The 57,671-nt window shown below is 57.2% G+C and carries 50 protein-coding genes and 2 pseudogenes (1 of these 52 running past the window's edge); 12 read left to right on the top strand and 40 right to left on the bottom strand.

Annotation, left to right across the window (positions count from 1 at the left end; genetic code table 11):
• Window positions 1-31: 31 nt before the first annotated feature.
• Window positions 32-130, top strand: a pseudogene (locus AC1DIH_RS20405) (transposase domain-containing protein); the annotation flags it as partial.
• A gap of 95 nt (window positions 131-225) precedes the next feature.
• Window positions 226-804, top strand: a pseudogene (locus tag AC1DIH_RS20410) (IS66 family transposase); the annotation flags it as partial.
• A gap of 45 nt (window positions 805-849) precedes the next feature.
• Here the strand turns inward: AC1DIH_RS20410 and AC1DIH_RS20415 are convergent.
• From AC1DIH_RS20415 to mtnA, 20 genes are all read right to left on the bottom strand, one after another.
• On the bottom strand, window positions 850-4,581 hold the full coding sequence (locus AC1DIH_RS20415) for a glycosyltransferase (RefSeq protein ID WP_477773058.1): 3,732 nt from the start codon (window positions 4,579-4,581) through the stop codon (window positions 850-852).
• Window positions 4,582-4,585: 4 nt separating this feature from the next.
• Window positions 4,586-5,845 (bottom strand): ABC transporter ATP-binding protein, encoded by a 1,260-nt coding sequence (locus tag AC1DIH_RS20420; RefSeq protein ID WP_477773059.1) that lies wholly within the window; start codon window positions 5,843-5,845, stop codon window positions 4,586-4,588.
• Window positions 5,845-6,633, bottom strand: a complete 789-nt coding sequence (locus AC1DIH_RS20425) for an ABC transporter permease (RefSeq protein WP_477773060.1) — start codon at window positions 6,631-6,633, stop codon at window positions 5,845-5,847. Before AC1DIH_RS20425 ends, AC1DIH_RS20420 begins: the two co-directional genes overlap by 1 nt.
• Before the next feature lie 308 nt (window positions 6,634-6,941).
• The gene (locus tag AC1DIH_RS20430; RefSeq protein ID WP_477773061.1) at window positions 6,942-7,961 is read right to left on the bottom strand and encodes an MraY family glycosyltransferase; all 1,020 of its coding nucleotides are present in this window, start codon (window positions 7,959-7,961) and stop codon (window positions 6,942-6,944) included.
• Window positions 7,958-8,920, bottom strand: a complete 963-nt coding sequence (locus AC1DIH_RS20435; protein ID WP_477773121.1) for a UDP-glucose 4-epimerase family protein — start codon at window positions 8,918-8,920, stop codon at window positions 7,958-7,960. The genes AC1DIH_RS20430 and AC1DIH_RS20435 overlap by 4 nt, the downstream gene beginning before the upstream one ends.
• Window positions 8,920-9,840, bottom strand: a complete 921-nt coding sequence (locus AC1DIH_RS20440) for a glycosyltransferase (protein ID WP_477773062.1) — start codon at window positions 9,838-9,840, stop codon at window positions 8,920-8,922. Before AC1DIH_RS20440 ends, AC1DIH_RS20435 begins: the two co-directional genes overlap by 1 nt.
• Before the next feature lie 55 nt (window positions 9,841-9,895).
• On the bottom strand, window positions 9,896-10,786 hold the full coding sequence (gene rfbA / locus AC1DIH_RS20445) for a glucose-1-phosphate thymidylyltransferase RfbA (RefSeq protein ID WP_477773122.1): 891 nt from the start codon (window positions 10,784-10,786) through the stop codon (window positions 9,896-9,898).
• The gene (rfbD, locus tag AC1DIH_RS20450; protein WP_477773063.1) at window positions 10,786-11,679 is read right to left on the bottom strand and encodes a dTDP-4-dehydrorhamnose reductase; all 894 of its coding nucleotides are present in this window, start codon (window positions 11,677-11,679) and stop codon (window positions 10,786-10,788) included. Before rfbD ends, rfbA begins: the two co-directional genes overlap by 1 nt.
• Window positions 11,676-12,752, bottom strand: a complete 1,077-nt coding sequence (rfbB, locus tag AC1DIH_RS20455) for a dTDP-glucose 4,6-dehydratase (protein ID WP_477773064.1) — start codon at window positions 12,750-12,752, stop codon at window positions 11,676-11,678. Before rfbB ends, rfbD begins: the two co-directional genes overlap by 4 nt.
• A gap of 222 nt (window positions 12,753-12,974) precedes the next feature.
• On the bottom strand, window positions 12,975-13,211 hold the full coding sequence (locus AC1DIH_RS20460; RefSeq protein WP_477773065.1) for a lipopolysaccharide assembly protein LapA domain-containing protein: 237 nt from the start codon (window positions 13,209-13,211) through the stop codon (window positions 12,975-12,977).
• A 24-nt stretch (window positions 13,212-13,235) separates the two neighbouring features.
• A complete protein-coding gene (ihfB, locus tag AC1DIH_RS20465) occupies window positions 13,236-13,532 on the bottom strand; it encodes an integration host factor subunit beta (RefSeq protein ID WP_003369729.1) in 297 nt (98 codons plus the stop codon).
• A 174-nt stretch (window positions 13,533-13,706) separates the two neighbouring features.
• On the bottom strand, window positions 13,707-13,988 hold the full coding sequence (locus AC1DIH_RS20470; protein ID WP_477773066.1) for a hypothetical protein: 282 nt from the start codon (window positions 13,986-13,988) through the stop codon (window positions 13,707-13,709).
• 195 nt (window positions 13,989-14,183) lie between these two features.
• Window positions 14,184-15,875 carry a 30S ribosomal protein S1 gene (gene rpsA / locus AC1DIH_RS20475; RefSeq protein WP_477773067.1) on the bottom strand — a complete coding sequence of 564 codons (1,692 nt, stop codon included), beginning with the start codon at window positions 15,873-15,875 and terminating at the stop codon, window positions 14,184-14,186.
• Window positions 15,876-15,996: 121 nt separating this feature from the next.
• A complete protein-coding gene (cmk, locus tag AC1DIH_RS20480) occupies window positions 15,997-16,686 on the bottom strand; it encodes a (d)CMP kinase (protein ID WP_054593462.1) in 690 nt (229 codons plus the stop codon).
• Complete coding sequence (locus AC1DIH_RS20485; RefSeq protein ID WP_477773123.1) at window positions 16,683-18,890, bottom strand: bifunctional prephenate dehydrogenase/3-phosphoshikimate 1-carboxyvinyltransferase; 2,208 nt, start codon at window positions 18,888-18,890, stop codon at window positions 16,683-16,685. Before AC1DIH_RS20485 ends, cmk begins: the two co-directional genes overlap by 4 nt.
• A 28-nt stretch (window positions 18,891-18,918) precedes the next feature.
• Window positions 18,919-20,031 (bottom strand): histidinol-phosphate transaminase, encoded by a 1,113-nt coding sequence (gene hisC / locus AC1DIH_RS20490; RefSeq protein WP_123584982.1) that lies wholly within the window; start codon window positions 20,029-20,031, stop codon window positions 18,919-18,921.
• An 11-nt stretch (window positions 20,032-20,042) separates the two neighbouring features.
• On the bottom strand, window positions 20,043-21,137 hold the full coding sequence (gene pheA / locus AC1DIH_RS20495) for a prephenate dehydratase (RefSeq protein ID WP_019692985.1): 1,095 nt from the start codon (window positions 21,135-21,137) through the stop codon (window positions 20,043-20,045).
• Window positions 21,137-22,222, bottom strand: coding sequence for a 3-phosphoserine/phosphohydroxythreonine transaminase (gene serC / locus AC1DIH_RS20500; protein WP_477773068.1), 1,086 nt, complete (start codon window positions 22,220-22,222; stop codon window positions 21,137-21,139). The genes pheA and serC overlap by 1 nt, the downstream gene beginning before the upstream one ends.
• Window positions 22,223-22,286: 64 nt before the next feature.
• On the bottom strand, window positions 22,287-24,956 hold the full coding sequence (gyrA, locus tag AC1DIH_RS20505; protein WP_477773069.1) for a DNA gyrase subunit A: 2,670 nt from the start codon (window positions 24,954-24,956) through the stop codon (window positions 22,287-22,289).
• Window positions 24,957-25,390: 434 nt separating this feature from the next.
• Window positions 25,391-26,467 carry an S-methyl-5-thioribose-1-phosphate isomerase gene (gene mtnA / locus AC1DIH_RS20510; protein ID WP_477773070.1) on the bottom strand — a complete coding sequence of 359 codons (1,077 nt, stop codon included), beginning with the start codon at window positions 26,465-26,467 and terminating at the stop codon, window positions 25,391-25,393.
• Between the two features lie 108 nt (window positions 26,468-26,575).
• Here mtnA and AC1DIH_RS20515 point away from each other — a divergent pair, with 108 nt between their 5' ends.
• The 5 genes from AC1DIH_RS20515 (at window position 26,576) to AC1DIH_RS20535 (ending at window position 31,463) form a co-directional block, all read left to right on the top strand.
• Complete coding sequence (locus AC1DIH_RS20515; RefSeq protein ID WP_477773071.1) at window positions 26,576-27,907, top strand: TRZ/ATZ family hydrolase; 1,332 nt, start codon at window positions 26,576-26,578, stop codon at window positions 27,905-27,907.
• A 62-nt stretch (window positions 27,908-27,969) separates the two neighbouring features.
• Window positions 27,970-28,668 (top strand): bifunctional 2-polyprenyl-6-hydroxyphenol methylase/3-demethylubiquinol 3-O-methyltransferase UbiG, encoded by a 699-nt coding sequence (gene ubiG, locus AC1DIH_RS20520; RefSeq protein ID WP_019692990.1) that lies wholly within the window; start codon window positions 27,970-27,972, stop codon window positions 28,666-28,668.
• 4 nt (window positions 28,669-28,672) lie between these two features.
• Window positions 28,673-29,344: an N-acetylmuramic acid 6-phosphate phosphatase MupP gene (gene mupP / locus AC1DIH_RS20525; protein ID WP_477773072.1), complete on the top strand. Its 672-nt coding sequence runs from the start codon at window positions 28,673-28,675 to the stop codon at window positions 29,342-29,344.
• Between the two features lie 82 nt (window positions 29,345-29,426).
• Window positions 29,427-30,167 carry a YciK family oxidoreductase gene (locus AC1DIH_RS20530; protein WP_477773073.1) on the top strand — a complete coding sequence of 247 codons (741 nt, stop codon included), beginning with the start codon at window positions 29,427-29,429 and terminating at the stop codon, window positions 30,165-30,167.
• Between the two features lie 369 nt (window positions 30,168-30,536).
• Window positions 30,537-31,463: a GGDEF domain-containing protein gene (locus AC1DIH_RS20535; protein WP_477773074.1), complete on the top strand. Its 927-nt coding sequence runs from the start codon at window positions 30,537-30,539 to the stop codon at window positions 31,461-31,463.
• Window positions 31,464-31,604: 141 nt separating this feature from the next.
• Here AC1DIH_RS20535 and AC1DIH_RS20540 read toward each other — a convergent pair whose 3' ends face one another.
• From AC1DIH_RS20540 to AC1DIH_RS20570, 7 genes are all read right to left on the bottom strand, one after another.
• A complete protein-coding gene (locus AC1DIH_RS20540) occupies window positions 31,605-32,366 on the bottom strand; it encodes a TenA family transcriptional regulator (protein WP_477773124.1) in 762 nt (253 codons plus the stop codon).
• A 78-nt stretch (window positions 32,367-32,444) separates the two neighbouring features.
• On the bottom strand, window positions 32,445-34,904 hold the full coding sequence (locus AC1DIH_RS20545) for an EAL domain-containing protein (RefSeq protein ID WP_477773075.1): 2,460 nt from the start codon (window positions 34,902-34,904) through the stop codon (window positions 32,445-32,447).
• A gap of 211 nt (window positions 34,905-35,115) precedes the next feature.
• Window positions 35,116-36,933, bottom strand: coding sequence for an ABC transporter ATP-binding protein (locus tag AC1DIH_RS20550; protein WP_477773076.1), 1,818 nt, complete (start codon window positions 36,931-36,933; stop codon window positions 35,116-35,118).
• Window positions 36,926-37,528, bottom strand: coding sequence for a DsbA family protein (locus AC1DIH_RS20555; RefSeq protein WP_477773125.1), 603 nt, complete (start codon window positions 37,526-37,528; stop codon window positions 36,926-36,928). The genes AC1DIH_RS20550 and AC1DIH_RS20555 overlap by 8 nt, the downstream gene beginning before the upstream one ends.
• 36 nt (window positions 37,529-37,564) lie before the next feature.
• Window positions 37,565-38,506, bottom strand: coding sequence for an oxygen-dependent tRNA uridine(34) hydroxylase TrhO (trhO, locus tag AC1DIH_RS20560; protein WP_427532181.1), 942 nt, complete (start codon window positions 38,504-38,506; stop codon window positions 37,565-37,567).
• Window positions 38,507-38,608: 102 nt separating this feature from the next.
• Entirely contained in the window at window positions 38,609-38,908 is a 300-nt protein-coding gene (locus tag AC1DIH_RS20565; RefSeq protein WP_477773077.1) for a BolA family protein, read from the bottom strand.
• A gap of 13 nt (window positions 38,909-38,921) precedes the next feature.
• On the bottom strand, window positions 38,922-39,446 hold the full coding sequence (locus AC1DIH_RS20570; RefSeq protein ID WP_477773078.1) for a DUF2059 domain-containing protein: 525 nt from the start codon (window positions 39,444-39,446) through the stop codon (window positions 38,922-38,924).
• Window positions 39,447-39,638: 192 nt separating this feature from the next.
• Here AC1DIH_RS20570 and AC1DIH_RS20575 point away from each other — a divergent pair, with 192 nt between their 5' ends.
• A complete protein-coding gene (locus tag AC1DIH_RS20575; protein WP_477773079.1) occupies window positions 39,639-41,033 on the top strand; it encodes a class II fumarate hydratase in 1,395 nt (464 codons plus the stop codon).
• A 67-nt stretch (window positions 41,034-41,100) separates the two neighbouring features.
• On the opposite strand, the gene AC1DIH_RS20580 is transcribed toward AC1DIH_RS20575, so the two are convergent.
• On the bottom strand, window positions 41,101-42,063 hold the full coding sequence (locus AC1DIH_RS20580; RefSeq protein WP_477773080.1) for a DMT family transporter: 963 nt from the start codon (window positions 42,061-42,063) through the stop codon (window positions 41,101-41,103).
• Window positions 42,064-42,275: 212 nt separating this feature from the next.
• Here AC1DIH_RS20580 and AC1DIH_RS20585 point away from each other — a divergent pair, with 212 nt between their 5' ends.
• Window positions 42,276-42,476, top strand: coding sequence for a DUF6316 family protein (locus tag AC1DIH_RS20585; RefSeq protein WP_477773081.1), 201 nt, complete (start codon window positions 42,276-42,278; stop codon window positions 42,474-42,476).
• Between the two features lie 115 nt (window positions 42,477-42,591).
• On the opposite strand, the gene AC1DIH_RS20590 is transcribed toward AC1DIH_RS20585, so the two are convergent.
• Both AC1DIH_RS20590 and pap read right to left on the bottom strand, forming a co-directional pair.
• The gene (locus AC1DIH_RS20590) at window positions 42,592-43,776 is read right to left on the bottom strand and encodes a thiolase family protein (protein ID WP_477773082.1); all 1,185 of its coding nucleotides are present in this window, start codon (window positions 43,774-43,776) and stop codon (window positions 42,592-42,594) included.
• Window positions 43,777-43,879: 103 nt separating this feature from the next.
• The gene (gene pap / locus AC1DIH_RS20595; RefSeq protein WP_477773083.1) at window positions 43,880-45,403 is read right to left on the bottom strand and encodes a polyphosphate:AMP phosphotransferase; all 1,524 of its coding nucleotides are present in this window, start codon (window positions 45,401-45,403) and stop codon (window positions 43,880-43,882) included.
• A gap of 139 nt (window positions 45,404-45,542) precedes the next feature.
• On the opposite strand from pap, the gene mnmC reads away from it, so the two are divergent.
• Both mnmC and AC1DIH_RS20605 read left to right on the top strand, forming a co-directional pair.
• Complete coding sequence (mnmC, locus tag AC1DIH_RS20600; protein ID WP_477773084.1) at window positions 45,543-47,537, top strand: bifunctional tRNA (5-methylaminomethyl-2-thiouridine)(34)-methyltransferase MnmC2/FAD-dependent 5-carboxymethylaminomethyl-2-thiouridine(34) oxidoreductase MnmC1; 1,995 nt, start codon at window positions 45,543-45,545, stop codon at window positions 47,535-47,537.
• A gap of 78 nt (window positions 47,538-47,615) precedes the next feature.
• A complete protein-coding gene (locus tag AC1DIH_RS20605) occupies window positions 47,616-47,843 on the top strand; it encodes a YheU family protein (RefSeq protein WP_019693006.1) in 228 nt (75 codons plus the stop codon).
• Between the two features lie 21 nt (window positions 47,844-47,864).
• Here the strand turns inward: AC1DIH_RS20605 and csrA are convergent, their stop codons facing one another.
• The 9 genes from csrA to AC1DIH_RS20650 all read right to left on the bottom strand — a co-directional run bounded on the left by csrA (window position 47,865) and on the right by AC1DIH_RS20650 (window position 56,745).
• Window positions 47,865-48,050, bottom strand: a complete 186-nt coding sequence (gene csrA / locus AC1DIH_RS20610) for a carbon storage regulator CsrA (protein WP_216742642.1) — start codon at window positions 48,048-48,050, stop codon at window positions 47,865-47,867.
• Between the two features lie 141 nt (window positions 48,051-48,191).
• Complete coding sequence (locus AC1DIH_RS20615; protein ID WP_477769714.1) at window positions 48,192-48,524, bottom strand: YnfA family protein; 333 nt, start codon at window positions 48,522-48,524, stop codon at window positions 48,192-48,194.
• Between the two features lie 52 nt (window positions 48,525-48,576).
• Complete coding sequence (locus AC1DIH_RS20620; protein WP_477773085.1) at window positions 48,577-49,395, bottom strand: SDR family oxidoreductase; 819 nt, start codon at window positions 49,393-49,395, stop codon at window positions 48,577-48,579.
• 223 nt (window positions 49,396-49,618) lie between these two features.
• Window positions 49,619-51,712, bottom strand: coding sequence for an LTA synthase family protein (locus AC1DIH_RS20625; RefSeq protein WP_477773126.1), 2,094 nt, complete (start codon window positions 51,710-51,712; stop codon window positions 49,619-49,621).
• Window positions 51,713-52,026: 314 nt separating this feature from the next.
• Complete coding sequence (gene speE / locus AC1DIH_RS20630; protein ID WP_477773086.1) at window positions 52,027-52,902, bottom strand: polyamine aminopropyltransferase; 876 nt, start codon at window positions 52,900-52,902, stop codon at window positions 52,027-52,029.
• A gap of 286 nt (window positions 52,903-53,188) precedes the next feature.
• The gene (locus AC1DIH_RS20635; RefSeq protein ID WP_054593487.1) at window positions 53,189-53,380 is read right to left on the bottom strand and encodes a PLDc N-terminal domain-containing protein; all 192 of its coding nucleotides are present in this window, start codon (window positions 53,378-53,380) and stop codon (window positions 53,189-53,191) included.
• Window positions 53,381-53,459: 79 nt separating this feature from the next.
• Window positions 53,460-53,990, bottom strand: coding sequence for a hypothetical protein (locus AC1DIH_RS20640; RefSeq protein ID WP_477769710.1), 531 nt, complete (start codon window positions 53,988-53,990; stop codon window positions 53,460-53,462).
• Between the two features lie 300 nt (window positions 53,991-54,290).
• On the bottom strand, window positions 54,291-54,809 hold the full coding sequence (locus AC1DIH_RS20645; protein WP_054593488.1) for an ankyrin repeat domain-containing protein: 519 nt from the start codon (window positions 54,807-54,809) through the stop codon (window positions 54,291-54,293).
• 97 nt (window positions 54,810-54,906) lie between these two features.
• The gene (locus AC1DIH_RS20650) at window positions 54,907-56,745 is read right to left on the bottom strand and encodes a long-chain-acyl-CoA synthetase (RefSeq protein WP_477773087.1); all 1,839 of its coding nucleotides are present in this window, start codon (window positions 56,743-56,745) and stop codon (window positions 54,907-54,909) included.
• Window positions 56,746-57,150: 405 nt separating this feature from the next.
• Between AC1DIH_RS20650 and AC1DIH_RS20655 the strand changes: the two genes are divergently transcribed.
• Window positions 57,151-57,429, top strand: coding sequence for a DUF3509 domain-containing protein (locus AC1DIH_RS20655; protein ID WP_024264778.1), 279 nt, complete (start codon window positions 57,151-57,153; stop codon window positions 57,427-57,429).
• 67 nt (window positions 57,430-57,496) lie between these two features.
• Here the strand turns inward: AC1DIH_RS20655 and AC1DIH_RS20660 are convergent, their stop codons facing one another.
• Window positions 57,497-57,671, bottom strand: the 3' portion of a protein-coding gene (locus AC1DIH_RS20660) for a response regulator transcription factor (RefSeq protein ID WP_477773088.1). Its footprint extends 59 nt past the window's final position; 175 of the gene's 234 nt are visible here — the last part of the coding sequence; the start codon falls outside the window, past its right edge; the stop codon is at window positions 57,497-57,499.

Below are 57,671 nucleotides of genomic sequence, written 5' to 3' on the forward strand. Positions count from 1 at the left end.
CGTGGCTGCGCCACGCACTTGAGCGCCTGCGTGGCTGCGCCACGCACTTGAGCGCCTGCCACAAGCCTCGAGTGTAGAAGACTTCGAGGCCTTGCTGCCGTGGAACTGCACACCGCAAACTCCAAGATAGCCATAGATCCCCACCTTTAAAATGTGGGGTTCATGGAGCGCTTACGAATGAACAACCTGGCCATTGCAATAGTCTCTAAACAACCGACTCAACTACTGCCCGAGCAAAAACTGACCTGCGCCTACGATTGCCGCAAACACAGCATTGGTGAGGAAATCAGCGAGCAACTCGAGATCGCCCCGATGCAAATCCGTGTGATCAAGCATGTGTGCAGGGAATACGCCTGCCGTGGCGGTGAACCGCTCTGGTCACTGCTGACAAACCGACTCGACTGATCGAAAAGAGCATGGCAAGCCCCAGTGTTTTGGCGATAGCACTGACGACCAAATTCGTCGATTGCCTGCAACTGCATCGCTTCGAAAAAGCACTCGGCCGCCACGGTGTCGATATTCCACGACAAACCTCCGCGCGCTGGATTATCCGTGCCGCGAACACCTGCAATTTTTGCTCAACTTGATGAGGGAATGACTTCTGGAAAGTCGCGTACGATATACATGCCCAGGATGTGGGCGTGAACCGACGGAGCGTCAAATCGGCGGGTGGTACTTGTTGACTACTCGACCAGCCGGGCGCAGGAAGTTCCGTCGAGCCTGCTCAAACGTTGACGCTGCTGCACCCATGCACGACGCAAGCTTGTCGAGGCGCAAAAGGTGCAGCCTAAAGGCGATGATGGAGCGCTTACGCTATTTTTTATTTACAGCGCACCAAGAAAGAACAAATCAGCGGTAACTCTCACAAGACTTCAAGGCCCGGTTTTTTGCAACGGAGTAGGCTTCGTGGAGTTGTTTGTGCCTGCTCAGCCTCACCTCCAGATCCGCAGGTGTTCTGAACAACGACGTGGTTTTTGGTACATAACAGAACTGATTTTTATACCCATAGCGCAACCAAAGATTCCAGTCTTCCAGATTACTCATATCGATCTCGAAACCGCCCCGCTTCAGGTATAGCTCTCTTTTGAAAAGAAGAGACTGAATAGGGATGAAGTTATGATCCAGCAACACATCGTAATCATATTCATGCTTAAAGAAGTCGTGAGTCTCGTGACTGACCTCCGTATATCTCCCATTATTGCCGCCAGTGACTGTACCAACTTCCATTGCCAACGAATAAGCTGCAACGGCCTGCTCATTCTTCAACAGTGCCGCCACAAGGACCTCAACGTGATCCGAGAATAGCAAATCATCGTCATCGAGAAACATGCAGTACTTGCCCTTGGCCATCTCAAGACCATAGTTACCTGTCACCGATCGCCCTACTTTCTCCAGACCGTAGAAGCTGACACTTCGCCCATCTGAAGGCTGCACCTTAGATACGAGAGACTTCATTGTCGAGCCTCCGTCCTCGACCACGATCAACTCAATATTGCGGTAGGTCTGATTGAATACCGACATGATGGACTGCCGTAGAAACTCCTCTCTCTGCCGATAAGTGCGCGTCACGATGGTGACCAAAGGCTGCTCAGCAAAAGGATCACCGACAGGCCAAAAAGCACCTTCCCTGATCATTTCATAATCAAAGCCCCTGAAGGGAAAACAAGCATCCTTATCTGGCCCCCTACCCCTGAGAAAATATGGGGCTTTTTTCATGAGCCGAGCGATATTACCCAGTAAATCCCGACGGGACCCCGGATATACTTGCGGTCGCAACAACAATAATAACTGCAGAACAACACCTCCGACCTTGTCGGTCAGTCGACCATAACGCAATCGAATATAAGCATTGGCCAATGTACTACCAGTATACTGAATCGGCTTCACATGGTTTTCATGCTCATAGGTGTAGTGATAAACGATAGCGGAAGGACAATACTTCAACCGATACCCATAAGATCTGAACCGATAAGAAAGCTCCACATCCTCTCCATACATGAATATCTGACTTTCATACCCACCAACCTTAACGTAGGCGGACCTTCTGACCAGAACACATGCATGCGAAGACCAGTTAGTTTCCAGCGTCACCGGATCATAATATTTCGGATGTTCATAAGGCGCCTGCCTTAACTCCCAGGATGCGACATCCTCCTGATTTTCCGACAACGCACAAGAAACTATTTTCTCAATGGAGTTATCTGCGAAAGTAATGTCGATATTGCTGACCAGAAAATATTCCGAATCGCCCTGCTTGATCGCGCGGTCATGACCAGCACCAAAACCTACGTTTTCACCCTGCAAAACCTGAAAGCCGGCCAACTCGACACCCAAGGTCGCTTTCCAGTGCTCTAACGCTTCGACCGTATTATCACCGGAACCGTTATCAACAAAATAAAGGTTCAACTTTCCAAGTGGATAGCTCTGACTTTTCAACGATTCAAAAAAGCCATCAACCCACTTGGCGCTATTATAGGTAACGATGGACACATCAATAACGGGCTGAGCAGTGGCTACCGAACGGACCAAGGCATGAGAAAATCGACGATCCGTAATGTCCTGTATCGCTTTGGCATTATTTTTGGAATAGATAATCGAAAGAAGCTTTACACGAAATGCCTTTGAGTAAAGAGAAACTCGAACACGAATACTCACCAGAAAAGGAAGCTTCTGATAGAGCGGCCGAAGTACCGCCTTCGGACTCGACACGAGCCGACGCAGCCCCGATAGGTAGCGCATTACAAACGACTCTTTTGAAGTCCTCATACTGAATAGCTCTTCCCTTAAAAACGAATTTTTTTCTTCTGAGTTTTCAAACTGCACACCCTTTTGTTGCAACACATGAAGTTGCTTTTCCACCTCAACAAGCTGGCTATTGACGCGAACAAACTCATCATTCAACAAAACCAACTCGGCACCCAGCTCCTTATTTTTTGACTCTAGCCATGTAATATAGGATTGCTGGCGATAACTTTCCAAATCAGGGTCGAAACAATTTCTTTCGCCACTCGACTCACCCTCATGCCGTATCCGAGCCAAGTGAGCTGACGGCTCGCAGAACTGGGCAGCAGAAAGAAAGTATTGCGTCTCGGCAAAATCCAGAATGGATGCTCTGAGCGCTTGCGTGCACACGCTATTTGTCTTGTGGGCTTGCCAAATCGACAGCAGATTCGCCGGTTCCCGGACATCGATAGTCAGCCCCAATCCTGAATAGGGGGCCAACCCCACGACGTAAACAGGCTTGCCAGCCAAAGCGGCCTCAAATCCAGCAGAGGAATTAATGGTGAAGACAACATCGGCGGCTGCAATCAAATCAGAAATACTGTCTTCTTTGTCGGCGACGAAGACATGAGCCGGCAGCGGCGGCACTGAATCCAACGGATGTGGCTTGACGATGACCTTTAAACCCGAACCGGAAATCACATCTGAAACATGCTGAACATACTCGGCCATGCTTGAATAGGGAGACCCCATGATTACATTGGAGTCATCCTGAACCTGAAGCAGAATCAGAGCATTCGGTACCTTGGCCTCACCTTGGTACTTATAGCGATCTTCAAGCATCTTTAATCTATCAGTAGACCCGCTATTGTCGTGGGCCTGCATCTTATCCAGGTAGATGGCGAACTCCGCCCTGAACGCACTTCGCACATTAACGCCTTGCGGATCCGAGTAGTAACCCATCGCGTTAGGCGCTCGCAACATACCCAGCTCATTAAAAATCAGAGGAATATGGTGAGAGGAACAAGTAGTGTCCAGCGTGCCGTCATAGTTCCAACAAAAAACGAGATCCGGGTCTAACTCGCTCACCAACCGCCGAACAAATTTGTCGTGATAAGGAAGCGCTTCCTTATTGAGTATCGCGGTCCAGTCGGCCAGCCAATCAGAGCGAGACCCATCTGGATAAACACACGAAAGCGTCGTGGGACTTACCCACTGATAATCAAATACGCCATATTCATTTTTCAGCTCGTCAGAGCCAACAAATATGCACTCCCAGCCTTCACTGGCAAATTTATCCGCCAACGGCAGATACAAATCAACGATACTACTGAACAACGTCGGCCGCCCTCTTAGCACCAGAGGCAGCGTATAAAACATAACTCTCTTGAATTTTCTTTGCGCCACCCGCACTGCTGGGTTACCCACTGCAATACTTTGCGGTTCAACATTAAACTTTACGACCGAGTTTGCACTGACAATTGAGCCCTTACCCACGACAGCTCCTGCCAGAACTGAAGCACTCGCTCCAATCCAGACATCATCCTCAATATTCACCTCAGCCAATTTCAGCCCCTGATCCTTGACAGGTATTTTGCGATCATGGCGATGAGTAGAGGACGTTATGGAAACGTTAGGTGCAATCAACACATTTTTGCCGATCGTGACTTTTCCACTTCCGTTAATCCATGCACCACAGTTAATCACGGTGCCAGACGAGATACTCAAAAACCCGCCAGCACCACACTCAATAACGACATTGTCGCGAATCTGTACATCGTCAGCGATAATACAAACAGCGGTATCATCCACATGAAACTTTACCGTTTCGGCAATGACAGCGTTACCAATCTTAAGCATAGTATCAAGCAACCTTCACAACATTTATGGTTGACGGACAATAGGCCACACCTACAGTCTGACGCCCACCAGACACACTCACTTTTCTTAAGGGCCACCGCTGATCCAACTCAACGCGCTCGCCATTCAGACTGGCCATACCGATATACAGAAAATACTCACCAGGCACGATATTTAGCGAATAGGAAAAGCTGACCTTATACGCCCCTTTCTCAAAGTTAATTCCACTATCAGCCAACAGGGTATTGTCACCCGCCACATCGACGCCCTTTGCGTTTCTCAATGAGTAGCCAATGACGACGTTTTTTATTACTGTCCGAGACTCGATATAGCAATTCATGGTGACTTCACTCATTGGCTCGAAATGATTTGTTTTAACCCCCGCAGAGTCAAAAAAATCAACCGCGTTGATTTTAGCTTCTCCGGAGCCAAATCTCACCTCTGAAATGTCACCCAGTTCTTTCTCATAAGAAGCATCAACATGCAACTCCTCCGCAAGAGCCGTTGTCGATGCACCTGCATTTCGAACGTTTTTTTCGTAGTTTTTGGTAGCTGTCAGCACGTCGGCACTGTAATCAACAATACGACCGGCCTGCATTACAATAACGGCTTGGCAAAACCGAATAACCGACTGAGTATCATGAGAAACAAAAAGTATTGTGGTGCCTCGCTCCTGCATATGCTTCATTCTAAGCATACACTTCAACTGAAACCCTGCATCCCCAACGCTCAACGCCTCATCAACAATAAGCACGTCCGGCTCAACATTAATAGCAACAGAAAAGGCCAAGCGCGCAAACATACCGCTACTGTACATTCTAACGGGCTGATTGATAAATTCGCCAATGTCTGCAAATTCCATAATAGCCGAAACACGCGATTGCATTTCCGCGCGACTGTACCCCATCAATGTACCCTGGAAGTAAATATTCTCCATCCCGGTATAATCAGGGTTGAAGCCTGCCCCCAGCTCCAGCAACGAGGCGATTCGACCGAACACTTTAACTTCCCCACTTGTGGGCGTGAGCACACCGGTCAAAATCTTGAGCAGTGTACTCTTGCCCGCTCCGTTCTTTCCTAATATACCAACGGTCTGCCCCTTCTTGACCGAGAAGGCTATATCCGAAAGAGCATGAAAATCGTGATGCCGACGCCCGCCGAACAAAGACAGGGCCTCAATCAATCTATCAACGGGTTTGTCATAGAGTCGATAGACTTTACAGATATTACTGACAACAATGGCATCCTCGATTACTTCAGTCATCACAAAACATCCGCAAAGTGAGGTCTTAGTTTTTTGAACGTCCGTAAACCTACCAGCATCAGAATGATCAGGACAATCCAGAACACGATCGTTTGCTCCGAACGCTCCCAAAACCAGACACCACGAATGAGTGAATCCCTGAACCCTTCGACAATATAAGCGAACGGATTAAACTGAAGATACGCTGCGGCGCGACTATGCATGGCATTGATATCCCAGAAAACCGGAGTTAGCCAGAAGCCAAATTGCACCGCCATGGAAACCAACTGACTCAGGTCTGGAAAAAAGATAACCACCGAACTGGTAATCCAGGCAATTGCCAGCAACAAAGCAAACAAACAGACAATATAATAAACAACCTGAAGCCAATACACCGTAGGTGCATACCCATATGCCAAAAACAAAAGAACCAGTATACAAACAAAAAAAAGGTGGACCATCAACGCCGAACCAAGTTTTACCAACGGCAGCAATGAAACCCTGAAGACAATTTTTTTTACCAGAAAACTATTTTCCTTTACCGACGAACACCCTGAGTTCAATGCTTCAACGATAAAGAACCAGGGCACCAGACCACACACCAACCACAGGACAAATGGAAAATCGTTATGAGGAGCCGCCTTGAACCCAAACTGAAACACAAACCACAAGATAACAGTGGTTGCCACAGGCTGAATAAACACCCACAAGATGCCAAGATAGTTAGTAAGGTATCTCGCACGAAGGTCATTGGATATCAGATTCAGCAATACCCTTCGATCCCGTGCAAACTCTCTGAATATACGCATTAAATTATTCCTTCGAGATAGATACCCTTCACAATCATCAACCGAAAGCCATACCAACAATCATCGGCCTTCCCAGCACAACCGACAGGCACACCCTGTCACTGTAGCCCTAAAACCTGAACGCTATCCGCAGAGGAGGCCTGCGCCACAGCCCTCATTAGAAACCGGCGAAGCTCCGCTCATAAACACTACCGCTCACAAGGGAGATCTGCCCGGCTCAGGATACGGACTTTTGATGGGCGGAATATGTGAGGTTTCTGAAAAGCTCGTAAGAAAAATCCTAGAGAATTCCCCCAAAAAAACAGTCGTCACCTTGCCGACTCCAACACTCCAGCCTGATATTTGTACGCAATCAGCACCAGCGGAATGTATGCAATGACCAGGGCAGCAATACCTGGAATCAAACCGACTCCGACAGCAATCGACAGCGGCGCAAGCCATAGCAGATTTATCGCCAGAACAACATAAACCACCGCTTTATGACTTCCATACTTCCGAGAAGCATATTGATAAGCGTGACTGCGATGGGCCTCATAAATCTTGTCCCCGCGAAGAAGGCGCCGCATGAGCGTCCAGGTTGCATCGACAATGAATACCCCCAACAGTATCAGCCAACACCAAAGCAACTCAGGCGCTTTAGCGGCAGCGATAATGGCCAGCAAGCCTATGATCAGTCCGATAAAACCACTTCCGGCATCCCCCATGAAAATTCGCGCAGGGGGAAAGTTCCAGCAAAGAAACCCCGCCACAGAGCCTGCCAGTATCAAAACCACCCAGGTCAGTTCCTGATACCCGCTCAGCCAATAGACCAGGCACCCAGACAAGCACACAGAGATAGCCTCAACACTGGCCAGCCCATCGATGCCATCCATGAAGTTGTAGAGATTGAGCATCCAGACCAGAAAGATGGCGAACAGAAAGGTTGCGAACCATTTCAAATCGAGAAGCAAACCAAAAACAGAGATCTGCACTCCCCCGCCCAACCAGAACAGCGCCCAGCCGGCGGCAATGAAATGCCCGAACAAACGCCATCTTGCCGCAATGTGCCCGTGATCATCAGCAAAACCCAAAGCCGCAACCAGCGCTCCCGCCCCCAACAACCCTGCCAGGGTAGGTAGATCGATCAAATCGAGACCATACAACGCGGGTAGCGCGAGCAGAAATGAAATGACTATCGCCACTCCACCACCTCTCGGAGTAGGAAGAGTGTGGGAGCTACGTAAATTAGGAATATCGATCAGGCTATTGGCCAGTGCATAGCGCCGCAAAACATAAGTCAACAATAGCGAGATGACGAACACCGCACTTAACAACCAACAGAAAATCATTTTTTTAGAGTATCCAGATAGTGATCAACCGTCCGACGTAGCGCCCGGTCCACCCCGACAGGAGGAGACCAACTCAAGAGGGTTTGAGTCCTGACGATATCGACCTCAAGAGAATCGAATAAACGCTGGGCGATGACTTTTTTTCCGAGCACAAACAAAGCCCCCTTCAACATCCAGACTGGAACGGGGATCAGCAACGCTGGCTTTCCGAAAGCCTTGCCAATGCGCATCAATAACTGTGTTGTCGACAAGTCTTCGCCATCACTGACCAAAAACGTATTATTGGCAGCCTCAGGATGATCGACACATTTGATAACCAGATCCACAAGGTTATCCACAGCGACAAAACTTCTTCGATTATTTATGGCGCCCAAAGGCAACGGAATTCTTTTATTCAGCCAAACCATCATATTCAAAAAGTTGGCCTTCACTCCCGGACCATAAACCAGTGGCGGGCGGATAATCACGACCTCCATTCCGGTATCCTGACTGATTTGCCGGAGCGCCTCTTCCGCCTCCAGCTTGGAGATGCCATAGGGATCAATCGGTGCAGGAGAATCATCGAATTTGAAGGGAGCACCCGGCGTGCTGCGCTCGCCATTCACCTTGATCGAACTGATGAAGATGAAGCGTTTCACGCCTGACTCTGCTGCTTTACGAGCAAGTCGAACCGTACCGTCCACGTTGATTTTGCGAAATTCTGCCAAGGCATCAGTAGCTGTTTCATTCATCACATGCACCCGCGCGGCACAGTGAATGATCACCTGAACATCGTCCAGCACCGGCAGCCTTGCGCCATTTCCCAAGGCGAATGGCACCACTCGACAAAGTCCGGCAAGGCATGAAGAGCCGCGAACCGCAGCCACCGGCGTGAACTTTTTGTCCAGCAGTAGCCGCAAAACCACCGACTCACCAACAAAACCAGACGCTCCAGTCACCAGAACCTTCGGTCCTTTCATTAGGTTTTTTTCCCGATTATTGCGGTAGCCCAACAAATCAGGAAGAAAAACACCTTGTCCCGCACCCGCCGCCGACATTTCCAGGCACTGAACGAAAGCATCATCAGCTGTCTGCGTCCAAGTCGATACCAACGCCGAACAAAAGGATCGTTTTCCTTGCCCACAAGTGCCGCAATGAGCTGTACCTGAGAAAACCACCAACCGTCATGAATGGTTTTGTAACGCACGAACAATGAGCTGATCCCAATGTTCGCACCTACCTGGTTACTTTCGTGCTGGCGGTATTGCATAGAAGGTACCGGGTCGGTAAACCACTTGAAACCATGACTGCGAGCAAATGCATAGATATACCAGTCATGCAGACTTACGCTCTGCAGTTCGTGCCAGTGGGCTAGCACCGAGAGCTTGAGCTCCATCGCCAGCTTTTTGTTCAGCACATAGGTGCAACCGGGGCCCGCTGCTTCGAACAGAAAATCCCAGGCGACCTGAGGCTGTGCCTTGTCCAGCAAATGGGTTCTACCGTCCGACCAAAAAGCCGTAACGTTACTGGAGCAGGCGTCGACATGACGGGCTTGAAGGGACTGGATCGAACGCTGCAACTTGTTCGGGTGCCAGATATCATCCTGATCGGCAAAGGCAACGAAGTCGTAACCTTCGAAGTTGACATCGCGAATCAGTCTGAAAAAGTTGCGAGAGGCGCCGCCGAAACTACCGGCAGCCGGCAAAACAGTAACGCCGGGGTGCAGAGCTGCATAGGACGCGCACCAGGCTTCGGTACCGTCAGTGGAGGGGTCGATACTGATGTAGATGGTGGCATCAACGCCCGCCTGAACATGGATCGAGGCCAACTGCTCCTCGATCCACTGCATGCCATTGTAGGCAGCCAGCAAAACCGCAACCTTGAGATGTTTTACTGGCATGCCATTCCTGCTTAAACGAGTCGAGCATTGCCGCTCTAAAAGTAGCGCAATCGCCTTAGTGAGAAGGCGAATCCAGCAGCTTTTGCAGGTACTGGCCATAACCAGTCTTTTTCAGCGCGTCGGCTTGAGCGCTCAGTTGCTCGGCCGTGATCCAGCCGTTGTTGTAGGCAATTTCTTCCAGGCAAGCCACTTTCAGGCCTTGACGCTGCTCGATGGTATGCACGAAGTGACTGGCTTCCAGCAACGAGTCGTGAGTCCCGGTATCCAGCCAGGCGAAGCCACGGCCGAGCATTTCGACATTGAGGGTCTTCTGCTCCAGGTAAGCACGGTTGACGTCGGTAATTTCCAACTCGCCACGCTCGGATGGCTTGATGTTCTTGGCAATCTCAACAACCTGGTTGTCGTAGAAGTAAAGACCGGTAACTGCGTAGCTGGACTTAGGCTTCAGCGGCTTTTCTTCGATGCTGAGAGCACGACCGGAGGCGTCGAACTCGACGACACCAAAACGCTCGGGATCAGACACGTGGTAGCCGAACACTGTAGCGCCATGCTGTTGAGAGCTGGCGGAGCGCAGGTTGTCCGAGAAGTGCTGACCGTAGAAGATGTTGTCACCCAGGATCAGGCAGCAAGGATCCTCGCCGATGAACTCCTCACCGATAATGAACGCTTGCGCCAGTCCGTCCGGGCTTGGCTGTTCAGCGTAAGTCAACTTGATGCCATAGAGACTGCCATCACCCAGCAGCTTGCGGAAACACGGCAGATCTTCCGGAGTGGAAATGATCAGGATTTCGCGCATGCCCGCAAGCATCAGTACCGACAGCGGATAAAAGATCATCGGCTTGTCGTAGATCGGCAGCATCTGCTTCGAGACACCAAGAGTCAGCGGGTGCAGGCGCGTACCCGAGCCGCCAGCGAGGATGATGCCTTTACGATTTGTCGTGTTGATCATTTATTGAGAACTTCCATAAGCATTCGGGTCACACCACTTTGCCAATCCGGCAAGTGCAGAGATAAATTGTCACGCAGCTTCTGAGTATTCAAACGCGAATTCAGAGGGCGGCATGCAGGTGTTGGATAAGCGGTCGTTTCTATCGGGTTGATCGCCGTCACAGCGAGCTGCTCGCCATTGGCCTGGGCGAAACCGATCACGTGGCTGGCGTAGCCATGCCAGGAGACTTCCCCGCCAGCTGCCAAGTGATACAGGCCCGCCAGCTCGGGGCGCCGCAGGACTTGCTGAATGGCCAGCGCCGTCACGTCAGCGATCAGGTCGGCACCAGTAGGCGCACCAATCTGATCAGCAATAACGCTCAAAGTTTCGCGATCCTTGGCTAGACGCAACATGGTCTTGGCAAAATTGTTGCCGCGAGCTGCGTAGACCCAACTGGTACGGAAAATCAGGTGCTTGCAGCCAGACGCAGCAATTGCCTGCTCACCGGCCAACTTGCTGGCCCCATAGTGATTCACAGGGGCGACTGCATCTGTCTCTTGCCAAGGTGCCGAGCCCTTCCCACTGAAGACGTAGTCAGTCGAGTAGTGAATCAGCCAGGCCCCCAGAGTCGCGGCCTCTTCAGCCATCACCCGGCTGGCCTGACCATTCACGCGGTCGGCCAGCTCAGTTTCGGACTCTGCTTTGTCGACAGCAGTGTAGGCAGCAGCATTGACGATCACGTCGGGGCTGACCTGGCGGATCGTCGCGCGCAATGCATCGAGATCGGACAGGTCACCGCACAAACCATCGACAGCATGACGATCAAGGGCAATCAACTCGCCAAGCGGTGCCAGGGAGCGTTGCAGCTCCCAGCCTACCTGGCCGTTTTTTCCAAGCAGAAGGATTTTCATGCCTTGCTCGAACGGTCCGAGTAGTTCTTGTCGATCCACTGCTGGTAGCTGCCACTCTTCACATGAGCAACCCATTCAGTGTTATTGAGGTACCACTCGACGGTCTTGCGAATGCCGGTTCCGAAGGTCTCTTCCGGCGTCCAGCCCAGCTCACGCTGGATTTTGCTGGCGTCGATCGCGTAACGCTGATCGTGACCCGGACGGTCCTGAACATRGGTAATCAGACTGGCATGCGGACGGTAGGCCGAGTCAGGACGCAGCTCATCAAGCAATGCGCACAGGGCGTGCACCACTTCGATGTTTTGCTTTTCGTTATGGCCACCAATATTGTAGGTCTCGCCAATAACACCTTCGGTCACGACTTTGTACAGAGCACGAGCGTGATCTTCGACATAGAGCCAGTCACGGACCTGATTGCCTTTGCCGTAAACCGGCAGCGCCTTGCCTTCCAGCGCATTGAGAATAATCAGCGGGATCAACTTCTCAGGAAAGTGGCACGGACCGTAGTTGTTCGAGCAGTTAGTGACCAGCGTCGGCAAGCCGTAGGTACGGCTCCAGGCGCGAACCAGGTGATCGGAGCTGGCCTTGCTGGCCGAGTATGGCGAACTTGGCTGGTACGGCGTGGTTTCGGTGAAGAGGTCTTCTGGACCTTCGAGGTCTCCGTAGACTTCGTCAGTCGAGATATGGTGGAAGCGGAAGTTGGCTTTGCGCTCGTCATCCAGTGCGCTCCAATAGTGGCGCGCTGACTCTAGTAGTGTGTAGGTACCAATGATGTTGGTCTGGATGAATTCAGACGGACCGGAAATCGAGCGATCAACATGGGACTCAGCAGCCAAGTGCATGATGGCATCGGGTTGATGATCACGAAGGACGCGATCAATCTGATCCCGGTCGCAGATATCGACGCGCTCGAACACATAACGCGCGTTTTGGTCCACATCAGCCAACGATTCAAGGTTGCCAGCGTAGGTCAGCTTATCCACGTTCACTACGGAGTCCGCAGTATTGGAGATGATGTGGCGAATGACTGCCGAGCCAATAAATCCTGCGCCACCGGTTACTAAAATTTTCACGCGAAACCATACCCTTGAGTTGCTGACAGGACTGCCTACCGAGCGCTGTCTAATCCATAAATGCAGAAGCCGCTGGTTTAGCAAAGACTTCTGACAGAGTCAGTCTGAACCGGATGGGGAATGTGTCGCCATTCGGACAGGCGCAACATTTTACAGCTTAATAAAGGTTTTACTAATGGATATAGACAAACTGCGGCACAAATTCGATGCCCGCAGCCACAATCAGTCGCGGCGCCCGCGCAGCAAGCCGGCTCTACGAGCCATCCAGCCAAGGATCGGACCAATCACCATCCCCAATAGCAGCACCTGGATTATAACGACTGATATCGGCAATTGCGGCCCAGCCCACCCCAGGAACAGCAGTGAAACTGACTGCTGATTCTCCAGCATGAACACCAAAACCGCTGAAATCAGCAGCAAAACAAAGACTCCGAGAAGTACGCGCTTGAGGTTACGCATGAACCGCTCCTTGAGTGGCGACCGTCAAAGCCCCTCCTCCTCATCCTCGTTCACCCGATCCCGAAGCTCTTTGCCTGGCTTGAAATGAGGAACGAATTTGCCGTCGAGGCTGACGGATTGGCCGGTCTTTGGGTTACGACCGACGCGTGGTGCACGATAGTGCAGAGAGAAGCTGCCAAAGCCACGGATTTCGATTCGATCGCCGGTCGCCAGGCACTGGGACATTTGCTCAAGCATGGTCTTGATGGCCAGCTCCACATCCTTGGATGAGAGTAGCCCTTGATGGGTGACAATTCGTTCGATCAACTCCGACTTCGTCATATTTTTCCCTTCTTTTTCAAGCAGCTAGGTCAGCGCTTCAAAGGTTTTAGCATGCTCCAAGGGTTTTGAACAGCCTATATATTGACTTATCTGAACTCCCTGACAGATACGGTGAAGCCCACCTCCCGGAGACCAGCACCCCACCCCTCCACACCACAGAGGCAAACCGAACCATCACCTGCAAACCACCAACATGACACGAGTAAGGTATCCGGCCGGGTTCCACCCAAACAGATAATCCTCCCCCTCTTCTTTAGCATCACTGGATCTGCCGATGACCTTGTACCCCTCCACCCCACACTCTCTTGCAGCGCGCTTGTAACACTTATCCCAACCTGATCCGAGCCCCGAACAATCGATCTCGATACCACTCACGCCACGCACCACGTGAGTTTTGGCATTTGTCGTACACCCCGCCAAAACCAGGACTGCCAACGTAACGATGAGCCTGTTCATTGCCTTCCTTATGCCTGGAATCACACTCGACTAGTGCTCGATTCAAGCTAAAGCCTAGCTCCAAATAGGCAATTGATGCACCCGAACAACAGACCACCTCCTCCCCACTTTGTTTCCCTGCGCCTCCAATAGACTCAAATTTCAGCCACAAAAAAGGGCGACCGAAGTCGCCCTTTTTCTATGGTCTGACAGAACTTAGTTCTGTTTTTCCATCTGTGCACGCAGCAGAGCACCAAGAGTGGTGTCAACTGGAGCATCCGAAGCAGCTGGCTTGTCGCGCAGGCTCTGGATAGCTTCCTTCTCGTCTTCAACGTCTTTCGACTTGATCGAGAGCTGGATTACACGGCTCTTGCGGTCAACGCTGATGATCTTGGCTTCAACTTCTTCGCCTTCTTTCAGAACGTTGCGCGCATCTTCGATGCGGTCACGGCTGATTTCGGAGGCTTTCAGAGTAGCTTCGATATCGGTAGCCAACGTGATGATGGCGCCTTTAGCGTCAACTTCTTTCACGATGCCTTTAACGATTGCACCTTTGTCGTTCTCTTGAACGTACTCGGAGAACGGATCGCTTTCCAGTTGCTTGATACCCAGGGAGATACGCTCGCGCTCTGGGTCAACCGACAGGATAACGGTGTCCAGCTCGTCGCCCTTCTTGAAACGACGTACGGCTTCTTCGCCCACTTCGTTCCAGGAGATGTCGGACAGGTGAACCAGACCGTCGATGCCGCCGTCCAGACCAATGAAGATACCGAAATCGGTGATCGACTTGATGGTGCCGGAGATTTTATCGCCCTTGTTGAACTGGCCAGAGAAATCTTCCCATGGGTTAGATTTGCACTGCTTGATGCCCAGGGAGATACGACGACGCTCTTCGTCGATGTCCAGAACCATAACTTCCACTTCGTCGCCGACTTGTACGACTTTCGAAGGGTGGATGTTCTTGTTGGTCCAGTCCATTTCGGAAACGTGCACCAGACCTTCAACGCCTTCTTCCAGCTCAGCGAAGCAGCCGTAGTCGGTCAGGTTGGTTACACGAGCGGTAACGCGAGTGCTTTCTGGGTAACGGGYTTTGATAGCAACCCATGGATCTTCGCCCAGTTGCTTGAGGCCCAGGGAAACACGATTGCGCTCGCGATCGTACTTCAGAACCTTGACATCGATCTCGTCGCCAACGTTGACGATTTCGGAAGGATGCTTGATACGCTTCCAAGCCATGTCGGTAATGTGCAGCAAGCCATCGACGCCACCCAGATCGACGAATGCGCCGTAATCGGTGAGGTTCTTGACGATACCTTTGACTTGTTGACCTTCCTGCAGGGATTCCAGCAGAGCTTCACGCTCAGCGGAGTTCTCGGCTTCGAGGACGCTACGACGGGAAACAACAACGTTGTTGCGTTTCTGGTCGAGCTTGATGACCTTGAATTCCAGCTCTTTGCCTTCCAGGTGCGTGGTGTCGCGCACTGGACGGACGTCAACCAGAGAACCTGGCAGGAACGCACGGATGCCGTTAACGTCGACAGTGAAGCCGCCTTTAACCTTACCGTTGATAACGCCCTTGACCACTTCTTCGGCTGCGAAGGCTGCTTCCAGAACGATCCAGCATTCAGCGCGCTTGGCTTTTTCACGGGACAGCTTGGTTTCACCAAAGCCGTCTTCAACCGAATCCAGCGCAACGTGAACTTCGTCACCGACGTTGATATTCAGTTCGCCAGCGTCGTTGTAGAACTGCTCAAGCGGGATGAGTGCTTCAGACTTCAGGCCAGCGTGAACGGTTACCCAGCGAGCCTGGTAATCGATATCAACGATAACACCGGTGATGATGGAGCCTGCCTGAAGGTTCAGGGTTTTTAGGCTTTCTTCAAAGAGTTCCGCAAAGCTTTCGCTCATTTTAATTCCTGTTGATAAGGGCGAAGAATACGCCCATCTGCCACATCCCAGACAATGTGGGTTACGTTTATATAAAAGAAACGCCGCAGGACTATGACTGGTCCCCTGCGGTGCTTCTTGGTCACCCGGCGATATCGCGAATGGCGATCTCGCTCATGATGCGTTCCAGCACCTGCTCGATGGACAACTCCGTGGAATCCAGCTGTATGGCGTCGACCGCCGGCTTGAGCGGGGCTACCGCTCGCTGGGTGTCGCGCTCATCGCGCACACGGATCTCATCTAGCAGACTCGACAGACTAACACCCTCGACTTTGCCCTTCAACTGCAAATAACGACGGCGCGCCCGTTCCTCGGCGCTGGCGGTCAGAAAAATCTTCAGCGGTGCGTCGGGAAATACAACGGTACCCATGTCGCGACCATCGGCCACTAACCCCGGCGCCTCCTGAAATGCCCGCTGGCGCTGCAGCAAAGCGTCACGCACCGCAGGCAGTGCCGCCACTTGCGAGGCCCAGGCACCGACCTGCTCGTTGCGCAGATCGTCAGTGACATCATCACCTTCAAGGATGATGCGCTGCGGATGACCTTCGGTCGCCCCGATGAACTGCACATCAAGATGAGCGGCCAGCAGCTTCAGCGACTCTTCGTTGGTCAGGTCGACACCATGATTGCGCGCAGCGAATGCCAGCAAACGGTACAACGCACCGGAATCAAGCAAGCACCAGCCCAGGCGCTTGGCAAGGATCCCGGCGATGGTGCCCTTGCCCGAGCCGCTCGGTCCATCGATGGTGATTACCGGAGCATGGCTGGTCACGACTGAGCCTCTTGAGCAACACGAATACCGACTTGCGCGCACAACGCGAGGAAGTTCGGGAAGGAGGTCGCGACGTTGGCGCAATCGTGGATACGAATTGGCGCATTGGCACGCAACGATGCAACGCTGAACGCCATGGCAATCCGGTGATCGCCGTGACCATGCACTTCGCCGCCGCCAATCTGGCTACCGTCGATGATGATGCCGTCCGGGGTTGGCTCGCACTTGACGCCCAGCGCCAGCAAACCATCCGCCATCACCTGGATACGATCCGATTCCTTGACCCGCAACTCTTCGGCACCACGCAGAATGGTCCGGCCTTCGGCACAGGCCGCAGCCACGAACAGCACCGGGAACTCGTCAATAGCCAGCGGAACCAGCGCTTCCGGAATTTCAACACCCTTAAGCTTAGCCGCCCGCACGCGCAAGTCAGCCACTGGCTCGCCACCGACTTCACGCTGGTTTTCCAGGGTGATATCGGCGCCCATCAGACGCAGGATGTCGATCACACCGGTACGGGTCGGGTTGATACCCACGTGCTCCAGCACCAGCTCCGAACCTTCGGCAATCGACGCTGCCACCAGGAAGAATGCCGACGAGGAGATGTCGCCCGGCACTTCAATGTGCGTCGCGGTCAACTTGTGGCCGGATTCGACCGAAGCGGTGGCACCGTTGACAGTAACCGGGTAGCCAAAACCACGCAGCATGCGCTCGGTATGGTCACGCGTCGGAGCAGGCTCGGTCACCGTGGTTTTGCCCTCGGCGTACAGCCCCGCCAACAGCAGGCAGGATTTAACCTGCGCGCTGGCCATCGGCATGGTGTAAGTCAGGCCTTTAAGCTTGTTGCCACCGCGAATGGTCATCGGCGGACGACCTTCTGCGGCCGCCTCGATCACCGCGCCCATCTCGCGCAGCGGGTTGGCCACACGATTCATCGGACGCTTGGACAGCGAAGCATCGCCTGTCAAGGTGCTGTCGAAGTCCTGCGCGGCCAGCAAGCCGGACAACAGACGCATCGACGTACCCGAGTTGCCCAGATAGATCGGGCCGGGAGCCGGTTTCAAGCCATGCAGGCCGACACCGTGAATGGTCACGCGACCATGGTGCGGACCTTCGATCACGACGCCCATGTCACGGAAGGCCTGCAAGGTCGCCAGGGCATCTTCACCCTCGAGGAAACCTTCGACTTCGGTAACGCCTTCAGCGAGGGAGCCGAGCATGATCGAACGGTGGGAAATCGATTTGTCGCCTGGTACACGAATCCGCCCACTCAGGCGGCCACCAGGATTTGCCAGGAAAATCAGATCGTTGGAGTTCATAGCGTCCACATAGGCCCGGCGGGCCAGGATTTTACTGAAATGCTCGCGAGCAACCCGGGCGCGCGTAAAGACGCCCAACAGTTGGTGCCCGTCCCCTGCATCGACCGCGTCGCGCAAGGCGTCGAGGTCGCTGCGAAATGTATCGAGTGTGCGCAGGACAGCTTCGCGATTGGCGAGGAAGATGTCGTGCCACATGACCGGGTCACTGCCGGCGATTCTCGTGAAATCGCGGAAACCGCCCGCAGCGTAACGGAAGATGTCCAGATTTTCACTGCGCTTGGCCAACGAATCGACCAAACCGAATGCCAGCAAGTGTGGCAAATGACTGGTCGCCGCCAACACTTCGTCGTGACGCTCGACCTGCATATGCTCGACATCGGCACCCAATTCGCGCCAGAGCCGGTCGACAACTGCCAGGGCAGCCGGATCGGTTTGCTCAAGCGGCGTCAGAATCACTTTGTGCCGACAGAACAGCTGGGCATTGGAAGCCTCGACCCCGCTCTGCTCGGAACCGGCGATCGGATGCCCCGGAACGAAGCGCGCAGGCATGCCACCGAAAGCTTCGGTCGCTGCGCGCACCACATTGCCTTTGGCACTGCCGACATCGGTCAGAATCGCCGCACCCAGGTCCATGCCAGCCAACAGCGCCAGCAGTTTTTCCATCGCGAGGATCGGCACCGCCAACTGAATCACGTCCGCACCGCGGCAGGCGACAGCGAGGTCGGCTTCACAACGATCCACCACGCCTAGCTCAACGGCCAGTTTTCGCGATTGCGGATCGAGATCAACGCCAACCACCTCGCGGCACACCCCGCTTTCCCGCAGGCCCTTGGCGAACGAACCACCGATCAGCCCCAGACCGACCACCACCAGGCGACCGATCATAGGCACAGCGGGTTGCACGGCAATGACATCAACCACGAGCCAGAACCTTGGCCAGCGCCTCGAGGAAGCGACTGTTTTCAGCCGGCAGACCGATGGTGATGCGCAAGTGATTCGGCATGCCGTAATTGGCCACCGGACGCACGATCACGCCCTCATGTAGCAAGCCCTGGAAAACCGGCGCCGCAACGCGCCCCAGATCCACACAGATGAAGTTGCCTTTGGAAGGAATCCAGCTCAGCCCCAACTCACGGAAACCCGCTTCGAGCTGTTGCATGCCGGACTCGTTCAGGCGACGGCTTTCAGCCAGGTATTCATCGTCCTGCAACGCCGCACAAGCCGCAGCCAGGGCCAGGCTGTTGACGTTGAATGGCTGACGTACACGATTCAACACATCAGCGACCACTGCAGTCGACAAGCCATAACCCACACGCAGCGCGGCCAGACCGTAGGCCTTGGAGAAGGTCCGGGAAACCAGCAGGTTCGGGTACGCCGCAAGGAAATCCAGGCCATCCGGCAGATCGCTACCTTCGGCGTACTCGATGTACGCCTCATCCAGCACGACCAGCACGCGCTCCGGCACGTCCTGCAGAAACTCGTCCAGCGCCTCGGCGTCGAACCAGGTTCCGGTCGGGTTGTTCGGGTTGGCGATGAATACCACGCGGGTGTTGCTGTCGATGGCTTCGAGCATGGCCGACAGGTCATGCCCCCAGTCCTTGGCTGGAATCACTCGCGCCTCGGCACCCACCGCCTGAGTGACGATCGGGTAGACCGCGAACGCATGCTCACTGAACACTGCGTTGAGGCCCGGCGCCAGATAGGCACGCGCGACCAGCTCGAGAATGTCGTTGGAGCCGTTGCCCAACGTCACTTGATCGAGCTCGACCCGGCACTGTTCAGCCAGCAGGGTTTTCAGTGCAAAACCGTTGCCGTCCGGATAGCGGGTCAGCTCGGCCAGCTCTTCGCGAATCGCCGCCAATGCCTTGGGACTGGCACCCAGCGGGTTTTCGTTGCTCGCCAGCTTGACGATTTTTGCCGGATCGATGTCCAGCTCGCGGGCCAGTTCGTCCACGGGCTTGCCCGGAACGTAAGGCGAAAGTTGTTGCACGCCCGGCTGTGCCAGAGCGAGGAAGTCGCCACTCATTATCAACGCCTTTAGAGAACTGCTTTCGGGTAGGAACCCAACACTTTAAGTGCTACCGCTTCCTGACTGATTTTCTCCAGCACCGCTTTTATCAGTGGGTCGCGGTGGTGGCCGACGAAATCGATGAAGAACACGTAGGTCCACTTGCCGCTGCGCGATGGACGGGTTTCGATTCGCGTCAGGTCGATGCCATTGTCATGGAACGGCACCAGCAACTCGTGAAGCGCGCCGGGCTTGTTGCTCATCGAGACGATGATCGACGTTTTGTCGTCGCCGGTCGGTGGCACCTCCTGGCTGCCGATCATCAGGAATCGCGTGGAGTTGTCCGGGCGATCCTCGATTTTTTCGGCCAGACGGGTCAACCCGTACAAGCCTGCCGCCATGTCACCGGCAATCGCCGCCGAGTTCCACTCACCCTTGACCCGCTTGGCCGCTTCGGCATTGCTCGATACCGCCACGCGCTCGACGTTCGGGTAGTGAGCATCCAGCCATTTACGGCACTGCGCCAGGGATTGGGCATGGGAATAAATGCGGCTGATGCTGTCGGTCTTGGTGTTTTCACCCACCAGCAAGTGGTGGTGAATGCGCAACTCGACTTCGCCACAGATAACCATGTCGTGTTCGAGGAAGCTGTCGAGAGTGTGATTGACTGCGCCCTCGGTGGAGTTTTCCACAGGCACCACGCCAAAGTTCACCGCACCGGCAGCCACTTCACGGAACACCTCGTCGATCGCCGCCATTGGCTTGCTGATCACCGCGTGACCGAAGTGCTTCATGGCCGCCGCTTGAGTGAAGGTTCCTTCAGGGCCGAGGTAGGCCACTTTCAGCGGCTGTTCGAGCGCCAGGCACGAGGACATGATTTCACGGAACAACCGCGCCATCTCTTCGTTGCCCAGCGGCCCCTGGTTGCGCTCCATTACGCGCTTGAGCACCTGAGCTTCACGCTCAGGACGATAGAACACCGGCACTTCGCCTTCGGCCAGCGTAGCCATCTTTACTCGCGCGACTTCCTGGGCGCAGCGTGCACGCTCACTGATCAGCTCGAGGATTTTTTCGTCCAGAGCATCAATGCGCAGGCGCAGTGCCTTGAGTTCTTGCTCAGACATTAGCCGTGTTCCTTCTCGAACTCTGCCATGTACGCCACCAGCGCATTGACTGCGTTGATGTCGACGGCGTTGTAGATAGAGGCACGCATGCCGCCTACCGAACGGTGACCCTTGAGGTTCAGCAGGCCGCGCGCTTCAGCACCGACCAGGAACGGCTTGTCGAGGCGATCGTCAGCCAGGCGGAACGGCACGTTCATCCACGAGCGGTCAGCCTTGTTGATCGGGTTGCTGTACAAGCCGCTGGCATCGATGAAGTCATACAGCGTGCGCTGCTTGACTTCATTGAGCTTGCCAATGGCCTCAACACCACCCTGCTCTTTCAGCCATTCGAACACAAGACCGGACAAGTACCAGGCCAGTGTTGGCGGGGTGTTGTACATCGAGCCGTTGTCGGCCGCGACCTTGTAGTCGAGCATGGTCGGGCAGAACGAACGGGCACGACCCAGCAGGTCTTCACGCACGATGTTGACGACGATGCCGCTCGGGCCGATGTTTTTCTGGGCGCCGGCGTAGATCATGCCGAAACGCGAGATATCCACAGGGCGCGAGAGAATGTCCGAAGACATGTCGGCGACCAGCGGAACATCACCGGTTTCCGGGATCCACTGGAATTCCAGGCCACCAATGGTTTCGTTCGGCGCGTAGTGCACGTAGGCCGCGTCTTGCGACAGCTTCCATTCGTTCTGGCCGGGAATTGCGAAATAGTCGTAAGGCTTGGCGGTCGCTGCAACGTTGACGTGGCCGTAGCGCTGCGCTTCTTCAATGGCTTTCTGCGACCAGATACCGGTGTCGATATAGTCGGCCTTGCCGTTTTCCGGCAACAGGTTCAGAGGAATCTGAGCAAATTGCTGGCTGGCGCCGCCTTGCAGAAACAGTACTTTATAGTTCGAGGGGATATTCAGCAGATCACGCAGATCCTGCTCGGCCTTGGTTGCAATGGACACGAACTCATCGCTGCGATGGCTCATTTCCATGACCGAGAGACCCTTGCCATGCCAGTCGAGCAACTCCGACTGGGCACGCAACAGGACAGCTTCAGGCAGCGCAGCAGGACCTGCGCAGAAGTTATAGGCTCGTTTGCTCACATCCACTCTCGCTATGCATTCACGGTAGCGGACAGAGCAAACACTCTGCCCTGCTACGATTTGGTTAGTCTTGCGACTCTTCTTCGTCAGCTGCTTCAGCCTGCTGGCTTTCGACAGTATCGTCCGGCTCGGTGCCGGCATCGAGCACGACGCCTTCGAGTTCGGCGCCCTCTTCGCCTTCCAGCTCTTCGCCTTCGACTTCCGATGGCTCCTGAACCCGCTCCAGGCCGACCAGTGTTTCATCGTTGGCCAGCTTGATCAGGGTCACGCCCTGGGTGTTACGACCCAGACTGGATACTTCATCGACACGAGTACGCACCAGGGTGCCCTGGTCGGAAATCAGCATGATTTCCTCGCCGTCGAGCACCTGGACTGCACCGACCAGACGGCCGTTACGCTCGTTGCTGACCATGGCGATAACGCCCTGACCGCCACGTTTGTACTCAGGGAACTCGGTGATGGCGGTACGCTTGCCGAAACCACGCGCCGAAGCGGTGAGGATCTGGCTGCCTTCTTCCGGGATCAGCATGGAAATCAGCTTCTGACCTTCCGGCAGACGCATGCCGCGGACACCGCGAGCGGTACGGCCCATGGCGCGAACGTCGGATTCTTTGAAGCGGGTAACCTTGCCGCCATCGGAGAACAGCATGACTTCACGCTCGCCATCGGTGATGGCAGCACTGATCAGCACGTCGCCTTCGTCCAGCTCCAGCGCGATCAAGCCAACGCTGCGCTGACGACTGAAGGATTCCAGCGGGGTCTTCTTCACGGTGCCGTTGGCGGTGGCCATGAAGATGTAATGACCTTCGGTGTATTCCTCGACCGGCAGCATGGTGGTGATGTACTCACCATCGTCCAGCGGCAGCAGGTTGACCAGCGGACGACCACGGGCAGCGCGGGATGCCTCAGGAATTTCGTAGGTTTTCAGCCAGTACACCTTGCCCTTGCTGGAGAACAGCAGCAGCGTGGTGTGGCTGTTGGCGACCAGCAGGTGAGCGATGTAGTCCTCATCCTTGACGCCGGTAGCCGACTTGCCTTTACCGCCACGACGCTGGGCCTGGTACGCAGCCAATGGCTGGGTCTTGGCGTAGCCACCGTGGGAAATGGTCACGACGCGCTCTTCTTCCGGGATCATGTCACCCAGGGTCAGGTCCAGACGCGCATCGAGAATTTCGGTGCGACGCACATCGCCGTACTCGGCACGAATCACTTCCAGCTCTTCGCGGATCACTTCCATCAGGCGCGTGGCGCTGTTGAGGATGCGGATCAGCTCGCCGATCTGGTTGAGGATCTCTTGATACTCGGCCAGCAGTTTTTCGTGTTCCAGGCCGGTCAGACGGTGCAGACGCAGCTCCAGAATGGCTTGCGCCTGTTCTGGCGACAGGAAGTACTTGCCGTCGCGCAGACCGTATTGTGGATCGAGGTTTTCCGGACGGCAGGAATCTGCACCGGCACGCTCGACCATCGCCACCACCGCGGTGGATTCCCAAGGCGTGCTGATCAGCGCTTCCTTGGCTTCCGACGGCGTTGGCGAGGCCTTGATCAGGGCGATGACCGGGTCGATGTTCGACAGCGCAACCGCCTGACCTTCGAGGATGTGACCACGCTCGCGGGCTTTACGCAGCTCGAACACGGTACGGCGGGTAACGACTTCGCGACGGTGACGAACGAAGGCTTCCAGCAGGTCCTTGAGGTTCAGGATCCGCGGACGGCCGTCGATCAGCGCGACGATGTTGATACCGAACACCGCTTGCAGCTGGGTCTGGGCGTAGAGGTTGTTGAGAATGACCTCGGGCACTTCACCGCGACGCAGCTCGATCACCACGCGCATACCGTCTTTGTCGGACTCGTCGCGCAGTTCGGTGATGCCTTCCAGCTTCTTCTCTTTGACCAGCTCGGCGATCTTCTCGATCAGGCGCGCCTTGTTCAACTGGTAAGGCAGTTCGGTGATGACGATCTGTTGACGGCCACCGACCTTGTCGATGTCTTCGATGATCGAACGGGCGCGCATGTAAATGCGGCCACGACCGGTACGGTAGGCTTCGATGATGCCGGCGCGACCGTTGATGATCGCGGCGGTCGGGAAGTCCGGACCGGGGATGTATTGCATCAGCTCATCGACGGTCAACTCGGGGTTGTCGATGAGTGCCAGGCAACCGTCGATGACTTCACCGAGGTTGTGCGGCGGAATGTTGGTCGCCATGCCCACGGCGATACCGCTGGAGCCGTTGACCAGCAGGTTGGGAATGCGGGTCGGCATGACCGCCGGGATCATTTCGGTGCCGTCGTAGTTCGGCACCCAGTCCACGGTTTCTTTATGCAGGTCAGCCAGCAGCTCGTGCGCCAGCTTGGTCATGCGCACTTCGGTGTATCGCATCGCAGCGGCGTTGTCGCCGTCGACCGAACCGAAGTTGCCCTGACCGTCTACCAGCAGGTAACGCAGCGAGAATGGCTGTGCCATACGAACGATGGTGTCGTACACCGCAGTATCACCGTGCGGGTGATACTTACCGATCACGTCACCGACAACACGGGCAGATTTCTTGTACGGCTTGTTGAAGTCGTTACCCAGCTCGCTCATCGCGAACAGCACACGCCGATGCACGGGCTTCAAGCCATCGCGCGCATCAGGCAGTGCCCGCCCGACAATTACGCTCATCGCGTAGTCGAGGTAGGACTGTTTCAGCTCGTCTTCGATATTGACCGGGAGGATTTCTTTGGCCAGTTCGCCCATGAGAAGCCTGATTCCTTTTTCTGGTGAAACTTCGTCACATCCATATGGGACGAACGAAGCTCGCCGCTGCAGGCTGAGTGCCAGCACCGACTTACGACAAATCAACGAGTTATGCCATGGATCTGCGCAGTAAAGGCAACCACATCGGGCTGCCTTGGAAACCGCCGGATGTTATCACAAGAGCCGCCACGCACCTATCCCCCTGATGCGCATGGAGCATAGTTAGTTGACCGGTGACAGGCGTAAAGGCGACGAGAGAGGCTCTGAGGCAAATCACAGGTCCGTCTCAGGCTGATTTGTTGGCCTTGAGGGCCCCATCGCGAGCAGGCTCGCTCCCACAATTGACCGAGTCGTTCACAGATTTTGCGAACGACATCAATCCAATGTGGGAGCGAGCCTGCTCGCGAAAGCGATTTATCAGACGCCCGAGATCGTCAATGCAACCGCTTACGGCACATGAGTTGTGCCATCTTCGCGGCATCCGGGCGCTCGACGATGCCTTTTTCGGTGACGATGGCGTCAATCAGGTCAGCCGGCGTGACATCGAACACCGGGTTAAAGGCATCGACATCAGCCCCCACCCGCTTGCCACCTACTTCCAGCAACTCGCTGCCATCACGCTCTTCGATCGGGATGTCGTCACCACTGGCCAGGTTCATGTCGATGGTCGAGCTCGGTGCCACCACCATGAAACGCACGCCGTGGTGCATGGCGTTGACCGCCAACTGGTACGTACCGATCTTGTTCGCCACGTCACCGTTGGCAGTAATTCGGTCAGCACCGACGATCACCCAGGTCACGCCCTTGGTTTTCATGATGTGCGCTGCGGCCGAGTCGGCGTTCAGGGTAACCGGAATGCCTTCGTTGGCCAGTTCCCAGGCAGTCAAGCGCGAGCCTTGCAGCCAAGGCCGGGTTTCGTCGGCGTAAACCCGCTCGATCATGCCTTCCAGGAACGCGCCACGAATCACCCCGAGCGCAGTGCCGAAGCCGCCCGTCGCCAACGCCCCCGTATTACAGTGAGTCAGGACAGCCTGGGCATTGCCCTGATGCTTGCGGATCAGGTCGACACCCAATTGCGCCATGGTCAGGTTGGCTTCGCGATCACTTTCATGGATTGCCAAGGCCTCTGCCTCAAGCACTTCCAATGGATTGGGGTGATCCTTGAGCCGCTCCAGGCGTTCGCGCATGCGCCCCAGTGCCCAGAACAGGTTGACGGCGGTCGGCCGTGAATCCGCGAGCAGGGCAAAATCCTCTTCCAGCGCGGCCTGCCAGTCGCCACCCGCAGCAAACCGCGCGCGCGCCGCCAGCACCACGCCGTAGGCGGCGCTGATACCAATTGCCGGAGCACCACGCACCACCATCGAGCGGATTGCCTCAGCCACACCCGCTGCGCTGGTATAGGCCATCCAGGTTTCCTCGAATGGCAGAATGCGCTGATCCAGCAGGTACAGGGCGCCGTCCCGCCAATCGATGGCCTTCACCTTCTCCGCAGCCAACAGTCGATCGCGCATCCCTCACCCCGCACTCATGAACAAAAGCCGCCGATTATAGCGATCCCCCCGCGAAGACGCTCGGGTATACTTCGCCATCCTTTATAAAAGCACTGGACCGAACCCTCGATGCCGAATCCTGCCGCTGCGCTCGACTTACTCTTGCTGCCGACCTGGTTAGTACCTGTCGAACCCGCTGGCGTAGTCCTCAAGGAGCACGGCCTGGGTATCCGCGACGGGCGTATTGCCTTCATCGGCCCGCGCAGCGAAGCCTTGAAGCTCAAGGCCAGCGAAGTCCGCGAACTGCCGGGCATGCTGCTCAGCCCGGGCCTGATCAACGCCCACGGACATGCGGCGATGACACTCTTTCGTGGCCTGGCCGATGATTTGCCGCTGATGACCTGGCTTGAGCAGCACATCTGGCCAGCCGAGGCCAAATGGGTCGACGAGGCCTTCGTCCGCGACGGCACCGACCTGGCCATTGCCGAGCAGATCAAAGGCGGCATCACCTGCTTCTCGGACATGTATTTTTTCCCGAAAGTTGCCAGCGAACGCGTGCACAACAGCGGAATTCGCGCGCAAATCGCCATCCCGATCCTTGATTTCCCGATTCCCGGCGCCAGCGATGCAGATGAAGCTATCCGTCAGGGCGTCGAACTGTTCAGCGACCTCAAGCATCATCCGCGCATCAAAATCACCTTCGGTCCTCATGCACCCTACACCGTCGGTGACGAAAACCTCGAAAAAATCCGGGTCATCACCGAGGAGCTGGACGCAGCGATTCACATGCACGTCCACGAAACAGCCTTCGAAGTCCAGAATTCGGTCGAACAGCGTGGCGAGCGGCCATTGGCCCGACTCGGTCGCCTTGGCCTGCTCGGACCGCGCTTCCAGGCCGTCCACATGACGCAAATCAGCGAAGAAGACCTGGCGTTACTGGTAGAAAGCAACACCAGCGTGATTCATTGCCCTGAATCGAACCTGAAACTGGCCAGCGGCTTTTGCCCGGTGGAGCGCTTGTGGCAGGCTGGAGTCAATGTGGCGGTCGGCACCGATGGCGCGGCCAGCAACAATGACCTCGACCTGCTGGGCGAAACCCGTACCGCCGCCCTGCTGGCCAAGGCCGTTGCCGGCTCGGCCACGGCACTGGACGCCCATCGCGCCTTGCGCATGGCGACCCTCAACGGGGCCCGTGCGCTGGGGCTGGAAGCCGAAGTGGGTTCGCTGGAAGTCGGCAAGGCCGCGGACATGGTGGCCTTCGACCTGTCTGGCCTGGCCCAGCAACCGGTTTATGACCCGGTTTCGCAGCTGATCTATGCCACCGGCCGGGACTGTGTGAAACACCTTTGGGTCGCCGGCAAGCAATTGCTCGACGACCGGCGCCTGACGCGTCTCGATGAACAACAGCTATGCGCCACGGCCACCGCCTGGGGCCGGCGCATCAGCGGACATGCCGAATAGAACGCCCCTTGAGCCGAACCTCAAGGTTGACAGCAGAATTTTTTAGATTTAGAGGATTACCCATGAGCAACGTCGACCACGCTGAAATCGCCAAATTCGAAGCCCTGGCTCATCGCTGGTGGGACCGCGAAAGCGAGTTCAAGCCGCTGCACGATATCAACCCGCTGCGGGTCAACTGGATTGACGAGCGCGTCAAACTGGCCGGCAAGAAGGTTCTGGACGTCGGTTGCGGTGGCGGCATCCTCAGCGAATCCATGGCACAACGCGGCGCTACCGTGATGGGCATCGACATGGGCGAAGCGCCGTTGGCAGTCGCGCAACTGCATCAACTGGAATCCGGCGTCAGCGTCGAGTACCGGCAGATCACCGCCGAAGCCCTGGCAGAAGAAATGCCCGAGCAATTCGACGTGGTCACCTGCCTGGAAATGCTCGAGCACGTGCCCGATCCGTCGTCGGTCATTCGTGCCTGCTTCCGCATGGTAAAACCGGGTGGCCAGGTGTTCTTCTCGACCATCAACCGCAACCCGAAGGCTTACCTGTTCGCTATCGTCGGCGCCGAATACATCATGAAGCTGCTGCCGCGCGGCACGCATGATTTCAAGAAATTCATCCGCCCTTCTGAACTCGGTGCCTGGAGCCGCCAGGCCGGCCTGAGCGTCAAGGACATCATCGGCCTGACGTACAACCCGCTGACCAAGCACTACAAGCTGGCCGCCGACGTTGACGTCAACTACATGATCCAGACGCTGCGCGAGGAGTAAGCCGATGGCAATCAGAGCAGTTCTTTTTGACATGGACGGCACCCTGCTCGACACCGCGCCGGACTTCATTGCCATCTGCCAAAGCATGCTGGCTGACCGCGGGTTGGCGCCGATCCCGGACAAACACATCCGCGACGAGATCTCCGGCGGGGCGAAAGCCATGGTGGCGGTAACCTTCTCGATGGACCCGGAATCGCCGGGTTTCGAGGCATTGCGACTGGAGTTCCTGGAGCGTTACCTCACGGGGTGCGCGATTCACAGCAAACTTTTCGATGGCATGGCCGAGCTGTTGGCCGACATCGAGAAATCCAATCTGATCTGGGGCGTGGTGACCAACAAACCGCTGCGCTTCGCTGAACCGATCATGCAACAGCTGGGACTGGCCGAGCGCTCGGCGCTGCTGATTTGCCCAGACCACGTGACCAACAGCAAGCCGCATCCGGAGCCGTTGATCCTCGCCTGCAAAATGCTCGACCTGGACCCGGCCAGCGTGCTGTTCGTGGGCGATGACCTGCGCGACATCGAGTCGGGCCGCGATGCCGGAACCCGGACCGCCGCGGTGACCTTTGGCTACATTCACCCCGATGACAACCCACGAAACTGGGGGGCCGACGTGGTGGTGGACCACCCTTCGGAGTTGCGCAAGGTGCTCGATAACGCGCTGTGCAGTTGCTGAGCAGTGACGCGGAGCGTCACGGGCTGCATTCCCACGCGGACGGTTCGACGTGGGAACGATCTAACTCTTGTAGAGGTTTTCTATGTTTGATTATTCCGCCCGCCCTGAACTACTCAAGGATCGGGTCATCCTGGTCACTGGCGCCGGTCGTGGTATCGGCGCTGCGGCGGCAAAAACCTATGCAGCTCACGGCGCTACCGTACTGCTGCTGGGCAAGACCGAGGCCAATCTGACTCAGGTTTACGACGAAATCGAAGCCGCCGGTTATCCACAGCCTGCCGTGATTCCGTTCAATCTGGAAACCGCCCTGCCGCACCAGTACGACGAACTGGCGGCCATGATCGAAACCGAATTCGGTCACCTTGATGGCTTGCTGCACAACGCCTCGATCATTGGCCCGCGCACGCCACTGGAGCAGCTCTCCGGCGAAAACTTCATGCGCGTGATGCACGTCAACGTCAACGCCATGTTCATGCTGACCAGCACCCTGCTGCCACTGCTCAAGCTGTCTCGGGACGCCTCAGTGATCTTCACCTCCAGCAGCGTCGGTCGCAAAGGTCGTGCGTACTGGGGCGCTTATGGCGTGTCGAAGTTCGCCACCGAAGGCCTGATGCAAACCCTGGCCGACGAAGTCGACAACGTCGCGCCGGTTCGCTCCAACAGCATCAACCCAGGCGCTACCCGCACCAGCATGCGCGCTCAAGCGTACCCGGGCGAAAACCCCGCCAACAACCCGACACCCGAAGAGATCATGCCGGTCTACCTGTACCTGATGGGGCCGGACAGCACCGGCATCAACGGTCAGGCGTTCAACGCTCAGTAAGCCCTCGCCGCACCCCGCTGCCGCGACGGCATACTGTCGCGGCACGCGCCTCCCCCCTTCCAAGCGCCTGTTTGAAGTCAATCAAATGTCGCCGAATCAGCTAGCAGAAACCGACTCAAGAGCCAACAAGCTGATTTAAAACGAGTTTTATTCGTTTGAACCGAATGGCATGACTTTCGCTCTAACCCTGTTGAAACACGCAGCGTGTTAGCGATCGGGCAGCGCCATGTCGAGCTTACGTTTGCTCGACAAAGCGGACTAAAATCTAGCCACCTGTCCTACGGGACTGATGGACCAGTATGACGCGCAGCCCAAAGCCGCTCTCACCCAGCCTGTAAGACAGCATTCCTGCTTAGGGGCTCACGCCATATGAAATCTCCAACCCAGACCAACGCAATCGACTTCGATAGCGCCAAAATGCAGCGACTGGGCTTTGGCCAGTTGCCGCCCCTCCTGGAGCGTCCTGCCAGCCTCGGTCAATTGCGCCAGCAACTGGGCCTGCAACTGCAAACCAGCCTTGAGCCGCAGCGCATTCTGGGATTGTTTTTCCGCGAAATTCAGCGCCTTGTGCCACTGGACGCCTTGAACTATCAACACAAAACCAGCGATCTGCGCCTGGAGTTCGGTCAGCGCGGGCATCACTCGGTGAGCTATAGCCTGAGCCACGAAGGCACACACCTGGGCGATCTGGTGTTCCGTCGCAATCAGCGCTTCAGCGAAAAGGATCAGGGTAACCTCGAGTCCCTGCTATCCACCTTGCTCTTCCCGATGCGCAACGCCCTGCTCTATCGAGCGGCCACTCAAAGTGCAATGCGCGACCCACTGACCGGCACCGGCAATCGCATTGCCATGGATCAGACCCTGCAACGGGAGATCGACATGGCCCGGCGACACATGCAGTCGCTGTCGCTGTTGATGCTCGATATCGATCACTTCAAACAGATCAATGACAACTATGGTCACAGTGCCGGCGATGACGTGTTGAAGGCTGTCGCAACCTCGATCAAAGACCAGTTGCGCAACGTAGACATGGTCTTTCGCTTCGGCGGAGAAGAGTTTCTGATTCTGCTCTCCAACACCAGCCGCGAAGCCGCAGCGATGATAGGCGAACGCCTGCGCCATGCCGCGCAAGCCGGGGAGTATTCGGCGGATGGGACGCTGATCGGCTTAACGGTCAGCCTCGGATGCTCGACGCTGCTGCCGGGTGAGTCTGCAGACAGCCTGTTGCGACGTGCCGACAGTGCGCTGTATGTGGCCAAGCGCGAGGGGCGTAACCGGTTGGCGATGGCGGGTTGAATCGCCAGCAACCACACAAACCAAATGTGGGAGCGAGCCTGCTCGCGATGCAGGCAACCCGGTTTAACTGGAAAACCGAGGTATCTTCATCGCGAGCAGGCTCGCTCCCACAATGGTTTTGCGTTGTCTTGAATTAATGGATCAGCTTTCGACCAGCGCCATCCGCTCCCGGGCTACCGGAACCCTTTCCGAGTGTTCCAGTTGCATGCAGCGTTCCAGGAACAGGTACATGTAGTCGTAGCTCTTGCAGATCGCCTGACGCAGTTCAGCTTGCAGGGATCTGGTGGGGTTCAGGCCCGCTAGCGTGCAGATGATTTCCAGGGCTTCCCACGGATGGGCATCATCGTATTGAGCATGCATTTTCAGCCATTTCATCGCGCGCTTGCGGTCGTCCTCAGGGAACGCTGCCGCGTAGACCCCACTGGAACACACCAGCGCCGACCACTCCCCGGTCGCCCCTTCAATGGCATAGTTGGTTGCCGCAATGGCCACGATCAGCGAATCCGCCGAGCTGGTATGCCAGCACCAATGACTCAACGCATGAAGCTCAGGTGCAACCTGCTGTGCCTGCAAATCATCGAGGCTGACGCCATGTGCACGACTCCAGTGCACCCAATAATCGGCATGATTGAGCTCAACCCGAATGTTGCGCATCAGCCAGCGGCGCGCCATGTCCTCGCCGGGATGGCGGGCAAAGCGGGTCTTCGTCAGGTTTTGCGCCATGTACAACGCGAACTGCTCAACGACCGGCCAGCCACCAATCAGGTACTGACGCATGGTCCTTGCACTGAGTTTGTTGTCACGCATCCGCTGATACAGTTCATGTTCGACAACCCGACGCTTGCTCTCGCTGCAATCCCGGATCAGTTGCTGAGCCCAGGCGGGGTAACTTGCGGCTTCCATAAGCGGGCCGGATCTGTTGAATGTATCGATCACTGTCGCACTCCTTTTGATTGTGATTGTACGGATCAGCAAGAGACTTCAACGGAACGTGCCAGGCGCCTTGAATAACAGTGGCTGCGGCCTGGTGGGCCGACAATGCAGGCTGTCACAGGTAAACATTTGCGGGCGTTCGATAACATACCCTTGAGCATAATCCACCCCGATCTCCAGCAATGCCTGCTCGATCTGGGGCGTTTCAACAAACTCGGCAATGGTGCGCTTACCCATGACATGACCGATGTGATTGATCACTTCGACCATTGCACGGTTAATCGGGTCGTCCAGCATATCCTTTACGAAACTCCCGTCGATCTTCAAGAAGTCTACAGGTAAATGTTTCAGATAAGCGAATGAGGACATACCGGCGCAAAAGTCATCCAGCGAAAAATGGCACCCTAACCCTTTGAGTTCATTAATAAATCTGATTGCGCTACCCAAATTGGAAATCGCGCTGGTTTCAGTGATTTCAAAACAAATCATTTCAGGCGGGATGGCGTAGGCAGTGAACTTTTCACGCAGAAAGTGCAGAAAAGCCTCATCCCCGATGGTAGTGCCTGACAGATTGATCGCACACATGGCCAACGGCCCATTACGCTCTTGCGCGATACCCTGCGCAATAATCCTGAAAACATTCTCGACCACCCAACGGTCCAGGGACGTCATCAGTCCGTAACGCTCGGCAGCAGGAATGAAGCTGTCCGGCAGAATCATCCGCCCGGCTTCGTCGTGCAGGCGCAGCAGGATTTCGATATGCCCACCGCCCCGTTCTGTATGCCCCAGCGCAGCGATTTCCTGTGAGTACAGGCAGAAGCGGTTCTCCTCAAGCGCCATGTGCAGGCGCTGGACCCAGGCCATCTCGCCAAAGCGCAGGGACAACTCGGAGTCGTCAGCATGATAGACCTGAACCCGATTGCGCCCCTTCTCCTTGGCCATGTAGCACGCCATGTCGGCAGCACGCAATGAAGCCTCAAGGGTGGCCGGAGCTTGAATGATGTGCACCAGACCGACGCTGACGGTGGTCACGAATGGCCGGCCTTTCCAGACAAAGTGCAGGTTTTGTACCGTCTGGCGCAGGCCCTCGGCGATTTTTTCCGAGGCTTGCGGCGAGCAGTTTTCCAACAGAATGCCGAACTCGTCGCCGCCCAATCGGGCCAGGGTGTCACCTTCGCGCAAACCCGACTGCAACAGCGCGCAGATATGCCGCAGCAGCTCATCACCCGCCGCATGTCCGCAGGTGTCGTTGACCAGTTTGAATTGATCCAGATCGAGGAACATCAAGGCATGTCGGGCCGGCTGGCGGGTCAGGCTGTGCAACGCCTGCTCCAGGCGATATTCGAATTCGCGGCGGTTGGCCAGCCCGGTGAGTGCGTCGTGAGTGGCCTGCCAGGAAAGATTGGCGATGTACTGCCGCTCCTGGGTCATGTCATGCAGCACCAGCACCGTGCCACTGACTTTACCCGCATTACGAATCGGCGACCCCACCAACGTGACCGAAACCGTGCTGCCATCAAGCCTCTGAATCAGTTTGGAATGTTCACTGCCGCCGCTGAGCTGACCGCTGAGAATATGCTCGATCAGCGTGAAGCCATCCGCCTGGGCATTTTCATCCAGCAGATTGAACAAGGCTGCCAGCGGTAGCCCGATTGCCTGCTCAGCCTTCCAGTGGGTCAACTCCTCGGCTGCCGGGTTCATGTAAGCAATGGCGCCTTCAACGTCGGTAGTGATCACGCCATCGCCAATGGACTGCAAGGTGATTTGCGCGCGCTCCTTTTCCAGCTGCAAGGCATTGGCAAACGCGTGGCGCTGAGCCAGTAGCTTATGGGTGCGCAAGAGTGCCAGGGCAATCAACCCCAACGCCGTGGCCAGGTTAGTGAACAGCAACAACCGCAAAATCAGCCGCGAACCCTCGCCCAATGCGTCACTGAACGCTTTGGCAGCGGGTGTCACCGCTTCGTTGATGGCAAATATCCGGGCTTTCCAGCGCTGAACGTCGGCGTCGCTCGCCTGGTCGCTGGCAATGTGCTGATGCATTTCAAGGGCCACGTTATCGAGCTGCATCAGGTAGGCATCACCCACGGTCCAACGATCGATAGCGGTTTCCAGGTAACTGAAATGCCGGAAGTTCAGGTACAGCCAAATCAGGCTTGAAACGTCATCGGGATGGTTGCCGCCCTTGAGGATGCCCCGCCTGGCGGCTTCGAGATCAGGCGGTTGATGATCCAGCGCGACCCGCAGTTCATGCCCGCCCTGGGGCACTGAAATAGCCTTCTGGTACTTGAGGAAAATCGACTCGTCGCGACTGTCAGCGTACAGATTGAGGTAATAGATAGCGTCTTTCTGGCCCTTGGACCACAGGCTTTCTCCGGCAACATAGCCGCGAACCGCCGACAAAACGTACAGGCTGACGCCGCCCAACAAGGCCTGAAACAACACGACGGCGATAAATGGCCAGACGATGCCCAACAACCGTGGCGTTCCGAGAGTCCGCTTTTGCTTCATGAGATCCCTTGCACAAGCGCTGCCTGATGAACACCCGAGAGAATTCCGCTCCTAGCAGCACAGACTAGGCTAATTTTCGATTTTTCGAAGACATCCGGCTTCGATCAAGCTCGATTTAGGGACAACGCAACAATCAAAGGGGCCACAAGGCCGATTCCCAAAAAGGATGGCTGATCAATAAGCACAGAAATCCGGGCAAAACTCAAGATTGCTAATGCTGCTGCAAATGCCCATACAACTTGGCATACAGCCCCCCCTCGGCAATCAGTTGCTGGTGGTCGCCATCCTCGGCAATTTGCCCGCCATCGAACACCAGCACGCGGTCCGCCTGTTTTACCGCCGACAACCGGTGAGCGATGATCAGTGTTGTGCGACCGCTGAGAAACCGCGCGAGCGCCTGATGGAGGTTGTATTCGGTGGCGGCGTCCAGCGCCGAAGTCGCCTCATCGAGGACCACGACCTTGGGTTCGGCCAGCACCATGCGCGCAATCGCCAGGCGTTGGCGCTGCCCGCCGGACAAGCGCACACCGGAGCGGCCAACCACGCTATCCAGGCCTTGCGGCAACGCCTTGACCGTCGCCTCGAGCTGGGCGATTGCCAGTGCCTGCCAGCAGGCTTCATCGCTGCGCTCGCGGCCCATGGCGAGGTTAGCCCGTATGGTGTCGTTGAACAGTGCCGGATGCTGCAACACCACGGCGACATTCTCGCGCACGGTTTCCAGGCCGATGTCCTGTTGAGTGACACCACCAAAACGGATGCTGCCCGATTGCGGTGTATAGAGCCCCAACAGCAATTGCACCAGCGTGCTTTTACCGCCACCACTGGCGCCCACGATCGCGACTTTTTCGCCGGGCGCGATGGACAGGTTCATCTGATCCAGCACCAACTCACCGCCGTAGCCGAAACTCAAGCCCTGGACCTCGATGCCCACTGTCTCGCGCCCTTTGAACGGGTCAACGCCACCTGGGTATTGCGGCTCGTCGGCACGCGATAACAGCTCGTTGATTCGCGTCAGCGCACCACCCGCTGCGTAATAGGCATATTGCAGGTTCAGCAGTTGCTCGACCGGCCCGATCATGAACCAGAGGTAGCTGAACACCGCCAGCATCTGTCCGATGGACAGGTCGGAGAACAGCACGGTGAGCATGGCGGCGGCGCGGAAGATATCGATGCCGAACTGGAACAGCAATCCGCTGGCACGGCTCGAGGCGTCGCTTTTCCACTGTGAGTTGACGGCATAGTTGCGCACTTCCTGCGCCCGCAATCCGAGCCGTCCGAGGAAGAACCCTTGACGATTGCCAGCGCGGATTTCCTGTATTGCATCCAGGGTTTCAGTCAGTGCCTGGGTGAACCGGGAAGTGCTGTCGTTCTCGAGTTTTTTCAGGTGTTTGACCCGCTTACCCAGCTGCACGGTGGCGTAGATCACCAGCGGGTTGAACAACAGGATCAGTAGCGCCAGCTTCCAGTGCATCCACACCAGAATCCCCGCCGTACCGACCAGCGTGAGCATCGCCACCAGAAAACGGCTAAGGGTTTCGCCGACGAATTTGTCGACAGTGTCCAGGTCCGTGACCAGGTGCGTGGTCACCGTGCCGCTGCCCAGGCTTTCGTATTCGCCAAGGGAAATACGCTTGAGCCGCTCGATCAGCCGTACGCGGATACGATAGACGATGTCCTTGGCCAGACCTGCAAACAGACGCGCCTGCAAGACGTTGAACATCAACGCACCGCAACGCAGGGTCAAGGTCACCAGCAACATCAAGCCGATGTAACCGGCAGCACGTTGCCAGCCGGAGGGCAGCACGTGGTTCATGACTTTCAGTGCGGCGTCGCCATGCCCCAGCAGCACTTCGTCCACCAGCAATGGCAACAGTAAAGGGATCGGCACACTGCACAGGGTCGCCAATACGGCGACACCGTTGGCGATCCACAAGGATTTTTTATGTTGAAGTGCCAGACGACGGATTTCCGCCCAACTCAGCCGATCGACCCGCTTGGGTTGTGGCGCATCATCGGGTTGCTCATGCACAGGCTGCGCGCTCCAGCCAACGGCCGAGCAACGGAGCCAGTTCGCTGAGCGGTTGATAACCATTGGTCAACAGCGCCAATTGACCATTGCGCTCGGCGAGCAAGGTCGGGAAGCCGGCGATGCCCAGATCCTGAACCCAGGTGAAGTCTGCCGCCGTCGCCGCGTGCTGATCGGCACGGTCGAACGCTGCCGCGAACTCGATACGCGGCAAACCGGCTTGTTCGGCCAACTCCACCAACACGCTGGCACGGGTGACGTCACGCCCCTCGGCATAAAAAGCCTGCTGGATGAGCTTGAGCAGTTTCCAGGCGCAATCCGGTGCCAGGCTGCGCGCCGTCACCAGTGCGCGGCAGGCCGGCTCAGTGTCGTAGACAAAACCGTCGGGCAGCGCGCCCTCGAACTTGAACGGCTGGCCGGTGGCTTCGGCAACCGCCTGCCAGTGTTCGAGAATGTAGCGCCGCGTGGTGGGTTCCAGTGCCGCACCACTGCCGGTGCGCAAACCGCCGACAACCAAATGCACATCAACGCCCCCGGCCTGCGCCTGCTCGACCAGCGCCTCGGCCACCGGAGCAAAACCCCAGCACCAGGAGCACATCGGATCCATTACATAGAGCAGGCGCGCGGACATGGTTCAGGCCTCGGTGTTGGATTGCTTGTAGTTGTAACCAATCGGGTGCGGCTGATTACGAGCCTTGGCCAGTTCGATCTGTTTCTGCCGGTCGATCGCACTGCGACGGGTCTTCTCACTCAGCTTATCCCAGCAATGCGGGCAGCTGATGCCGGCGACGTAGTGCTCGGATGCGCGGTCTTCCACGCTCACCGGCGTACGACAGGCATGACATTGATCGTAGTCGCCTTCGCTCAGGTCGTGGCGAACGGTGACGCGGTTATCGAACACAAAGCAGTCGCCCTGCCATTTGGTTTCTTCCTGCGGCACCTCTTCGAGGTACTTGAGAATTCCGCCCTTGAGGTGGAAGACTTCATCGAAGCCCTGGCCGAGCATGTAGCTCGAAGCCTTTTCACAGCGAATGCCGCCGGTGCAGAACATCGCGACTTTCTTGTGCCTGGCCGGGTCGAAGTTGGCTTTGATGTAGTCGGGGAATTCGCGAAAACTGGTGGTCTTCGGATCGATCGCGCCTTCGAAGGTGCCGATCGACACTTCGTAGTCGTTGCGGGTATCGATCAGCAGCACTTCAGGGTCGCTGATCAACGCGTTCCAGTCCTGCGGATCAACGTAGGTGCCGACCTTCTTGTTCGGGTCAACGCCTTCAACACCCAGGGTGACGATCTCTTTCTTGAGCTTGACCTTGGTGCGATAGAACGGCTGCTCGTCACAGTACGACTCTTTGTGGTCGATGTCGTCCATGCGCGGGTCATTCTTGAGCCAGGCCATCAGCCCGTCGATGCCTTCACGGCTTCCGGAAACCGTGCCGTTGATGCCTTCTTCGGCAATCAGCAAGGTGCCTTTGATGCCGTTGTCGACCATCGCCTGCAACAGTGGCTCGCGCAGGGCGACGTAATCTTCAAGGGTGACGAACTTATACAGTGCCGCCACGACAATCTGTTGTGTCATGGGTGATTCTCCAGGTGGCTACCCGCGCAAGGGGTGAACCGGATGCGAAAAAAAACGCGCCGGCTAAGCGGCGCGTTGCGGATTCTAACAAAAAACCGAAGCTTAATGCTTACTGCCGCCAGCACAGGTCGGTGAGGCAGGTGCCGCGCCGGTCTTTGCCCATTCCTCTGGCGTATAGGTATGCAGCGCCAACGCATGGAATTCGCCCATCAGGTCAGCCAGCGTGGCGTAGACCTTCTGGTGACGCTTGACGCTGTTGAGCCCGGCAAATTGCTCGCTGACCACCACGGCCTTGAAGTGGGTTTGCAGCCCACGGCTGTGCATATGACTTTCGTCCAGCACCTCCAGATGCGCAGGTTGCAACGCGCCCAGTGCCGATTCAATACGTTGTTGCATGGTCATTGCGGGGCTCCGCTCAAGGCTTTTTCTTGGCTGGAGCGGCAGCGTCTTTCGGCGTCAGCTCGGCAGTCATGTCAGACAGCAGCTTGTTGACCACAGGCACCGCACTTTCCAGTTTGGCTTGAGTCATCTGGGCGGATTGCTGAGTCAGCTGAGGCATTTTTTCCAGGACTTTCTTGCCCAGTGGCGACTGGTAGAACGCGACCAGGTCCTTGAGCTCGGATTCGCTGAAGTTGGTGGTGTAGAGCTTGACCATGTCCGGCTTCAGTTTGTTCCAGCCAATGGCTTGGTCCAGAGCGGCGTTGGCCTTGGCCTGGTAGGTTTCCAGCAGGGCTTTTTTCGATTCCGGCGCTTTGGTTTGTTCAAAGCGCTGGGCGAACATTTGCTGCACTTGCATGTACACCGGTGTGCCCAGTTTGTCAGCGTGCGCCAGGGTCAGGAAAGCTTCGGCACTGGCGTTATGGCTGGCGGTATCGGCGAAAACCTGGCCGCTGGCACAGACCAGAGCAACCGCGGTACAGATGGCACGAAGACGAGTCATCGAGTTTCCTTTTCTAGCAGGCGAGGTAAAACCCCAAGGGGGGYCATTCTGCGCCTAAAAAACGCATGCGCTCAACCCCTCCCCCTTGCCAGGCCTGATTTTCAGGACCGAACGGTTAAAAAAACGACTGATGGAACCCCAAGCGTCATTCACGGCCTAAACTGCGCTATCAGACCTACAGGAATGTAACCGATGAGCCGTATCGAAACCGACAGCCTTGGCCCAGTGGAAGTCCCGGATGAAGCCTACTGGGGCGCTCAGACACAGCGCTCGCTGATTAACTTTGCCATTGGCAATGAACGCATGCCGCTGGCCGTACTGCACGCCTTGGCCCTGATCAAGAAGGCCGCAGCACGGGTCAATAGTCGCAACGGCGATCTGCCGGCCGACATTGCCCGGCTGATCGAACAGGCCGCCGACGAAGTGCTCGACGGTCAGCATGACGACCAGTTTCCGCTGGTGGTCTGGCAGACCGGCAGTGGCACCCAAAGCAACATGAACGTCAACGAAGTGATCGCCGGCCGTGCCAACGAACTGGCCGGCAACCCTCGTGGCGGCAAGGCTCCGGTGCACCCCAACGACCACGTCAATCGCTCGCAAAGCTCCAACGACAGCTTCCCCACCGCCATGCATATCGCCACGGTGCAGGCCGTGCAACAGCACCTGTTGCCGGCCATCGCTGAACTCTCCGCCGGTCTGGCCGAGCAGGCCGCACGGCATATGAAACTGGTGAAAACCGGTCGCACGCACATGATGGATGCCACGCCGATTACCTTCGGCCAAGAGCTTTCGGCGTTCATCGCGCAGCTCGATTACGCCGAACGTGCGATCCGCAGCGCCTTGCCGGCCGTCTGCGAGCTGGCTCAGGGCGGTACGGCAGTGGGGACCGGCCTCAATTCGCCGCATGGTTTTGGCGAGGCGATTGCGTCTGAACTGGCCGCGCTCTCCGGCCTGCCGTTTATCACCGCGCCGAACAAGTTTGCTGCGCTGGCCGGGCACGAACCATTGACCACGCTGTCAGGCGCGCTGAAAACCCTCGCCGTGACCCTGATGAAAATCGCCAATGACTTGCGCTTGCTGGGCTCCGGACCACGAGCAGGTTTCGCCGAGGTCAAGTTGCCCGCCAACGAGCCCGGCAGTTCGATCATGCCCGGCAAGGTCAACCCGACTCAGTGCGAAGCGCTGTCGATGCTCGCCTGCCAGGTGCTGGGCAACGACGTGGCGATTGGTTTCGCCGCCAGCCAGGGTCACCTGCAACTGAACGTGTTCAAGCCGGTGATCATTCACAACCTGCTGCAATCGATCCGCTTGCTCGGCGATGGCTGCAGTAACTTCCAGCAGCATTGCATTGCAGGCCTTGAGCCGGATGCCGGGCAGATGGCGGCTCACCTGGAGCGCGGCTTGATGCTGGTGACGGCGCTGAACCCGCACATCGGCTACGACAAATCCGCCGAGATTGCCAAGAAAGCCTATACCGAAGGGCTGACCCTGCGTGAGGCGGCGTTGCAGTTGGGTTATCTGACGGATGAGCAGTTCGATGCCTGGGTGCGGCCGGAGAATATGCTGGAGGCTGGGAAGCAGGGGTGATTCTGAACGTTATTTAGCGCCTGGCAATCCGTCATCGCGAGCAGGCTCGCGATGAACGATGACGCGGTTATCGACTGACCGCAGCCCGCATCCGCCGGGCCTTGAGCCCGGCGATCAGCGATGGCCCCAACGCGACCAGCGCCGACCCCAGCACCACCAGCACCGCACCGCCATACGCCAGACTGTTGATCTGTTCGGCCTGTACAAAATCGGGCCACAACCAGGCGGCCAGCGCCACAGCCGCGAAGGTCACCAACGGTGTGATGGCGAGCGTCGCACTGACCCTCGACGCCTCCCAATGCGCCAGCGCCTCGGCAAAAGCACCGTAAGCGATCAGCGTGTTCAGGCAGCATCCAAGCAGCAACCAGCCTTGCAGCGGGCTCAGTTGCAAGGCTTCCAGCGGATGCACCCACGGCGTCAGCAACAAGGCGCAAAACAGGTAGATCACCATCATCACCTGCAACGAATTCCACACCGTCAGCAGTTGTTTCTGGCCCAGCGCATAGAAGGTCCAGACGGTCGACGCCGCCAGTACCAGCAACACGCCTGCGGTGTAATCACTCAAAGACGTCAGCAACTCGCTCAGCCGCTGATTGAAAAACAAACCGAAGCCCAACAACAGCACCAGCAGGCCAATCCCCTGCCCCACGCTGAAACGCTCCTTGAACACAAACAGGCTGGCGATCAGCAACAGGATCGGCCCCATCTGCACAACTAACTGTGCGGTGCCCGGGCTCAACAGGTTCAGGCCCATCAGGTACAACACGTAATTGCCCACCAGCCCGAGTACCGCCATCAGCACCAGCCAGCCACCTTTGGGCCCGAGCACCTGTCGGCTCGGCAGACGCTTGGTCGCCGTCAGGTAAAGGAACAGGAAACCGCCGGAGACCATCAGTCGAAACCAGGTCACCGTGACCGGGTCCATCACCAGCAGCACTTGCTTGAGCTTGATCGGCAGGATTCCCCACAAAAACGCGGTCAGCAAGGCGAGGAACAGACCATAAACCCAGCGACCGGACGAAATGTGCATGGGAACCCCAAAGGCTAACGACGAGAAAAGCCATTCTAGGCTGCCGGCGAGGCATCACACAGGGACAGTTGGCGAAAGGCCGTAAATGAGACTGTATCGGTCGCACCGATAAATTGACGGTTGACCGCTGATCAGTTGAACAGGCGCGCCATGTCGTTCAGACATAAGCTGATTTTGTCCCGCCCTTCCCGGATCCGCCCAAGGAGACCGTCATGTACGGCATGCGCGCCCACGACACTGCCCCTGCCACGCACTTTCGCAGTGAACGGTTGTGTCGGGTGAACGGTGATTTGTATTTCAATACCCGGGAGAACACCCAGGAAGGACCGTTCAGCAACCATGAAGCGGCTGAGCGGGAGATTCGTGCGTACGTCGAGCGGATGCAGTTATTGAACCGCGAACGTATTCGCTGAAACTTTGCGGCGCCTTCATCGCGAGCAGGCTCGCTCCCACAGGTTTTGTGCAGTCCTTGTGGGAGCGAGCCTGCTCGCGATGGCGATTTAACAAGCGCTACACATTCCAGGCCACTTACCGCACCGCCTCAAACAACCCCGTAGCGCCCATCCCACCGCCCACGCACATGGTCACGATGCCGTAACGCAGGTTGCGCCGTTGCAGCTCACGCACCAGATGGCCGACCTGACGCGAACCGGTCATGCCGAACGGGTGGCCGATGGAGATCGAGCCGCCGTTGACGTTGTATTTTTCGTTATCGATTTCCAGGCGATTGCGGCTGTACAGGCACTGCGAAGCAAAGGCTTCGTTGAGTTCCCACAGGTCGATATCCGCCACCTGCAAGCCCTTGGCCTTGAGCAGCTTTGGCACCGAGAACACCGGGCCGATGCCCATTTCGTCCGGCGCGCAACCGGCAACGGTGAAACCCCGGAAGAAGGCCTTCGGCTTGAGGCCCAGCTGCAGTGCTTTTTCCAGGCTCATCACCAGGGTCATCGAAGCGCCATCAGACAGTTGCGAGGAATTGCCGGCAGTGACCGAACCGTCTTCGGCAAACACCGGTTTCAATCCCGCCAGGCTTTCGTAGGTGGTGTCCGGGCGGTTGCAGTCATCGCGATCGACAATGCCTTCCAGGATCTGCGCCTGGCCGGTGTTTTTGTCCTCGACCTTGTACTTCACCGCCATTGGCACGATTTCATCGCTGAACAATCCGCCAGCCTGCGCCTGAGCGGTACGCAGCTGGCTTTGCAGGGCGTAGCGGTCCTGTTCTTCGCGGCTGACGTTGTAGCGACGGGCGACGATTTCTGCGGTCTGGCCCATCGGGAAGTAGATGCCCGGCACCTGCTCCTTGAGCAACGGGTTGATCAGGTTGTCGGTGTTGACGCTTTTCATGGTCAGGCTGATCGACTCGACGCCACCCGCAACGATGATCTCGCTGCAACCCGAAGCAATCTGATTGGCTGCGATGGCTATCGCCTGCAAGCCCGAGGAGCAGAAGCGGTTGAGGGTCATGCCACCGGTGCCGATGCCCAGATTCGAAAGCACCGCCACGTTGCGCCCGATATTGAAACCCTGGGCGCCTTCGTTGGAGCCGGCGCCAACGATGCAGTCCTCGACGCTGGCCGGATCGATATCGTTGCGCTCCAGCAGCGCGTTGACGCAATGGGCCGCCATGTCGTCCGGACGCGTCTGATTGAACTTGCCGCGAAAGGATTTGGCCAGGCCGGTTCGCACGCTATCGACGATCACTACTTCACGCATGGCATACCTCATTGTTGTTGTCGTTCAGGAAGTGGATCGAGCATAAATCCAGCTCCCGGCCGACCGCGACAATCATTCACCCCGCGTATGCAAACCCATCGGGCTACTTCTCGCCCTTCTTCAGCTTCTTCTCGCGCTTGTCGGATTTCTCGAAGGCGTCTTCCAGCGCACGGTTGAGGGTGCGCAGTACTTTGATCCGGGCCCAGCGTTTGTCGTTGGCTTCCACCAGGGTCCAGGGAGAAACCTCGGTGCTGGTGCGGTCGACCATATCGCCGACAGCCGTCCGGTAGTCATCCCACTTCTCGCGGTTGCGCCAGTCGTCTTCGGTGATCTTGAAGCGTTTGAAGGGAATGGCTTCGCGCTCCTGGAAACGCTCCAGCTGGGTCTGTTTGTCGATGGCCAGCCAGAACTTCACGACGATCACCCCGGAGGCGCTGATCTGCTCTTCGAAGTCGTTGATTTCGCTATAGGCGCGAAGCCAGTCGGCCTGGCTGCAAAAACCCTCGACACGCTCCACCAGCACCCGGCCATACCAGGAACGGTCGAAGACAGTGAATTTTCCCCGCGCCGGGATCTGTCGCCAGAAGCGCCACAAATACGGCTGGGCGCGTTCGTCCTCAGTCGGCGCGGCAATCGGCACGATGCTGTACTGACGCGGGTCGAGTGCGGCGGCCACACGACGAATCGCCCCCCCCTTGCCCGCTGCGTCGTTACCCTCGAATACCGCGATCAGTGCGTGCCGGCGCATGCGTTTGTCACGCATCAGGCCGGATAACCGTGCCTGTTCGGTAATCAGTTGCTCCTCGTAATCGTCCTTCTCCAGCCGCTGGCTCATGTCCAGACTACCGAGCAAACTCAAGTGATCGACACTGGCCGACAGCGGCGCAGCGCTGACTTTGTCCGGGTTGATCCTGGGCCGCTTGAGGGCATTTTGCAGGCCGTCGAGCAGGATCTTGCCCACGGTCAGACTGCGGTAATGGGCATCCACACCTTCGATCACATGCCAGGGTGCGTAGTCGCGGCTGGTGCGGCGAATCACGCGCTCGCCATATTTCACGAACTTGTCGTAGGTCTGCGATTGCTGCCAGTCCAGCGGGCTGATGCGCCAGCTGTGCAACGGGTCGTCCTGCAAGGACTTGAGGCGCGCTTTCATTTGTTGCTTGGACAGGTGAAACCAGAATTTGAAGATCACCGCGCCTTCATCGCAGAGCATTTTTTCCATGCGCTCGGCCTGGTTGATCGCCTGGTCCAGCACCGCATCCTTGAACAGACCATGGACCCGGCCTTGCAGCATCTGGCTGTACCAGTTACCGAAAAATACCCCCATCCGCCCCTTGGCCGGGAGCATCCGCCAATAGCGCCAGGCCGGTGGTCGCGCCAGCTCTTCATCGGTTTGCTGATCGAAGGTACGCACTTCGATCAATCGCGGGTCCATCCACTCATTGAGCAACTTGACCGTCTCGCCCTTACCTGCGCCTTCAATCCCGTTGATCAACACGATGACCGGAAATCGTGCCTGCTGCTGGAGGTCGAACTGAGCTTCAAGCAAAGCCTCACGCAACGCCGGCACTTCAGCATCGTAGGTTTCTTTATCAATCACATGACCGATTTCGGCAGATTCGAACATGAGCGACTCCCTTCCAAGATTGTCCAAGACTAGCGGATTGACCGAGTGTTTGTCTGGACCATCCCTTGCGCTTTGCCATGGATCAATCGCTTGTGTCGCGATCGGCTAGAATGGCCACCTAGCCTCGCTTGAGCCGACCATGAACCCTGAAACACTGCCGAACCCCGTCCCGCATGCCCAGCTCGACTGGGACGACCAAGGTCGCCCGCGCTCGCGGGTGTTTGACGACGTGTATTTCTCCGACCAGTCGGGCCTTGATGAAACCCGTTATGTGTTCATCGAGCAAAACCGCCTGAGCGAACGTTTTGCCGAACTGCCGGCCAGCGGAAGGCTGGTGATTGGCGAGACCGGTTTCGGCACCGGACTGAATTTTCTCTGCGCCTGGCAGCTGTTCGAGCAACAGGCTGTGGCTGGCGCACGGCTGCATTTCATCAGCGTCGAGAAGTACCCGCTGAGCCCGACAGATCTGCGACGGGCCCTGACACTCTGGCCTGACCTCAAGCCATTTGCCGATCAGTTGTTGGCGCAGTACGTTGCCATCCACCAGGGCTTTCAGCGGCTGGTGCTGGACARTGGCCGCGTGACCCTGACGCTGTTGATCGGTGACGTGCTGGAACAACTGCCACAGCTGGACGCGCAGATCGACGCGTGGTTTCTCGACGGTTTCGCTCCGTCGAAAAACCCCGACATGTGGACCGCCGAACTGTTTGCCGAACTGGCGCGTCTGTCGGCGCCCGGTTCGACCATCAGCACCTTCACCAGCACCGGCTGGGTCCGTCGCCTGCTGAATGCGGCGGGTTTCAAAATGCGCCGCACACCGGGCATCGGCCACAAATGGGAAATCCTGCGGGGTGAGTTCATCGGCTGGCCGCAGGAAACACCGACGCCGGCAACCGCCAAGCCCTGGTTTGCTCGCCCGAATCAGCTGAGCGGCGAACGTCGTGCGCTGGTGATCGGCGCCGGGCTGGCCGGTTGCGCCAGCGCCGCCAGCCTCGCCGCGCGCGGTTGGCAGGTCAGCCTGCTGGAACGGCATGCCGACCTGGCGCAGGAAGCCTCGGGTAACCCGCAAGGCGTGCTGTACCTGAAACTCTCGGCCCACGGCACCGCACTTTCGCAATTGATCGTCAGCGGTTTCGGGCACACCCGGCGCTTGCTCGAACACTTGCAGCGCGGCGTCGACTGGGACGATTGCGGGGTGCTGCAACTGGCATTCAATGCCAAGGAAGCCGAGCGTCAGGCGCAACTGGCGGCGGTCTTCCCCGCCGATTTGTTGCACCTGCTGGACCAGCCGCACGCRCAGGCCCTGGCCGGAATCGAACTGGCCCATGGCGGGCTGTTCTATCCAGAGGGTGGCTGGGTTCATCCACCGGCCCTGTGCCAGTGGCAAGCATCGCACCCCAATGTCCAACTGCTGACGCACCGCGACGTTCTGGAATTGCGCAAGGTCGATGATCAGTGGCAAGCCTGGGACGGCGAAACCCTGCTCGCCAGTGCGCCGGTGGTGGTACTGGCCGGCGCGGCGGAAATCAAACGCTTCGCGCACAGTGCCGAGCTGCCGCTCAAACGCATTCGCGGGCAAATCACCCGCTTGGCGCAAACCGCGGAGAGCCAGTGTCTGGCGACGGTGGTCTGCGCTGAAGGTTACGTCGCCCCCGCACGCCTGGGTGAACACACCCTGGGCGCCAGCTTCGACTTCAAGAGCGACGACCTGACTCCGACGACTGCCGAACACCTTGGCAACCTGGAACTGCTCGAGGAGATATCCAGCGACCTGGTCGCTCGTCTGCACGCCAGACAGCTGAACCCGGAACAGCTGCAAGGTCGCGCCGCGTTCCGTTGCACCAGCCCCGATTACTTGCCAATCGTCGGCCCATTGGCTGACAGCACGGCGTTCGCCCAGGCCTACGCCGTGCTGGGCAAGGATGCCCGACAAGTGCCGGACATCGCATGCCCATGGCTCGACGGGTTGTACGTCAACAGCGGGCACGGCTCACGCGGACTGATCACCGCGCCGCTGTCCGGCGAGTTGTTGGCGGCGTGGCTGGACAACGAACCGCTGCCGCTGCCCAGAAGCGTCGCCGAGGCCTGCCATCCCAACCGGTTTGCCTTGCGCAAGCTGATTCGCGGTTCGTGATGACGGGATCAAGGCGAGCAGGCTGGTCCTGCGGCGTGAAGCGCCGTAGGATCGCCGGATTGATGACCCGAGGTGCCTATGCTGATTCCCCACGACCAACTTGAAGTCGACACCCTGACCCGCCTGATCGAAGATTTCGTCACCCGTGACGGTACCGACAATGGCGACGAAACCCCGCTGGAAACCCGCGTATTGCGGGTGCGCCATGCGTTGAGCAAAGGTCAGGCGCTGATTGTGTTCGATCCTGAAAGCCAGCAATGCCAACTGATGCTCAAGCACGATGTGCCCAAGCACCTGTTTGATTGAGCAGCCATTTGACCGAGGGCTTCAGCTGCGTTTGCCGTGTACCCGTTTGGCCTGAATGCGCTCGTAGACTTCGGCGCGATGCACATTGATGTTTTGCGGGGCTTCGACACCAAAGCGAACATTGCTTCCGTTCACGGCGAGGATACGCACAGAGATGTTGTCGCCAATGGAGATCATTTCGCCCACAACGCGGCTGAGTACGAGCATGGCTCTAGTCCTTGAGGTTACCGGGCCTTGAAGATGACCGGCTGACGCCGGGTCTACAATGCAACGGCGGCAAAACAGTCCCCCCCTACGCGGCAAAGCGACTCCTCTTACAGACTTCCCTTTCACGGCAACATCAATGACTCAAGGTGTAGTGAAGCGTGGGCCAAACAGAATGATGCTCGCGCCTAATACGCACAGCGCAACGCCCAGCCAGTCCGAGCCCAGCGGTCGAATCCGCTCGACCACACCGAGCCAGCCGATGGACGCAATGATGTAGATGCCACCGTAGGCTGCGTAAGCGCGGCCGGCGTAGGCCGATTCGACTTTGGTCAGCACAAGGGCGAACAGCGTCAGGCTGAGCAGCGCCGGCACCACCCACCAGGCGCTTTTACCCTGCCGCAACCACATCCAGAAAGCGAAACAGCCGGCGATTTCGAACAGCGCCGCGAGGAAAAACCACAGGTAATTGAGCATGCACACATCTCGTCAGGGCGGCCAGAAGCGGCAACCCTAACGACGCAGCCCGCTACTCGCAAGTTCTGCTGGTGGCCTTGGCGCGCATCTTGTCGGCCATCACGGTCATCTCGTTGTAGAGCAACTGCGGGTTCTTCTGCTTGAGTGCCCAGGCCGTACGGCCCTGCTCATGGGGCAGGATCATGAACTCGCCGGCGGCAACATGCTGGTAGATATAGTCAGCGATATCAGCGGCGGTAATCGGCGAGCTTTCCAGCAACTTGCCAACCTGGGCTTTCATGGCCGGGGTCGGGCCACGGAAGGAGTCCAGCAGGTTGGTCTGGAAGAACGACGGGCAGACCACATGCACAGCGATTTCCTGCTGTGCCAGTTCAATCAGCAGGCTCTCGGACAGCGCCACCACACCGGCCTTGGCCACGTTGTAGTTGCTCATGGCCGGACCTTGCATCAATGCAGCCATCGAAGCGATGTTGATGATCGTGCCTTTGCTTTTTTCCAGCAGCGGCAGGAACGCCTTGCAGCCTTTGACCACCCCCATCAGGTTGATCGCAATCTGCCAATCCCAGTCTTCCAGCGACAGCTCACTGAAGAAACCGCCTGAGGCGACGCCAGCGTTATTGACGATCACATCGATGCCGCCCAGCTTCTGTTCACAGGCTTGTGCGAAGGCGATCAGCTGGCTGTAGTCGCGTACATCGCAACGCTGAATGAAACCGTCACCACCGGCCTCGCGGACCTGCTTGAGGGTTTCCAGCAAGCCCGGTTCGCTGACATCGGACAAGGCCAACTGCCAACCTTCACGAGCCCAGCGCAGAGCGATTTCGCGACCCAGGCCGGACCCGGCGCCAGTGATCATCATGCGATTTTGCATAGGGAGTTGCCTTGTTGTTCCGGGGGAAGATGCTCGCAGTGTAGCGAAGGATTTTCCTACACCCATGACCATCAAACTGCTGAATGCCCCAGGCAAACCGCAGCGATTGCATATCACGGAATTGCGTCAAGCCGGACAGGTTTTCGGCAGCGTTGCACCGCCCGCTAACAGATTCTGCAGACAAAAAAAAGAGGCCCTTGCGGGCCTCTTTTTTATTGACGTTTTACTGGGTCTGCATGCTTTCGGTTACACCTGCGGTGTTATCCAGCAAGCTCTTGGTCGCGGTTTGCAGGAACGCTTCCAGCTTGAGCTTCAGCTCAGCGGTGCGCGGTGCATTCGGGACCACTTCAGCATGCGGGTTGGCACCCAGCTGGTACTGGTACATCTTCGGATCCATTTCCTTTTCCTTGGGCAGAATCAGGATCTGGTCAGCCGTGACGATGGCTGTGGTCTGCTCGGTACCCGATGGCTTGATCACGCCAAAACCGGTGTCGCCTTGCGGCAGGTTGAGCAGGTCTCGTCCCCAGCACTGTTGACGCACTTCACCACCGAGGCGACCCATGATGGTCGGCACGATGTCGATCTGAGTGCCCACGGTGTGGTCACGCTGACCGAACTTTTCCTGGATCCCCGGTGCAATCATCAGCATCGGCACGTTGAAGCGGCCCAGGTCCATTTCGGTGATTTGACGCTCGTTGCCAAAACCATGGTCGCCCACGATGACAAACAGGGTTTCCTTGAAGTACGGCTCTTTACGGGCCTTTTCAAAGAACTGCCCCAACGCCCAGTCGGCGTAACGCATGGCCGTCAAATGCTCGTTCAGGCTGCCACGGTCAGTCACTCTCTCGACCGGCAATGGCGTCGGCAAGGCATAAGGGGTGTGGTTGGACAGGGTTTGCAGCAGCGCGTAGAACGGCTTGCCTTCGCGCGCCTTGAGCTCCTGCAGGCCACGGTCGAACATGTCCTGGTCGGACACGCCCCACGTCAGGTCGGAGAACACCGGGTTGACGTAGTCGTTACGCCCGATGAAGTTGGTCATGCCCTGGTTGCTGAAGAAACCCGACTGGTTGTCCCAGGCAAAATCGCCGTTGTAGACATACACGTCGTCGTAGTTACGGGCGCTGAGCAACTGTGGCAGGCCGGACAACTTGTGGCTACCTTCCGGGGTTTGCATCAGGTATTCGAAACCTGGCAGGTTCGGAAAGCAGGCCATGGTGGCGAACATGCCCTGGTGGGTATGCGTACCGTTGGAGAAGAAGCGATCGAACAACAGGCCTTCTTTCGACAATTTGTCGAGGTTGGGCGTGATGTTGCCAGGCGCACCCAAGGCTCCTACCGAGTGACCGGCCATGCTTTCCATCAGGATCACAACGACGTTCTTGATCGGCAGCGTCTTGTCGGCCGGTGGCGTGTAATCGCGGCGTACTGCAGCGATATCGGCATCAACCAGCTTGTCATCCGGCATCACCAGCATATCGCGGACAATTTTCTGGGCTTCAGACTGCTCCATCGTCGGCTTCCAGATGTTGTCGCGCTCTTCGGACATGCGGCTCTTCGCGGCAGCAACCAGCTGCAACGTGCCGTTCAGGCCCAACTGGTTGGCGAAGTTCGAGTCGGTGGTGTAAACGTCACCCCAACGCAGCGGTGGGCCTTGACGCAACGTGCCGCGGGCAGCCACGACGCAGATGAACAGGCAAACCACGAATACCACGATGCGCGCGTACCACGGGGCAACCTGACGAGTGCTGATGGCGCCACCGCTGAACGGGCCGCGAGGGCGGGTTGCACGGTCGGCGCCCTTGAACGCCAGGCTCAGCAACCAGGTGCCAACGGCCCAGGCCAACAGATAACGGACGACCGGGAAGCCATACCAGAGCATGCTCATGACGGTTTTCGGGTCTTCCTTCACATACTGGAAGACCAGGCCGTTGAGGCGCTGGTGGAACTCACGGTAGAAGTCCATTTCCATCAGGCCGAGAAACAGCGCGATGCTCGAGGCAATGGTCAGCCAGAACCGGAACAGACCACGGGCAGCCATCGCCCGGACACTGAACAGGGCCAGCAATAGCGGAATGCTGAAGTAGACCACCAGACGCAGGTCGAAACGCAAGCCGTTGGCGAACGCTTCGAGGAAAGTCGAGGCGGGAGTGTTGAGGATCATCTCCCGGTTGTACACCAGCAGCGCAACGCGCAGCAGGGAGAGCATCACCATCATGACCACGGCACAGAGCAGTGTGTACGCCAGATGCGATTTGACGGTCGGTTGCAGCAAGCGATTTGAAGCTCGCTGCTGACTCAGGGCGTCCGGGATAGCCATGTCGTTTATAGGACTCATTGGAAGTTGAAGTTTTAAAGATGTTGCGGTGCCCTGCCCTCTCATTGCGGTTACTTGAGGAAGTGGCCGGGAGCCTGCGCGATGCGCAAATGTTGCACGATCACTCCCGGCATTGCCATTCATAACTGGCAAGCAACCCCCAAAGCCCGGCTTCCAGGGCTCTGGAACAAGAGTCACAGGGGGGTGAGTGTTAAATCGGCATGGGTCAATTGTCTTGGAGCGTTTGTGAAAATTTCGTACAACGCATATCTGGAAACACAAAAAAGGGCCTTGCGGCCCTTTCGTATCAGTGCCACTCAATCATTACCGGGCTTGTTCACCGCTTGCAGCACGTACTGCGGAAGAGCGAATGCGCCAATATGGATTTCCGGGTTGTAGTAGCGCGTGATGATGCCGCTGCCGGCAAAACGCTGGCTCAGGGTTTCGCGCGACAGCTTGCGGTACGCCGTGTTGGTCGCGCCCCAGGCAAACGTCATGGCACCGCCGATGTAAGTCGGCACCGCGGCCTGATAGAAGTGCCAGTCCGGAAACAGACTGCGCAAGCGGCCGGCGGTGGTCTTCACTTCTTCGATCTGCATGAACGGCGTGCCGTTCTGGGTCACCAGAATGCCGCCTTCGTTCAGGCAACGGCGACAGGCCTGATAGAAGTTCTCCGAGAACAGCACTTCACCCGGACCGATCGGGTCGGTGGAGTCGGAGATGATCACGTCGAATTTTTCCTGGGTGGTGGCGACGAAACGCATACCGTCGTCGATCACCAGGTTCAGGCGTGGATCATCGAACGCACCTTTGGAGTGGTTTGGCAAAAATTCCTTGCACATGTCGACCACGGTGCCGTCGATTTCGACCATGGTGATGTGTTCGACACTGCGGTGTTTGGCCACTTCACGCAGCATGCCGCCGTCGCCACCACCGATGATCAATACGCGCTTGGCGGAGCCGTGAGCCAGGATCGGCACGTGAGTGAGCATCTCGTGGTAGATGAACTCGTCGGCTTCGGTGGTCTGGATCACGCCGTCCAGCGCCATGACCCGGCCCATGCGCGAGTTCTCGAAAATCACCAGGTGCTGGTGCTCGGTGCGCACTTCGTGCAGCAGTTTTTCCATGCGAAAACGCTGGCCGTAGCCTTCGTAGAGGGTTTCCAGGTACTCGCAGGTGTTGGTGGTGCTCATGGGAAGTCCCCCGGTGAATGCTGGTGGCAACGGACGGTCACCCGCCCATGATGGACAATCGCAGGCGCCGGGCAGGCGATTGACCACGGAAAGGCGCGCATTCTACGTCGCCGAACATGACAGGTCGAACCTTCGTCGAACCAAAGATCATTTGAGTAAACAGTGAACCCTGTGGGAGCGAGCCTGCTCGCGATGAACGATGACGCGATTTAACTGACAAACCGCGGCGCCTGCATCGCGAGCAGGCTCGCTCCCACAGGGTGATGTGTCGACATAGAGGGCGGTGTCAGAACCGCACGTTACCCCGGGGCCCCGCAATCGCCCAAATAACCAGGCCCAGCACCGGAAGCAGGAGAATCAGCAGCACCCAGATGATTTTCATCCCGGTTTCTGCACCGCTTTTAAGCACGTTGATGATCGCCCAGATATCCAGCGCGAGGATGATCAGGCCAACCAGGCCATTGAAGGTGGAACCCATGGTGTCGCTCCCTGGAGAAGAATTTCCCCCTTAGGATAGTCGGGCCTGACAAGGGCTCCGATTTATTACGGTTGGCGCCTTAAACGTGGATCGCCACTTTCAGCGCTTCCAGGGACGGCGCCGCGGCAATCCCGATGTGCGCACACAACTCCAGCACCCGTGGGACATCGTTGCCATAGACCAGCACGGTCTGAATCTCGTCATCGAGCAATTGGCTGAAGTTCATCAGCGTGTAGCCGCCGTTTTCCGGGTTCATGCTGCCCATCTGGACCTGGATGCGGTTGAGTGCCGTCAACGCTTCGGTCTTGGCCAGTTGCTTGGGCTTGATGTTGAACGCCACGCCCGGGCCGAAAGACGCAACGATCTGTGCGAACAGGTCCATGTAGGTGTCGGCCTGGAACAGCACGGTTTCCGGCAGGCTGCCGACCACTACCCATTCACCGAGCGGGATCGGGAAAGTGTCGTCGTAGTTGATGTCCGGGTTGGCCGCCAGAAACGCCTCGGGATCGGCATAGGCCTGGGCGGCTTCATCGGCGATCTGCACAATTTCCGCTTCGCTCATGCAGCCGGAGCTGATTTTGCTGATGAGTTCGATGAGTGCGGCTTTCATGGGCAAATCCTGTAGCGAGGGAGTTTTGAGGGCGCGAAGGATAGCGCATTCGCGAATGGATACCGAGCCCTGGAGTCGGAACACAGACTTGTGGCAAGGGAGCGCAATCAAGCTCCTACGTCATCCGTAGCAGCTGCCGAGCCTGCGAGGCTGCGTTCGAGCGCGCAGCGGTCGTAAAGTCACGCAATGCGGTCTGCCTGAAGGAGCGCGTTAGCTGATTTCACGACCGCTGCGCGCTCGAACGCAGCCTCGCAGGCTCGGCAGCTGCTACGGGTCGTGCGGAGCGCTCCTCGCCACGGATCAGCCGAGCAGCTTCTGCAACTGTGCCGTGGTGTCTGCCGCGCCCATGGTCCTGGCTGCGTCCAGAGCGTTGATGCCATTGGCATCCTTGGCCTTGGGATCAGCGCCTTTGCTGATCAGGTAGTCGACGATTGCACTGCGATTGAACATCGCGGCCATCATCAATGCGGTGCGGCCGTCAAAGGACGAACCTTCAACCTCGGCGCCACCTTCAACCAGGGCGGTCACCACTGCCAGATCGCCTTTGAACGCCGCGCCGGCAATCGGGCTTTGACCATTTTCGTTGCGGATCTCTGGATCGGCCTTGTGCTCAAGCAATACTTTCACTGCATCGACGTGGCCGTGATAGGCAGCCAGCATCAGCAAGGTGTCGCCCTTGTGGTTACGCAGGTTCGGCGGCAGACCTTTGCTCAGCAGTGCGGCGAGCATCGCTGCGTCGCCATCACGGGCCTTGTTGAATACCTGCTCGGCAAACTCCGCGGCTTCTTCCGGGGTCATCTGGCGGGATTTGTCTGTCATTGGGGGCTCCACATTCGGTCAATCGCAAAGCCGCTAGTTTCCTTAAGCGCCCTTACCCCTGTCACTCCTTTTTTCTCTCGTCCGGCCATAGCCAGAATCAATAACGGAACTTGCCAGCGTGGATATCCGCCAATACCTGTTCGGTGACCTGCACATAAGTGTCCGAGCCCGGCAGCCAGGCGTAGACCGGATCGTCGCCGGTTTTGCGCGGATCGAAGGCTTCATCCTTGAGGCGGGTCTTCTGGTACTTGAAGGTCCCGGTGGTCTCCATTTTCACTTTCACCCGCAAAAACAACGGCACCGCATAGGCCGGCAGGTGTTGGCGAGCGAAGCCCAGCAACTCACGGAAGTCCAGGGTCGCCAGGGATTCAGCCGGGGTAATCGCAGCCATGCCGGCGCGACCATTGGTGTTGTTGATCTCGACGCCATAGGCTACCGCCTCGGCAACATAGGGATGCTTCAAGAGGATGTTCTCGACCTCGGTGGTCGACACGTTCTCGCCCTTCCAGCGGTAGGTATCGCCAAGGCGATCGACGAACTGGGCGTGACCAAAACCGATACTGCGCAACAAGTCGCCAGTATTGAAGTAGCGATCGCCCTTCTCGAAGACATCGTGGAGCACGACTTGCTCGGTCTTCTGCGGGTCGGTGTAGCCATCGAGCGGCGCCTTGTCATCGATCTTTGCCAGCAACAGGCCTTGCCGGCCCTTGCCGACTTTCTGCATGAAACCCTTGCTGTTGCGGATCGGCGTACAGCTGTCGTGGGCGTACTCGACCAACGCCCAGGACATCAGCGAGAAGCCGATGGTGTTGTCAAAGTTGAGGATGTTGCTGAAACCGATATTGCCGTCGCTGGCGGCGTACAGCTCACACATGTGATTGACCCCGAAGCGCCGCTTGAATTCGCTCCAGACGCCGGGGCGCAAGCCGTTGCCGATCATCTTCAGCACTGCGTTATCACGGTCGGCGGCGCTTGGCGGTTGATCGATCAGGTAACGGCACAACTCGCCAACGTAGCCGATGGTGGTCGCCCGGTATTTGCGCGCGTCGTTCCAGAACTGGCTGGCGCTGAACTTGCGCCGAATGGCAAAGCCCGACGCCCCGCAAATTGCCGAGCCCCAGCACACGCATAACCCCGTGGCGTGGTACAGCGGCAAGGTGCAATAGACGACATCGTCGGGGCGCATATCCAGAGCGACCAAGCCGAAAACAGTGGATGTCTTCATCCAGCGGCCATGCTTGAACACCCCGGCCTTGGGCAGTCCGGTCGTGCCCGAGGTGTAGATATAGAAACAAGGGTCGTCGAAACACACCTGCTGGCTGCTGAGCGGATTGTCGCTCGGGCAATCGGTGCTGGCGCGCATCAGGTTGATGAAGTCCGATGGAGCTTCACCGGGGTCACGCAAAGTGTCCTGATCGGCCACCCACCAGGTTCTCGCGGTATCGATTGCGATCTGCTCGCGGATTGTCGAATACGCTTCGACCAACTCCTCGCCCACCACGATTGCCGCCGGAGCCACCAGATTCACGCTGTGCACCAGCGCCTGTTGGGTTTGCGAGGTATTGAGCATGGCGCTGATCGCGCCAACCTTGGCCACCGCCAGCACTGTGACCAGCAGCTCCGGGCGGTTTTCGATGAAGACCCCGACCACATCACCTTTGCCAATACCCTGGGCAATCAGGTAGTGAGCAATGCGGTTGGCCCACTGATTGACCTGTGCATAACTCAGTCTGACCTCACCTTGCAGCAGCGCCGGGCCATTGGGATTACGCTGTGTCGCTTGCTCGAAGCTCCAACCGAGGCCGCAGGGTTGATCCGGCTGTTTGACATTGGCGACTTTGAGCCCCTTGACCACCCGTGGCAGGGCCTTGGCAATGGTCGGCAACTTACGGAGCATCATGCCCCAGGTGATCATGTCGTTTGACGCGAGACTCATGGTTGCTCCCGTTCGGCCCTTGATGTCAGGCCTGTTTTGTTATTGTCGGGCGAACATTTGGTCGCAGGTGTTCAGGCAACTTCATCCTTGTAATGAGAGACAGCAGAAAACCTATCGCTAGAGATAAAAACAAGCGTGGAAGCGTTGATTCAAGTCAAAAAATACGCCCGCACTTGCGCCGCTGTACACGCGGTTTTTGAAATGTTTTGTATCCGGGTCGCTACTGCGGCGAGCGCGCAAAATGCAGGATGCACGATGGCCATTCGTGCAGAATGCACGATGCCGAGAAAAATCACGATTTCTATATTATTGATTTATAAGGATTTTTATAAACGCTCATACTGGCACAATCAGTGCACCTATCACTCCATGCTTGCCATTCAAGTGCAAACGGAGCTGATCGACATGAGCCTGATCCAGGAAAAATTTTCGTCCCTGTTCTCCAACTTCGACGTCACCACGCAAGCACGCCCAGACGGCGGTATTCTGCTGACGCTCAATAGCAGCGATGGCCGAGTGTTCAAACGCTCGATTTCATACGCTCAATTGCACGCCGGCGATCAACTGTCCTGGGTCATCAGTGCCATTCGCCGTGACTTGGCCGAGCAGGCCAGCGAACTGCCGCAGATTTCAATGCTGCAAAGCCAGCAGCGTTTCGCCTTGCCGACCTATCACTCGAGATAAGCACCAACCGCTCAAACCTTTCAGGTCGTGCAAGCCTTGCGCTGCACGGCCTGAGTGCGTTTTGAGTTCAGCTCAACAAGCCGCGATTAACCGCCTCGCCGACCGCTTGGGCACGGTTGGTGACTTCAAGCTTGGAGTAGATGTTGCTCAGGTGAAACTTCACCGTCGCCTCGGAAATGTCCCGAATCACGCTGATTTCCCACACCGTTTTGCCGGCCTTGGCCCAATACAGAATCTCCAGT

The sequence above is a fragment of the Pseudomonas sp. 05N36 genome, assembly GCF_056397385.1.

What these genes read in the sequence shown, in the direction of transcription:
- AC1DIH_RS20415 (WP_477773058.1), bottom strand. Translation starts at nt 4,581, where the DNA reads ATGCTTAAGATTGGTAACGCTGTCATTGCCGAAACGGTAAAGTTTCAT.
- AC1DIH_RS20420 (WP_477773059.1), bottom strand. Translation starts at nt 5,845, where the DNA reads ATGACTGAAGTAATCGAGGATGCCATTGTTGTCAGTAATATCTGTAAA.
- AC1DIH_RS20425 (WP_477773060.1), bottom strand. Translation starts at nt 6,633, where the DNA reads ATGCGTATATTCAGAGAGTTTGCACGGGATCGAAGGGTATTGCTGAAT.
- AC1DIH_RS20430 (WP_477773061.1), bottom strand. Translation starts at nt 7,961, where the DNA reads ATGATTTTCTGTTGGTTGTTAAGTGCGGTGTTCGTCATCTCGCTATTG.
- AC1DIH_RS20435 (WP_477773121.1), bottom strand. Translation starts at nt 8,920, where the DNA reads ATGAAAGGACCGAAGGTTCTGGTGACTGGAGCGTCTGGTTTTGTTGGT.
- AC1DIH_RS20440 (WP_477773062.1), bottom strand. Translation starts at nt 9,840, where the DNA reads ATGCCAGTAAAACATCTCAAGGTTGCGGTTTTGCTGGCTGCCTACAAT.
- rfbD (WP_477773063.1), bottom strand. Translation starts at nt 11,679, where the DNA reads ATGAAAATCCTTCTGCTTGGAAAAAACGGCCAGGTAGGCTGGGAGCTG.
- AC1DIH_RS20460 (WP_477773065.1), bottom strand. Translation starts at nt 13,211, where the DNA reads ATGCGTAACCTCAAGCGCGTACTTCTCGGAGTCTTTGTTTTGCTGCTG.
- ihfB (WP_003369729.1), bottom strand. Translation starts at nt 13,532, where the DNA reads ATGACGAAGTCGGAGTTGATCGAACGAATTGTCACCCATCAAGGGCTA.
- AC1DIH_RS20470 (WP_477773066.1), bottom strand. Translation starts at nt 13,988, where the DNA reads ATGAACAGGCTCATCGTTACGTTGGCAGTCCTGGTTTTGGCGGGGTGT.
- AC1DIH_RS20485 (WP_477773123.1), bottom strand. Translation starts at nt 18,890, where the DNA reads ATGATCGGTCGCCTGGTGGTGGTCGGTCTGGGGCTGATCGGTGGTTCG.
- hisC (WP_123584982.1), bottom strand. Translation starts at nt 20,031, where the DNA reads ATGAGTGGCGACTTCCTCGCTCTGGCACAGCCGGGCGTGCAACAACTT.
- pheA (WP_019692985.1), bottom strand. Translation starts at nt 21,137, where the DNA reads ATGTCTGAGCAAGAACTCAAGGCACTGCGCCTGCGCATTGATGCTCTG.
- gyrA (WP_477773069.1), bottom strand. Translation starts at nt 24,956, where the DNA reads ATGGGCGAACTGGCCAAAGAAATCCTCCCGGTCAATATCGAAGACGAG.
- mtnA (WP_477773070.1), bottom strand. Translation starts at nt 26,467, where the DNA reads ATGCGCGATCGACTGTTGGCTGCGGAGAAGGTGAAGGCCATCGATTGG.
- AC1DIH_RS20515 (WP_477773071.1), top strand. Translation starts at nt 26,576, where the DNA reads ATGCCGAATCCTGCCGCTGCGCTCGACTTACTCTTGCTGCCGACCTGG.
- ubiG (WP_019692990.1), top strand. Translation starts at nt 27,970, where the DNA reads ATGAGCAACGTCGACCACGCTGAAATCGCCAAATTCGAAGCCCTGGCT.
- mupP (WP_477773072.1), top strand. Translation starts at nt 28,673, where the DNA reads ATGGCAATCAGAGCAGTTCTTTTTGACATGGACGGCACCCTGCTCGAC.
- AC1DIH_RS20530 (WP_477773073.1), top strand. Translation starts at nt 29,427, where the DNA reads ATGTTTGATTATTCCGCCCGCCCTGAACTACTCAAGGATCGGGTCATC.
- AC1DIH_RS20535 (WP_477773074.1), top strand. Translation starts at nt 30,537, where the DNA reads ATGAAATCTCCAACCCAGACCAACGCAATCGACTTCGATAGCGCCAAA.
- AC1DIH_RS20540 (WP_477773124.1), bottom strand. Translation starts at nt 32,366, where the DNA reads ATGGAAGCCGCAAGTTACCCCGCCTGGGCTCAGCAACTGATCCGGGAT.
- AC1DIH_RS20545 (WP_477773075.1), bottom strand. Translation starts at nt 34,904, where the DNA reads ATGAAGCAAAAGCGGACTCTCGGAACGCCACGGTTGTTGGGCATCGTC.
- AC1DIH_RS20555 (WP_477773125.1), bottom strand. Translation starts at nt 37,528, where the DNA reads ATGTGCTCCTGGTGCTGGGGTTTTGCTCCGGTGGCCGAGGCGCTGGTC.
- trhO (WP_427532181.1), bottom strand. Translation starts at nt 38,506, where the DNA reads ATGACACAACAGATTGTCGTGGCGGCACTGTATAAGTTCGTCACCCTT.
- AC1DIH_RS20565 (WP_477773077.1), bottom strand. Translation starts at nt 38,908, where the DNA reads ATGACCATGCAACAACGTATTGAATCGGCACTGGGCGCGTTGCAACCT.
- AC1DIH_RS20570 (WP_477773078.1), bottom strand. Translation starts at nt 39,446, where the DNA reads ATGACTCGTCTTCGTGCCATCTGTACCGCGGTTGCTCTGGTCTGTGCC.
- AC1DIH_RS20575 (WP_477773079.1), top strand. Translation starts at nt 39,639, where the DNA reads ATGAGCCGTATCGAAACCGACAGCCTTGGCCCAGTGGAAGTCCCGGAT.
- AC1DIH_RS20580 (WP_477773080.1), bottom strand. Translation starts at nt 42,063, where the DNA reads ATGCACATTTCGTCCGGTCGCTGGGTTTATGGTCTGTTCCTCGCCTTG.
- AC1DIH_RS20585 (WP_477773081.1), top strand. Translation starts at nt 42,276, where the DNA reads ATGTACGGCATGCGCGCCCACGACACTGCCCCTGCCACGCACTTTCGC.
- AC1DIH_RS20590 (WP_477773082.1), bottom strand. Translation starts at nt 43,776, where the DNA reads ATGCGTGAAGTAGTGATCGTCGATAGCGTGCGAACCGGCCTGGCCAAA.
- pap (WP_477773083.1), bottom strand. Translation starts at nt 45,403, where the DNA reads ATGTTCGAATCTGCCGAAATCGGTCATGTGATTGATAAAGAAACCTAC.
- AC1DIH_RS20605 (WP_019693006.1), top strand. Translation starts at nt 47,616, where the DNA reads ATGCTGATTCCCCACGACCAACTTGAAGTCGACACCCTGACCCGCCTG.
- csrA (WP_216742642.1), bottom strand. Translation starts at nt 48,050, where the DNA reads ATGCTCGTACTCAGCCGCGTTGTGGGCGAAATGATCTCCATTGGCGAC.
- AC1DIH_RS20615 (WP_477769714.1), bottom strand. Translation starts at nt 48,524, where the DNA reads ATGCTCAATTACCTGTGGTTTTTCCTCGCGGCGCTGTTCGAAATCGCC.
- AC1DIH_RS20620 (WP_477773085.1), bottom strand. Translation starts at nt 49,395, where the DNA reads ATGCAAAATCGCATGATGATCACTGGCGCCGGGTCCGGCCTGGGTCGC.
- AC1DIH_RS20625 (WP_477773126.1), bottom strand. Translation starts at nt 51,712, where the DNA reads ATGGCTATCCCGGACGCCCTGAGTCAGCAGCGAGCTTCAAATCGCTTG.
- speE (WP_477773086.1), bottom strand. Translation starts at nt 52,902, where the DNA reads ATGAGCACCACCAACACCTGCGAGTACCTGGAAACCCTCTACGAAGGC.
- AC1DIH_RS20635 (WP_054593487.1), bottom strand. Translation starts at nt 53,380, where the DNA reads ATGGGTTCCACCTTCAATGGCCTGGTTGGCCTGATCATCCTCGCGCTG.
- AC1DIH_RS20640 (WP_477769710.1), bottom strand. Translation starts at nt 53,990, where the DNA reads ATGAAAGCCGCACTCATCGAACTCATCAGCAAAATCAGCTCCGGCTGC.
- AC1DIH_RS20645 (WP_054593488.1), bottom strand. Translation starts at nt 54,809, where the DNA reads ATGACAGACAAATCCCGCCAGATGACCCCGGAAGAAGCCGCGGAGTTT.
- AC1DIH_RS20650 (WP_477773087.1), bottom strand. Translation starts at nt 56,745, where the DNA reads ATGAGTCTCGCGTCAAACGACATGATCACCTGGGGCATGATGCTCCGT.
- AC1DIH_RS20655 (WP_024264778.1), top strand. Translation starts at nt 57,151, where the DNA reads ATGAGCCTGATCCAGGAAAAATTTTCGTCCCTGTTCTCCAACTTCGAC.